The sequence below is a fragment of the Meridianimaribacter flavus genome, from assembly GCF_004366715.1.
Taxonomy (GTDB): Bacteria; Bacteroidota; Bacteroidia; order Flavobacteriales; family Flavobacteriaceae; genus Gaetbulibacter_B; species Gaetbulibacter_B jejuensis.
Window position 1 is genome coordinate 173,015 of the sequence record NZ_SOQZ01000001.1, and the last position, 57,671, is coordinate 230,685.

Annotated in this window: 60 protein-coding genes (2 of these 60 running past the window's edge); 53 read left to right on the top strand and 7 right to left on the bottom strand. The window is 31.7% G+C overall.

Annotated features, from left to right (window positions below):
- The 3 genes from A8975_RS00780 to A8975_RS00790 form a co-directional block, all read left to right on the top strand.
- Positions 1-443, top strand: the end of a protein-coding gene (locus A8975_RS00780) for a phosphoglycerate kinase (protein WP_134198344.1). The gene continues 745 nt to the left of window position 1, outside the view; only the last 443 of its 1,188 coding nucleotides appear in the window; its start codon lies off the left edge, out of view; it ends in the stop codon at positions 441-443.
- 115 nt (positions 444-558) lie between these two features.
- Positions 559-2,136 carry a lytic transglycosylase domain-containing protein gene (locus tag A8975_RS00785; RefSeq protein ID WP_134198345.1) on the top strand — a complete coding sequence of 526 codons (1,578 nt, stop codon included), beginning with the start codon at positions 559-561 and terminating at the stop codon, positions 2,134-2,136.
- Positions 2,137-2,153: 17 nt separating this feature from the next.
- Positions 2,154-3,134, top strand: coding sequence for a DUF4837 family protein (locus A8975_RS00790; RefSeq protein WP_134198346.1), 981 nt, complete (start codon positions 2,154-2,156; stop codon positions 3,132-3,134).
- Between the two features lie 49 nt (positions 3,135-3,183).
- Here A8975_RS00790 and A8975_RS00795 read toward each other — a convergent pair whose 3' ends face one another.
- Positions 3,184-3,369, bottom strand: coding sequence for a twin-arginine translocase TatA/TatE family subunit (locus A8975_RS00795; RefSeq protein ID WP_129759781.1), 186 nt, complete (start codon positions 3,367-3,369; stop codon positions 3,184-3,186).
- 115 nt (positions 3,370-3,484) lie between these two features.
- Between A8975_RS00795 and A8975_RS00800 the strand changes: the two genes are divergently transcribed.
- From A8975_RS00800 to A8975_RS00945, 30 genes are all read left to right on the top strand, one after another.
- A complete protein-coding gene (locus A8975_RS00800) occupies positions 3,485-4,351 on the top strand; it encodes a M23 family metallopeptidase (protein WP_131506383.1) in 867 nt (288 codons plus the stop codon).
- Positions 4,351-5,853 (top strand): GH3 auxin-responsive promoter family protein, encoded by a 1,503-nt coding sequence (locus tag A8975_RS00805; protein WP_134198347.1) that lies wholly within the window; start codon positions 4,351-4,353, stop codon positions 5,851-5,853. Before A8975_RS00800 ends, A8975_RS00805 begins: the two co-directional genes overlap by 1 nt.
- 31 nt (positions 5,854-5,884) lie before the next feature.
- Positions 5,885-7,579: a DUF6909 family protein gene (locus A8975_RS00810; RefSeq protein ID WP_134198348.1), complete on the top strand. Its 1,695-nt coding sequence runs from the start codon at positions 5,885-5,887 to the stop codon at positions 7,577-7,579.
- Between the two features lie 12 nt (positions 7,580-7,591).
- A complete protein-coding gene (locus tag A8975_RS00815) occupies positions 7,592-8,647 on the top strand; it encodes a hypothetical protein (protein WP_131506380.1) in 1,056 nt (351 codons plus the stop codon).
- Entirely contained in the window at positions 8,637-9,656 is a 1,020-nt protein-coding gene (rfbB, locus tag A8975_RS00820) for a dTDP-glucose 4,6-dehydratase (RefSeq protein WP_134198349.1), read from the top strand. The genes A8975_RS00815 and rfbB overlap by 11 nt, the downstream gene beginning before the upstream one ends.
- On the top strand, positions 9,653-10,510 hold the full coding sequence (rfbA, locus tag A8975_RS00825; protein WP_134198350.1) for a glucose-1-phosphate thymidylyltransferase RfbA: 858 nt from the start codon (positions 9,653-9,655) through the stop codon (positions 10,508-10,510). Before rfbB ends, rfbA begins: the two co-directional genes overlap by 4 nt.
- Before the next feature lies 1 nt (position 10,511).
- Entirely contained in the window at positions 10,512-11,057 is a 546-nt protein-coding gene (gene rfbC / locus A8975_RS00830) for a dTDP-4-dehydrorhamnose 3,5-epimerase (protein ID WP_134198351.1), read from the top strand.
- On the top strand, positions 11,054-11,914 hold the full coding sequence (rfbD, locus tag A8975_RS00835) for a dTDP-4-dehydrorhamnose reductase (protein ID WP_134198352.1): 861 nt from the start codon (positions 11,054-11,056) through the stop codon (positions 11,912-11,914). The genes rfbC and rfbD overlap by 4 nt, the downstream gene beginning before the upstream one ends.
- 78 nt (positions 11,915-11,992) lie before the next feature.
- On the top strand, positions 11,993-13,117 hold the full coding sequence (gene gmd / locus A8975_RS00840) for a GDP-mannose 4,6-dehydratase (protein WP_131506376.1): 1,125 nt from the start codon (positions 11,993-11,995) through the stop codon (positions 13,115-13,117).
- Between the two features lie 9 nt (positions 13,118-13,126).
- A complete protein-coding gene (locus A8975_RS00845; RefSeq protein ID WP_134198353.1) occupies positions 13,127-14,173 on the top strand; it encodes a GDP-L-fucose synthase family protein in 1,047 nt (348 codons plus the stop codon).
- A complete protein-coding gene (gene cysQ, locus A8975_RS00850; protein ID WP_370450261.1) occupies positions 14,160-14,960 on the top strand; it encodes a 3'(2'),5'-bisphosphate nucleotidase CysQ in 801 nt (266 codons plus the stop codon). The genes A8975_RS00845 and cysQ overlap by 14 nt, the downstream gene beginning before the upstream one ends.
- Positions 14,961-15,389, top strand: coding sequence for a DUF2061 domain-containing protein (locus A8975_RS00855; protein WP_131506374.1), 429 nt, complete (start codon positions 14,961-14,963; stop codon positions 15,387-15,389).
- 1 nt (position 15,390) lies between these two features.
- Entirely contained in the window at positions 15,391-15,990 is a 600-nt protein-coding gene (gene cysC, locus A8975_RS00860) for an adenylyl-sulfate kinase (RefSeq protein WP_134198354.1), read from the top strand.
- Complete coding sequence (gene cysD / locus A8975_RS00865; RefSeq protein WP_131506372.1) at positions 15,987-16,892, top strand: sulfate adenylyltransferase subunit CysD; 906 nt, start codon at positions 15,987-15,989, stop codon at positions 16,890-16,892. Before cysC ends, cysD begins: the two co-directional genes overlap by 4 nt.
- Before the next feature lie 65 nt (positions 16,893-16,957).
- Positions 16,958-18,211 carry a sulfate adenylyltransferase subunit 1 gene (locus A8975_RS00870; protein WP_134198851.1) on the top strand — a complete coding sequence of 418 codons (1,254 nt, stop codon included), beginning with the start codon at positions 16,958-16,960 and terminating at the stop codon, positions 18,209-18,211.
- Between the two features lie 20 nt (positions 18,212-18,231).
- Complete coding sequence (locus A8975_RS00875; RefSeq protein WP_131506370.1) at positions 18,232-18,774, top strand: hypothetical protein; 543 nt, start codon at positions 18,232-18,234, stop codon at positions 18,772-18,774.
- Positions 18,775-20,139: a lipopolysaccharide biosynthesis protein gene (locus A8975_RS00880; RefSeq protein ID WP_131506369.1), complete on the top strand. Its 1,365-nt coding sequence runs from the start codon at positions 18,775-18,777 to the stop codon at positions 20,137-20,139.
- Positions 20,127-20,885, top strand: a complete 759-nt coding sequence (locus A8975_RS00885; protein WP_134198355.1) for a sulfotransferase family 2 domain-containing protein — start codon at positions 20,127-20,129, stop codon at positions 20,883-20,885. Before A8975_RS00880 ends, A8975_RS00885 begins: the two co-directional genes overlap by 13 nt.
- On the top strand, positions 20,842-22,119 hold the full coding sequence (locus A8975_RS00890) for a glycosyltransferase family 4 protein (RefSeq protein ID WP_208325348.1): 1,278 nt from the start codon (positions 20,842-20,844) through the stop codon (positions 22,117-22,119). Before A8975_RS00885 ends, A8975_RS00890 begins: the two co-directional genes overlap by 44 nt.
- 314 nt (positions 22,120-22,433) lie before the next feature.
- The gene (locus A8975_RS00895) at positions 22,434-23,357 is read left to right on the top strand and encodes a hypothetical protein (RefSeq protein WP_131506366.1); all 924 of its coding nucleotides are present in this window, start codon (positions 22,434-22,436) and stop codon (positions 23,355-23,357) included.
- Complete coding sequence (locus A8975_RS00900; protein ID WP_134198356.1) at positions 23,354-24,118, top strand: glycosyltransferase family 2 protein; 765 nt, start codon at positions 23,354-23,356, stop codon at positions 24,116-24,118. Before A8975_RS00895 ends, A8975_RS00900 begins: the two co-directional genes overlap by 4 nt.
- Positions 24,108-25,022 (top strand): sulfotransferase family protein, encoded by a 915-nt coding sequence (locus A8975_RS00905; RefSeq protein ID WP_134198357.1) that lies wholly within the window; start codon positions 24,108-24,110, stop codon positions 25,020-25,022. The genes A8975_RS00900 and A8975_RS00905 overlap by 11 nt, the downstream gene beginning before the upstream one ends.
- Positions 25,023-25,025: 3 nt before the next feature.
- Positions 25,026-26,294, top strand: a complete 1,269-nt coding sequence (locus tag A8975_RS00910; protein WP_134198358.1) for a glycosyltransferase family 4 protein — start codon at positions 25,026-25,028, stop codon at positions 26,292-26,294.
- Position 26,295: 1 nt separating this feature from the next.
- A complete protein-coding gene (locus A8975_RS00915) occupies positions 26,296-27,408 on the top strand; it encodes a glycosyltransferase family 4 protein (protein ID WP_134198359.1) in 1,113 nt (370 codons plus the stop codon).
- A complete protein-coding gene (locus A8975_RS00920; protein ID WP_131506361.1) occupies positions 27,408-28,142 on the top strand; it encodes a WecB/TagA/CpsF family glycosyltransferase in 735 nt (244 codons plus the stop codon). The genes A8975_RS00915 and A8975_RS00920 overlap by 1 nt, the downstream gene beginning before the upstream one ends.
- 7 nt (positions 28,143-28,149) lie before the next feature.
- Positions 28,150-29,340: an O-antigen ligase family protein gene (locus tag A8975_RS00925; RefSeq protein WP_134198360.1), complete on the top strand. Its 1,191-nt coding sequence runs from the start codon at positions 28,150-28,152 to the stop codon at positions 29,338-29,340.
- On the top strand, positions 29,327-30,247 hold the full coding sequence (locus tag A8975_RS00930; protein WP_131506359.1) for a hypothetical protein: 921 nt from the start codon (positions 29,327-29,329) through the stop codon (positions 30,245-30,247). The genes A8975_RS00925 and A8975_RS00930 overlap by 14 nt, the downstream gene beginning before the upstream one ends.
- A gap of 5 nt (positions 30,248-30,252) precedes the next feature.
- Positions 30,253-31,563 (top strand): UDP-glucose dehydrogenase family protein, encoded by a 1,311-nt coding sequence (locus A8975_RS00935; protein ID WP_131506358.1) that lies wholly within the window; start codon positions 30,253-30,255, stop codon positions 31,561-31,563.
- 3 nt (positions 31,564-31,566) lie between these two features.
- Entirely contained in the window at positions 31,567-32,553 is a 987-nt protein-coding gene (locus A8975_RS00940; RefSeq protein WP_134198361.1) for a UDP-glucuronic acid decarboxylase family protein, read from the top strand.
- A gap of 1 nt (position 32,554) precedes the next feature.
- Positions 32,555-33,916 (top strand): undecaprenyl-phosphate glucose phosphotransferase, encoded by a 1,362-nt coding sequence (locus A8975_RS00945; RefSeq protein ID WP_131506356.1) that lies wholly within the window; start codon positions 32,555-32,557, stop codon positions 33,914-33,916.
- Here A8975_RS00945 and A8975_RS00950 read toward each other — a convergent pair.
- Genes A8975_RS00950 through A8975_RS00960 form a run of 3 tightly spaced genes read right to left on the bottom strand, consistent with a single transcriptional unit; the run spans position 33,913 to position 37,483 of the window.
- Entirely contained in the window at positions 33,913-35,073 is a 1,161-nt protein-coding gene (locus A8975_RS00950) for a glycosyltransferase family 4 protein (RefSeq protein WP_166667426.1), read from the bottom strand. The genes A8975_RS00945 and A8975_RS00950 overlap by 4 nt on opposite strands.
- On the bottom strand, positions 35,073-36,167 hold the full coding sequence (gene wecB / locus A8975_RS00955) for a non-hydrolyzing UDP-N-acetylglucosamine 2-epimerase (protein ID WP_134198362.1): 1,095 nt from the start codon (positions 36,165-36,167) through the stop codon (positions 35,073-35,075). Before wecB ends, A8975_RS00950 begins: the two co-directional genes overlap by 1 nt.
- Positions 36,164-37,483 (bottom strand): phenylacetate--CoA ligase family protein, encoded by a 1,320-nt coding sequence (locus A8975_RS00960; RefSeq protein WP_134198363.1) that lies wholly within the window; start codon positions 37,481-37,483, stop codon positions 36,164-36,166. The genes wecB and A8975_RS00960 overlap by 4 nt, the downstream gene beginning before the upstream one ends.
- A gap of 84 nt (positions 37,484-37,567) precedes the next feature.
- On the opposite strand from A8975_RS00960, the gene purD reads away from it, so the two are divergent.
- Positions 37,568-38,839, top strand: a complete 1,272-nt coding sequence (gene purD / locus A8975_RS00965; protein WP_134198364.1) for a phosphoribosylamine--glycine ligase — start codon at positions 37,568-37,570, stop codon at positions 38,837-38,839.
- Here purD and A8975_RS00970 read toward each other — a convergent pair.
- Positions 38,834-39,061, bottom strand: coding sequence for a DUF6341 family protein (locus tag A8975_RS00970; protein ID WP_129759749.1), 228 nt, complete (start codon positions 39,059-39,061; stop codon positions 38,834-38,836). The genes purD and A8975_RS00970 overlap by 6 nt on opposite strands.
- A 79-nt stretch (positions 39,062-39,140) precedes the next feature.
- Here A8975_RS00970 and A8975_RS00975 point away from each other — a divergent pair, with 79 nt between their 5' ends.
- Positions 39,141-40,067, top strand: coding sequence for a DUF6427 family protein (locus A8975_RS00975; RefSeq protein ID WP_134198365.1), 927 nt, complete (start codon positions 39,141-39,143; stop codon positions 40,065-40,067).
- On the opposite strand, the gene upp is transcribed toward A8975_RS00975, so the two are convergent.
- On the bottom strand, positions 40,056-40,715 hold the full coding sequence (upp, locus tag A8975_RS00980; RefSeq protein ID WP_134198853.1) for a uracil phosphoribosyltransferase: 660 nt from the start codon (positions 40,713-40,715) through the stop codon (positions 40,056-40,058). The genes A8975_RS00975 and upp overlap by 12 nt on opposite strands.
- Positions 40,716-40,786: 71 nt before the next feature.
- On the opposite strand from upp, the gene A8975_RS00985 reads away from it, so the two are divergent.
- Together A8975_RS00985 and A8975_RS00990 are read left to right on the top strand one after the other, a co-directional pair.
- Positions 40,787-41,395 (top strand): DUF4254 domain-containing protein, encoded by a 609-nt coding sequence (locus A8975_RS00985; RefSeq protein ID WP_134198366.1) that lies wholly within the window; start codon positions 40,787-40,789, stop codon positions 41,393-41,395.
- A gap of 25 nt (positions 41,396-41,420) precedes the next feature.
- Positions 41,421-42,446, top strand: coding sequence for a glycosyltransferase family 9 protein (locus tag A8975_RS00990; protein ID WP_243832926.1), 1,026 nt, complete (start codon positions 41,421-41,423; stop codon positions 42,444-42,446).
- Positions 42,447-42,598: 152 nt separating this feature from the next.
- Here the strand turns inward: A8975_RS00990 and A8975_RS00995 are convergent, their stop codons facing one another.
- Positions 42,599-43,654, bottom strand: coding sequence for a ferredoxin--NADP reductase (locus tag A8975_RS00995; RefSeq protein WP_134198367.1), 1,056 nt, complete (start codon positions 43,652-43,654; stop codon positions 42,599-42,601).
- Positions 43,655-43,757: 103 nt separating this feature from the next.
- Between A8975_RS00995 and A8975_RS01000 the strand changes: the two genes are divergently transcribed.
- The 16 genes from A8975_RS01000 to dut all read left to right on the top strand — a co-directional run.
- Positions 43,758-45,239: a DUF5687 family protein gene (locus tag A8975_RS01000; RefSeq protein WP_134198368.1), complete on the top strand. Its 1,482-nt coding sequence runs from the start codon at positions 43,758-43,760 to the stop codon at positions 45,237-45,239.
- A 12-nt stretch (positions 45,240-45,251) separates the two neighbouring features.
- Positions 45,252-45,959, top strand: a complete 708-nt coding sequence (locus A8975_RS01005) for an ABC transporter ATP-binding protein (protein WP_131506348.1) — start codon at positions 45,252-45,254, stop codon at positions 45,957-45,959.
- Between the two features lie 105 nt (positions 45,960-46,064).
- Complete coding sequence (locus A8975_RS01010; RefSeq protein WP_134198369.1) at positions 46,065-48,608, top strand: tetratricopeptide repeat protein; 2,544 nt, start codon at positions 46,065-46,067, stop codon at positions 48,606-48,608.
- Positions 48,609-48,645: 37 nt separating this feature from the next.
- The gene (locus A8975_RS01015) at positions 48,646-49,053 is read left to right on the top strand and encodes a bactofilin family protein (RefSeq protein ID WP_410504191.1); all 408 of its coding nucleotides are present in this window, start codon (positions 48,646-48,648) and stop codon (positions 49,051-49,053) included.
- Entirely contained in the window at positions 48,998-49,249 is a 252-nt protein-coding gene (locus A8975_RS01020) for an AtpZ/AtpI family protein (protein ID WP_262710993.1), read from the top strand. The genes A8975_RS01015 and A8975_RS01020 overlap by 56 nt, the downstream gene beginning before the upstream one ends.
- Positions 49,250-49,252: 3 nt before the next feature.
- The gene (locus tag A8975_RS01025) at positions 49,253-49,654 is read left to right on the top strand and encodes a hypothetical protein (protein WP_134198371.1); all 402 of its coding nucleotides are present in this window, start codon (positions 49,253-49,255) and stop codon (positions 49,652-49,654) included.
- Between the two features lie 123 nt (positions 49,655-49,777).
- On the top strand, positions 49,778-50,860 hold the full coding sequence (gene atpB, locus A8975_RS01030; protein WP_129759739.1) for a F0F1 ATP synthase subunit A: 1,083 nt from the start codon (positions 49,778-49,780) through the stop codon (positions 50,858-50,860).
- A gap of 19 nt (positions 50,861-50,879) precedes the next feature.
- A complete protein-coding gene (gene atpE / locus A8975_RS01035) occupies positions 50,880-51,086 on the top strand; it encodes an ATP synthase F0 subunit C (RefSeq protein ID WP_007647348.1) in 207 nt (68 codons plus the stop codon).
- A gap of 81 nt (positions 51,087-51,167) precedes the next feature.
- A complete protein-coding gene (locus tag A8975_RS01040; protein WP_129759738.1) occupies positions 51,168-51,662 on the top strand; it encodes a F0F1 ATP synthase subunit B in 495 nt (164 codons plus the stop codon).
- A 60-nt stretch (positions 51,663-51,722) separates the two neighbouring features.
- Positions 51,723-52,259 (top strand): ATP synthase F1 subunit delta, encoded by a 537-nt coding sequence (gene atpH / locus A8975_RS01045; RefSeq protein ID WP_129759737.1) that lies wholly within the window; start codon positions 51,723-51,725, stop codon positions 52,257-52,259.
- A 29-nt stretch (positions 52,260-52,288) separates the two neighbouring features.
- A complete protein-coding gene (atpA, locus tag A8975_RS01050) occupies positions 52,289-53,869 on the top strand; it encodes a F0F1 ATP synthase subunit alpha (protein WP_134198372.1) in 1,581 nt (526 codons plus the stop codon).
- Positions 53,870-53,905: 36 nt separating this feature from the next.
- Positions 53,906-54,766 (top strand): ATP synthase F1 subunit gamma, encoded by an 861-nt coding sequence (atpG, locus tag A8975_RS01055; protein WP_129759735.1) that lies wholly within the window; start codon positions 53,906-53,908, stop codon positions 54,764-54,766.
- Positions 54,767-54,918: 152 nt separating this feature from the next.
- Positions 54,919-55,419: a hypothetical protein gene (locus A8975_RS01060; RefSeq protein ID WP_134198373.1), complete on the top strand. Its 501-nt coding sequence runs from the start codon at positions 54,919-54,921 to the stop codon at positions 55,417-55,419.
- A 24-nt stretch (positions 55,420-55,443) separates the two neighbouring features.
- The gene (locus tag A8975_RS01065) at positions 55,444-55,902 is read left to right on the top strand and encodes a hypothetical protein (protein ID WP_134198374.1); all 459 of its coding nucleotides are present in this window, start codon (positions 55,444-55,446) and stop codon (positions 55,900-55,902) included.
- A gap of 52 nt (positions 55,903-55,954) precedes the next feature.
- A complete protein-coding gene (locus A8975_RS01070; protein ID WP_134198375.1) occupies positions 55,955-57,385 on the top strand; it encodes an oligosaccharide flippase family protein in 1,431 nt (476 codons plus the stop codon).
- Positions 57,382-57,671 carry the 5' portion of a dUTP diphosphatase gene (gene dut, locus A8975_RS01075; RefSeq protein ID WP_134198376.1) on the top strand. Its footprint extends 145 nt past the window's final position, so 290 of the gene's 435 nt are visible here — the first part of the coding sequence; it begins with the start codon at positions 57,382-57,384; its stop codon lies beyond the right edge, outside the window. The genes A8975_RS01070 and dut overlap by 4 nt, the downstream gene beginning before the upstream one ends.

Below are 57,671 nucleotides of genomic sequence, written 5' to 3' on the forward strand. Positions count from 1 at the left end.
TTTTAAAACAAGCCAAAGCAAAAGGTGTTCAAATTCATTTACCTGTTGATGTGCTTGCTGCAAATGCATTTAGTAATACTGCCGAAACACAAATTATGGATGTAACTAAAATTCCTGACGGTTGGCAAGGTCTTGATGCTGGACCAAAATCATTAGAAAACTTCAAAGAGGTTGTTTTACAGTGTAAAACTATTTTATGGAATGGACCTTTAGGTGTATTTGAAATGGAAACTTTCTCTAAAGGAACTATTGCTTTAGGTGATTATATTGCTGAAGCTACTAAAAATGGTGCCTTTTCACTTGTTGGAGGAGGAGACTCTGTTGCTGCTGTAAAACAATTTGGGTTCGAAGACAAAGTAAGTTATGTAAGTACTGGTGGTGGAGCTATGCTAGAAAGCTTAGAAGGAAAAACCTTACCAGGTATTGCTGCTATTTTAGAATAACACAGTTTTTTGCTGTACATTGAATTTCTGTTAAAAAAGTATTGCTATCTTTCATTTTAGATAAAAAAATACGATTTTAGCTTATCTGCCGTTGGTAGATAAATACATGTTTTCGATGAAACCTAAACTAAAAACCCTAACACTAGGCGCATTGTTGTTGTGTGCTATTTGTTTTTCCCAAGAAAAGGCTAAAACAAAAACCGCAAAAGACACTTTGGTTAAAACAACTGAAAAAGTAATAGATTCGGTTGTAGATGGAAAAACCATTCCTATAAAACCAATTTCTCCTGTACAAGATTCATTATCCATAAAAGAGCTTAAAGATCATGAATTGGCATTGGAACTTGACGAAAAATGGCTTGAGGAATTGTACAGTAACACGCTGTTTGATACCATTTATAAAACGGTTTCTGAACTAGATTACAAAGACATTGATTTTCCTGAACTTTCAACAGACACGCTTAAAGCAAGATTAGCAAAGCTAAACGCCAGAACACCTTTTAATGTTGAATATAATACTTCGTTAGAAAGCGTTATAAAGAGTTTTTTAAAACACCGACGAAACTCTTTTGAAAGACTCATGGGATTAAGCCATTATTATTTCCCAATGTTTGAGGCAGAGTTTGATAACTACAACATTCCTTTGGAAATGAAATACCTTTCCATTGTAGAATCAGCTTTAAAACCTAGAGCAAAATCTAGAGTAGGAGCAACAGGTTTATGGCAGTTTATGTTTGCCACAGGAAAGCAATATGGGTTAGATGTAAGTAGTTATGTAGACGAACGTAGCGATCCAATAAAATCAACAAAATCTGCAGCTACTTATCTTTCAAAATTATATGAAATTTTTGGTGATTGGGATTTAGCTTTAGCAGCCTATAACTCAGGACCAGGAAATGTTTCCAAGGCGATTAGACGTTCTGGAGGTTATGAAAACTATTGGAATATAAGGCATAATCTTCCTCGTGAAACAGCAGGTTATGTTCCCGCATTTTTAGCTACAATGTACATTTTTGAGTTTGCAGAAGAACATGGTTTTAAACCTGAAAAACCTCAGTTTCATTATGTAGAAACTGATACGATAAGAGTAAAGCAAATGATAACGCTCGATCAGGTTTCTGAAGTTACTCAAGTGCCAATTGAAGAGCTTCAGTTTTTAAACCCTTCTTATAAACTAGACATCATACCACATATTGAAGGTAAAGATTATTACTTGCGCCTTCCAAGACAAGCAGTTGGATCCTTTGTGGCTAACGAAGAGCAAATTTATGGTTATGCAAAAGCAGAGTTTGACAAAAGAGAAAAACCTTTACCACAGTTTTTTAATGCAGATACCAAAACAGTATATCGAGTTAAAAGTGGTGATTACCTAGGAAAAATTGCGAGAAAATTTGGAGTAAGAGTTAGCCAAATAAAGCAATGGAATGGTTTAAGAAGTAATAATTTAAGAATAGGACAACGCTTAACAATATACCCTCGAAACCCTTCGGTTTCAAGTAGCCCAAAGCCTACCACAACAGTTACTAAAACGGTAGATGTTGCTAATAAAAAGACCTACAAAGTTCAAAAAGGAGACTCTTTGTGGAGTATTTCTCAAAAATTTCCTGGAATTTCTGTTCAAAATATTAAAGATTGGAACGGTATTAGTGGTACAAAGTTGAAAATAGGAATGACTCTTATAGTTTCAAACTAAAAAACTAAAGTTACACAATGAAAAAACTAACCACATTAGCACTACTTTTATTTGTTGTCCTAGTAGGATGCGATGAAAAAAAATCTAAAGGACAACGTATTGTTCCAAGTTCGTCAGGAAACATCAATGAACTTTTGGTTGTTGCCGACAATTTATTATGGGAAGACAGTGTTGGAGAAAGCATTAGAGGCATACTAGCTGCTCCAGTACACGGTTTGTCTCAAGATGAACCACTGTTTTCTATCAGTCAAATGCCTACTCAGGTGTTTTCTGGTTTTACAACAAAAAACAGAACCATTTTAAAAATTGAAAAAGGCAAAGCTGCGGGAACTAAAATTGCACATGATGTGTTTGCAAAGCCACAGACCGTTATTGTTGTATCTGGTCAAACAGATGCTGAAATCATTGAGCAATTAGAAACTAATGCTGATAAAATTGTTGATGCCTTTAAAAAGGAGGAAATTAAAGAAAAACAACGACGAATTAATCTTTCGCTTTTCGACTCAAAACCTATAGAGGATAAGTTAGGAGTGTCTATTAAATTTCCATCAGTTTATAGAATTGCAACTGCAACTGACGATTTCTTTTGGATTCGTAAAGATATCCAAACTGGAAATATGGATTTAATGATATATGAAGTGCCTCTTGATCGTATAAGAAAAGGCGATAGTGCAGTAATTGATATTGTAAGAATGCGAGATTCTATTGGAGAAAAACACATTCAAGGACGATTGGAAAACACACACATGATTACCGAAAAGGCGTATGCACCTTACATTTTTGAAACCATTATTGACAATAAGCCTACAATAGAGACAAAAGGTATTTGGGAAGTTAAAAACGACTTTATGTCTGGACCATTTATCAATTACGCTATTGAAGATGAAATTAACAAAAGATATATTGTAGTTGAAGGTTATGTTTTTGCGCCTTCAATAAATAAAAGAGATTACATTTTTGAACTAGAATCGATAATACGATCCACAACAATCAAATAAGAAAAAAGCCAACATTTAAGTTGGCTTTTTTTATTAGAATATATCAAGTTTATTCTTTCTTGTCGGAAGGTGTTTTTTCGTCTTCTTTACTGGCATCTTTAAATTCTTTAATACCACTTCCTAAACCTCTCATAAGTTCAGGGATTTTTTTACCACCAAATAATAATAATACCACTACAACTATTAAAACAATTTGCCATGGTCCTGGAGCTAAAAATATACTTGCTGCTATCATAACATTTTAATTTGAATTGCAAATTTAATAATTAAAGTTCAATTTAAGCGTTTAAAAGCAAACTTTAAGAAATAGCATTATAACTTGCGTTTATTTTAATTAATTTTGCTTTGCAATGGCTAAAAAAAAGAAAGAAAAAAAATTCGCTAAAAAACTGCTTCACAAGTATAGGCTAGTTATTTTAAACGAGGATACTTTTGAAGAACGTTTTGCTATAAAACTAACAAGACTTAATGTTTTTGTTATTGTAGCGCTTTCAACAATATTATTAATTACAGGAACCATTCTTTTAATAGCATTTACCTCATTAAGAGAGTACATACCTGGTTACTCTTCAACAGCATTAAAAAAACAAGCTACTGAGCTTAATTATAAAACTGATTCGTTACAGCAAGTGATTCATATGAATGAACGCTATTTCGAGTCTATTAAAAAAGTGCTTACAGGAGATGTAAAAACGGTCGATTTCAATAAAGATTCTATTATTGAAGCTGTAAACAAAGACCTTAATGATATAAACTTAACACCTAGTAAAGAAGACTCTCTATTAAGAGAAAGAGTAGATAAAGAAGATAAGTATAATCTATTTGAATCTGCTATTTCTGCATCAAATTTTGTATTGTTTCCTCCTGTTAACGGAACAATTTCTGAAGAGTATAATGTAAAGGACAAACACTATGCTGTAGATATAGTTGTTGCAAAAGACACACCTGTTAAAGCCACTGCTGATGGTACAGTTATTTTTGCCGAATGGACAGCCGAAACAGGTTATGTTGTTATTATTGAGCATACCTATGAGTTAATATCTGTTTACAAGCACAATGCATCAATAACTAAGCAACAAGGCGATTTAGTAAAAGCAGGCGAAGTTATTGCTATGGCAGGAAACACAGGACAATTTACAACAGGACCTCACCTTCATTTCGAACTTTGGAATAGAGGCTATCCAGTAAACCCAACTAATTTTATCGATTTTAAGTAATGTTTTCAATAAAATCTGCACTTGCTAAACCGTTTGCCAAAAGAGTAAAAAAGTCGATATTAAAATGGGCCAATAACCCTATTGAAACACAAGAAAAAGTCTTTCAAGAACTAATAAGTACTGCAGCAGCTACGCAATTTGGAAAAGACCATAATTTTATTGGAATTAATAATCACAACGATTTTGTAAAAGCGGTCCCAGTAAGAGATTATGAAGACCTAAAGCCTTATGTAGAACGAGTTGTTGCTGGTGAAGAAGATATACTTTGGAAAGGAAAACCAATTTATTTTGCTAAAACCTCTGGGACAACCTCAGGCGCAAAGTATATTCCATTAACAAAAGAAAGCATGCCAACTCATGTTGAAGCTGCTAGAAACGCTATTTTAATGTACATAGCCGAAACAGGAAACAGTAAGTTTGTTGATGGAAAAATGATTTTTCTTCAAGGAAGTCCAATTTTGGAGAAGAAAAATGGTATAGAACTAGGACGACTTTCAGGAATTGTAGCACATTATGTACCTAATTATCTTCAAAAAAACAGAATGCCATCATGGGAAACCAATTGCATTGAAGATTGGGAAACTAAGGTAAATGCTATTGTTGACGAAACTTTGCCTGAAAACATGACGGTTATTTCTGGTATTCCGTCTTGGGTTCAAATGTATTTTGAAAAGATTAAAGAAAAAACCAATAAAAACGTTGGAGATGTCTTTAAAAACTTCAGCTTATTCATTTTTGGAGGTGTAAACTACGAACCTTATAAAGCTAAATTTGAAAGCCTTATAGGCAGGAAGGTTGATAGTATTGAACTATATCCAGCAAGCGAAGGTTTTTTTGCTTTTCAAGATAAACAAAACGAAAAAGGAATGCTATTGCAATTAAACTCAGGAATTTTTTATGAGTTTATTAAAGCTGATGAGTTTTTTGAAGAGAGTCCCAAACGAATTACGATTAAAGATGTTGAGGTTGGCGTAAATTATGTTATGATTATCTCCACCAATGCAGGTTTGTGGGCTTATAATATAGGAGATACAGTTGAGTTCACTTCAATAAAACCGTATCGTGTAATTGTATCTGGAAGAATAAAACATTTTATTTCTGCTTTTGGAGAACATGTCATTGGTAAAGAGGTTGAACAAGCATTACAAGAAGCGGTTGAAGGGTCCAATATTCAGGTTACAGAATTTACAGTTGCGCCACAAATTAATCCAACATCAGGATTACCATATCACGAGTGGTTTATAGAGTTTGAAAACGAGCCTGAAAACCTTCTTGAATTAGAAGAAAAGATTGATAAATCATTACAAAAACAGAACAGTTATTATTTTGATTTAATCGAAGGAAAAGTGCTTAGACCGTTAAAAATCACTCTAATAAAAAAAGATGGGTTTAAAAACTACATGAAAAGCATAGGAAAATTAGGCGGTCAAAACAAATTGCCTAGACTTTCAAACGGAAGAGATATTGCGACTAGTTTAATAAAGCTTAATTTAACTAAATAATAGTGTTATATTTGCTCGCCAAATAGTTAGTATGAACAAAAGTAAACGCCATGACAGAACGAGAGCTCAAGAAAGCTCGAATGCTATAGAAAGGATGTACATTACCATGAGGCATCTCTTTAATAGAGGATTTTATAAGCCTATGGGAGTTTCTGGTGAAACACTTCGAGAATCGTTATTGCTACTTAGACCAGAAATTTACGGTTCTATTTCAGAAGAAAAAGCAGAGCTTGAAGGACTTCTGTATGTAATTGATAGATTACCTCAAGGTATTGAAGAATGTACGTTTATCAACTTAACAAGCGATGAGGGTTATGCAAATTCACATTTCAAACCCATAATTCCTCCAAAACGAAGAAGAAATTGCTACAGGATTGATGATGAGCAGATGAATATTGAAATCACTAGAGGACGTTCAGAGATTTATGATATTCTTACACATCTTACATTTCTTTTTGTAGAGTCTCACAAAATAAGCAACCGTGTTTTAATAGATGAACAAGGAACAACAACAAGAGATTGGATAAAGCTTGAAAAAGCAGTTTTAAAAAGTAGTAAGTTAGATCAAAAAGAACGAGAAATAGCTGTAACTCATACGGCAAATATTTTAGGCAGAACGTTTAACGAACTAATGTCTATTTACGATAGTTTTTCTATACCTACACAACCAGAACGATTTTTACATATAGTATATTGGTTGGGTAAGTTAGCAATAGAAGAGACTGTTAATAATAACAAACGAACTGTAACTTTTAGTCCTGTTTTAAGAGAAAGATTAGGACATCATATTCATGGAGAAATTTGGGCTGATAACATAAAAAATGTATTAAAGAGCAACAATTTATTGGATCGCGAGATTCATGTTATTAGTGCTAATATGCACAGTGTTATGAACTCTCTATTTATGCCACAAGCGTTAAAAACGTTTGCAGCTAAGAAAGACATTTTTGATGTATACCAAGCTTTAAGTCAAAAAGAGAATAAGGCATTACGCAATAAAGTAGAAAAAGTTGCGTTGCAGAATGGAATGATTTACATTCCAGATAACTCAGGAGCTAATATTGATGTGCAAATTTTTGACACCTCTAAGATTGATTACTCAAAGCTAGACATAGATGTAGATAAAGAAAAAGTATCTAAGACTAGCGAATTGCCTGTTATAATTGTAATGGATTATGCATTTGGAGAACAAGCTTACGAAACTATGGATGAGCTTTTAAAACCTTTAAAAGTAGGAGCAACAAACACACACCTTAATGTAGCTTCAATATCTTTAATGGGTAAAGCAGGAATTTTAGAAGGAAAAAAAGGAGATATTATGATACCTTCTGCGCATATTTTTGAAGGTACAGCAGATAACTACCCTTTTAAAAATGAATTAAGTAAGGCCGAATTAGAAGGTAATGATATAGATGTTTATGAAGGATCTATGATTACGGTCTTAGGAACATCTTTACAAAACAAAGAGATACTAAAGTTTTTCTTTAATTCAACATGGAATGTAATTGGCTTAGAAATGGAAGGAGCTCACTACCAAAAGGCTATCCAAGCAGCTTCAAAAGTTAGAGGGAATATAGGACCTGATGTTAAAGTAAGGTACGCTTATTATGCTAGTGATAATCCTTTAGAGACAGGGAGTACATTAGCTTCAGGAGGGTTAGGAACCTCAGGAGTTAAACCAACATACTTAATAACAAGACAAATTATTAAACAAATATTTAATTAATCATATCATCAAATGAGTAAAAATTTACCAGAGCATACACCTTCTGAAGAAATAGATTTAATTCAAATCTTTAATATGATTGGGAGAGTTTTTAATAAGTTTATAGAATTTATAAAATCGATCTTTAGAGAAGTTTTTTCAATTATTATTTATGCTTTTAAGGCCATAATTGATAATTTTAAAATTATTGCTATTGTAGTTATCATAGCTGGGTGTCTAGGCTTTGCTCTTGAAAAAACAAGACCAGACATTTATAGCTCACAAATGTTAGTTAAACCATATTTCGACTCGAAATTTCAATTAGTTACTAACATAAACTATTATAATGCGCTAATTGGTGAAAGAGACTATGAACAACTAACTCAAATATTTGATATTAATGAAGAGGAAGCTGAAAAGTTAATTAGGTTTGAAATTCACCCTGGTCCAGAAAATGAAAATGATCAAATAAAACAGTATGATAATTTTTTAAAAGGGTTAGATAGTATAAGAGCTCAAGAAGTTGAATTTGATCAGTTTTTAGAAAATAGAAGTATTTATTCAGGAGACATTTTTGAGATAAATGTTCAGTCTTTTAAGAAAGATGTTTTTAGGTCTTTAGAAGATGGCTTGAACTCAACATTTACTAACACCTACTCTATCAAGAAAATGCAGAAAAGAGATTCTTTAATAGCTATTAAAAAGGAAAGAATCTTATCGTCCATTAAAGTTGTTGATTCGTTAAAACAGGTTTATGTTAATGTGATGGAAGAAGAATCTAAATCGCAAGACGGATCTTACACCACAAGAGATGGTTTGTCTTTTATACAAGAAAAAACAAAAACAAAAGAATATGAACTTTTAGAGCAAGAGATAAACCTAAGAAAAGAATTAAGTGAACTAGAGTCTCAAAAAGTTGAAGAAGATGTGTTTTTTGACACCTTATCCAGTTTTCAGGATGTTGGAGCTAAATACACAACAATATGGGAACGTTATTCTATAATTTTTCCTTTTCTAGCTTTTTTAGCTTTAAGTGTTTTTTATTTAGCTGTTAAAGTTGTAAAATATGTAAAATCATATGAGGGATAAAAATATTCTAATTACTGGAGGAGCCGGCTTTATTGGTTCAAACTTTGTTGAGTACTTTTTAAACACTTATACACAAACCAAGATAATAATTTTAGACAAGCTCACTTACGCAGGTGAGCTTTCTAATTTAAGTGAGCACCAAACCAATCCAAATTATTATTTTGAAAAAGGAGACATTTGTGACAAAAGTAAACTTGAAGAAGTCTTCAATAAGCACAAAATCACAGATATTATCCATTTTGCAGCTGAATCTCATGTAGATAACTCTATTAATAAACCCGATGAGTTTATAAACACCAATGTTGTAGGAACATTTAATCTTTTAGAGATTGCAAAAAGAAATTGGTTAGAGCAACCACATAAAATAAAAGCAGGTTTTGAAAGTTGCAGGTTCCTTCATATTTCAACCGATGAAGTTTATGGTACTTTAGGCAAAACAGGTCTTTTTACCGAAACCACTGCTTATGCACCTAACAGTCCATATAGTGCTTCAAAAGCATCTTCAGACTTTTTAGTTAGAAGCTATTTTCATACCTACGGTCTTAATGTAGTAACGACTAACTGTTCTAACAATTATGGGCCTAAACAGCACGACGAAAAGTTAATTCCAACCATTATTAGAAAGGCAATTAATAACGAAAATATTCCTATTTATGGAGACGGTCAAAACATAAGAGATTGGTTATATGTAGTGGATCACTGTAAGGGTATTGACTTGGCATTTCAAAATGGAAAAGCAGGAGAAACTTATAATATTGGAGGCAAAAATGAACGTAATAACTTATATATAGCTAATATTATTTGTGAAATTTTAGACGAACTTGTTCCTAAAGATAAGCCGTATAAAGATCAAATCACATTTGTATCAGATAGACCTGGTCATGATTTTAGATATGCAATAGATGCATCAAAAATAGAAAATGAATTAGGTTGGAAAGCTGACGAAAACTTTGAATCTGGAATAAAAAAAACCATAAATTGGTATTTGAAAAAATATAAAGCAATATGAAGGGAATAATTTTAGCTGGAGGATCAGGGACAAGGTTACACCCACTTACTAAAGTTGTTAGTAAGCAACTTATGCCAATCTACGATAAGCCAATGATTTATTATCCTCTTACTACTTTAATGTCTGCTGGAATACAAGAAATATTAATAATTTCAACTTCTAAAGATACTCCAAGGTTTAAAGAATTATTAGGTAACGGAGAAGATTTTGGGTGCAATTTTCATTATGCTGTACAGGAACAACCTAACGGATTAGCAGAAGCATTTATAATAGGAGAAAAATTTATAGGCAACGATTCTGTGGCTTTAATATTAGGAGACAATATATTTTATGGCTCAGGACTAGAACAAAGTTTACAAGCTAATGTTAACCCTAATGGAGGTGTTATATTTGCCTATCATGTCCAGGATCCAAAACGATATGGAGTTGTGGAATTTGACGATAATAACAAAGCAATTTCTATTGAAGAAAAACCCAACCAACCAAAATCTAATTATGCGGTTCCTGGAATATATTTTTATGACAATTCAGTTGTTGAAATTGCTAAAAATATCAAACCAAGTGATAGAGGAGAATTAGAAATAACAGATGTTAACAAATCTTATTTAGAACAAGGCAAACTTAGTGTACAAATTTTAGATAAAGGAACAGCTTGGTTAGATACAGGTACATTTAATTCACTAATGCAAGCCTCTCAATTTGTTCAAGTTATAGAAGAAAGACAAGGATTAAAAATTGGATGTATTGAAGAGGTAGCTTATAAAATGGGATATATAAATAAATCTCAACTCCTTGAACTCGCTAGACCACTGCTTAAAAGTGGTTATGGAGATTACCTTTTAAATTTGAAGTAAAATGAAAGCAGAGGAAACGCATTTAAAAGGAGCGTATGTTTTTAGTCCAACCGTTTTTGAAGACCAAAGAGGCTATTTTTATGAGAGCTTTAATACTAGCACCTTTAAAAAGCTAACTGGGTTAGATGTAAATTTTGTACAAGACAATCAATCTAAATCTTCTAGAGGTGTTTTAAGAGGCTTGCATTTTCAAGTAGGAGACTATGAACAAGCAAAACTAGTAAGGGTTATTAAAGGTAAAGTTTTAGATGTTTGTGTTGATCTTAGACCTAATTCGCCAACCTTTAAGCAATACTTCTCTGTAGAATTAACCGAAGAAAATAAAAAACAGCTGTTTGTTCCAAGAGGATTTGCACATGGGTTTTTGGTTTTAGAAGACGATACAATATTTAGCTACAAGTGCGATAATTATTACCATAAAGATTCTGAAAGAGGGCTTATTTTTAATGACCCTTCAATTGGTATCAATTGGGATTTCCCCGAAGATGAATTAATTATATCTGAAAAGGATAAAATATTACCAACTTCTAACACTTTTTTTAAATGAAAAAAAGCGTTTTGGTTACTGGTGCTAATGGCCAACTAGGGAAATGTATCGAAGAACTTTCTTTAAATTTTGAGGAATTAAACTTTATTTTTAAGTCTTCAAAAGAATTAGACATTACTAGTTTCAATAGCGCTAAAGCAATTTTTGAAAAACATCAGTTTAATTATTGTATTAATTGTGCAGCCTATACAGCTGTTGATTTAGCCGAAGACGAAAAAGAAAAAGCGTTTGCTGTAAACGCTGAAGGCGTAAAACACTTAGCTATACTGTCAAAAGACTATAACACATCACTAATACATATTTCTACAGACTTTGTTTTTGATGGTTTAAAAAACACACCATATACAGAGACAGACTCACCAAATCCAATAAATGTTTATGGTGCTTCAAAATTACAAGGAGAACAATATATAAAGGAGCTTTTAGATACGTATTTTATATTTAGAACCTCATGGTTGTATTCTGAATATGGAAATAACTTTGTGAAAACCATGTTACGTCTTTCAAAAGAAAGACAGGAATTGAATGTGGTCAATGATCAAATAGGTTCCCCAACATATGCTAAAGACCTAGCTGAGGTAATTCTAAAAGTGATAAAAGAAGATAACACTAACTATGGTATGTACCATTTTAGTAACAAAGGAGAAACAAGTTGGTTTGGGTTTGCTCAAGAAATATTTAAGCAAAAGAATATTCAAGTAAACTTACTGCCAACAACTTCTGAAAACTATAAAACAAAAGCAAAAAGACCAATGTTTAGTGTGTTGGATAATTCTAAAAGCCTAAAGAAATTAGGAGTTATTCAAAAATCATGGAAAAAAAGTTTAACTAATTGTCTTAAGTTATCTAATAGTTAACCCTAAACACAATAACCTCAAAATGTTGCATACCACAATAATTATGGTAATTTTGCATGCTTAATAGAAATAAAAAATATGAAAAATGATAAAAAAGTAGCCCTTATTACAGGGGTAACAGGACAAGACGGAGCCTATTTAAGTGAGTTTTTATTAAAAAAAGATTACATAGTACATGGTATTAAAAGAAGATCTTCTTTGTTTAATACAGATAGAATTGATCACTTATACCAAGATCCTCATGTTGAAAACCAAAACTTTTTTCTTCATTATGGTGATTTAACTGATAGTACAAACCTTATCAGAATTATTCAGGAAGTACAACCAGATGAGATATATAACCTTGCGGCTATGAGTCATGTGCATGTGTCTTTTGAAACACCAGAATATACAGCCAATGCAGACGGAATAGGAACATTAAGAATACTTGAAGCTGTTAGAATGTTAGGGCTTGAAAATAAAACAAGAATTTACCAAGCATCCACATCTGAATTATACGGAAAAGTACAAGAAGTTCCTCAAACAGAAACTACACCTTTCTACCCAAGAAGTCCATATGCAGTAGCAAAAATGTATGCCTATTGGATTACGGTAAACTATCGTGAAGCTTATGGAATGTATGCATGTAATGGTATTTTATTTAACCACGAATCTCCAATTCGAGGAGAAACGTTTGTTACTAGAAAAATCACAAGAGCAACATCAAGAATAGCTTTAGGTTTACAAGATAAAATGTATTTAGGAAACCTAGACGCAAAAAGAGATTGGGGACATGCCAAAGATTACGTTAGAATGATGTGGATGATTCTTCAGGCTGATCAAGCAGAAGACTGGGTAATTGCTACAGGTAAGACGACATCTGTAAGAGACTTTGTTAGAATGTGTTTTAAACATATTGGTGTAGAATTAGAGTTTAAAGGCGAAGGTTCTAATGAAAAAGGATTTGTAAAGTCTTGTAGTAACCCTGATTTCAACCTTGAAATTGGCAAAGAGATAGTTTCAGTAGACGAAAAATATTACAGACCAACAGAAGTTGATTTATTGATAGGAGACGCAACAAAAGCTAAAGAAAAATTAGGATGGGTTCCTAAATATGACCTTCAAAATTTAGTTGATGATATGATGTCTAGCGATTTAAAACTAATGCAAAAACAACAATTTTTGCAAGATGGCGGTTACAGAATCAATAACTACTTTGAATAAAAAGCAGTTATGAAAAAAGATTCTAAAATATATGTAGCTGGACATCGAGGTTTGGTGGGTAGTGCTATTGTAGAAAACTTAAAAAGTAAAGGCTATACAAACCTAGTTACCAGAACACATTCTGAACTAGACTTAACCAATCAAGTTGCTGTTGAAGACTTTTTTAAAAGCGAAAAACCAGAATATGTTTTTTTAGCTGCAGCTAAAGTAGGAGGTATTATTGCAAATAATGTATACAGAGCCGATTTTATTTACGCAAACATGATGATTCAAAACAATGTAATTCATCAAAGTTACCTTAATGGCGTATCAAAATTGTTGTTTTTAGGGAGTACATGTATTTATCCTAAAAATGCTCCTCAACCAATGAAGGAAGAGTATTTATTGACAGACACTTTAGAATATACCAATGAGCCTTATGCCATTGCAAAAATAGCTGGAATAAAAACCTGTGAAAGTTACAATCTTCAATACGGTACAAATTTTATTTCGGTTATGCCAACAAATCTTTATGGACCTAACGATAATTTCGATTTAGAAAAATCACATGTTTTACCAGCGTTAATTAGAAAGATATATTTAGCAAAAATGCTAAATGAAAACAATTTAGATGCTGTTATTAGTGACACTGGTTTTGAAACGATTGAAGAGGCAAAAGTGTATCTTTCTAAATTTGGAGTATCAGAAAACAGTGTAGAAATCTGGGGAACAGGAGCTCCAAAACGAGAGTTTTTATGGTCTAAAGATATGGCTGATGCTTGTGTATTTATTATGGAAAACAGAGAGTTTTCTGATACATATTCCGAAAATGATAGCGAAATTAGAAACACCCATATCAATATAGGTACAGGGAAAGAAATTTCTATTAAAGAGCTAGCCGAAACCATAAAAAGCATTATTGATTTTAAAGGAGACTTAGTGTTTAATACAGATAAGCCTGATGGAACCATGAGAAAATTAACAGATGTTTCTAAATTGAACGGTTTAGGTTGGAAACATTCGGTTGAATTAGAAGACGGAATTAAAAAAGTGTACGATTGGTATGTTAATAAATGAAAACCTACAAACAGCTATCAAAGCATCATTAGAAGCAGGAAAAGTAATCATGCAAATATATGATACAGCTTTTGATGTAGAAATGAAAGACGACAAATCACCTTTAACAGAGGCAGACAAAAAAGCTAATGATGTCATTAATTCGTACCTGATTCCTACGGAAATTCCAATAATTTCAGAAGAGAATAAACAAACGGATTACGCTGTTAGAAAAACTTGGGAAACCTGTTGGGTTGTAGATCCAGTAGATGGCACTAAAGAGTTTATAAAACGTAACGGTGAATTTACAGTAAATATAGCGTTAGTAACCAACGGAAAACCTGTTTTAGGAGTTATTTACGTGCCTGCAGTAAAAACCATCTATTTTGCTAATGTAGAAAACAACGAAGCGTTTAAGGTAGATTTAGAGTCTCATGATGTTGCTGTTGAAAAGATATTAGAATTAGCCCAACCATTACAACCAAAGAAAAACAATTCGGATAAAGTTGAGGTTGTTGGTAGTCGTTCGCACATGAACCAAGACACGTTGGATTTTGTAGAAAGCTTGAAAGCAGAAGGTAAAGAGGTTGAGATTGTATCAAAAGGAAGCTCTTTAAAATTTTGTTTGGTAGCCGAAGGAAATGCCGATGTATATCCACGATATGCACCTACCATGGAATGGGATACTGCTGCAGGTCAAGCCATTTGTAACGCAGTTGGGTTAGAGGTTATTTCTAAAGAAACAAATAAACCATTAGCTTACAATAAAGAAAACCTATTAAACAGCTACTTTTTAGTCAGTAAGTAAATGGCAGATGTTTCTTATAAAAGACATATTGCCAAAACCATTACATGGAGAGTTGTTGGAACGATAGACACAATAATTCTCTCTTGGATAGTTACTGGAGACCCTTTGGCAGGTCTTAAAATAGGATTCGCAGAAGTCACAACAAAATCAGTGTTATACTACTTACACGAACGTGTTTGGTACAAAATTAATTTATCGAAGGATGGTATTCTTCTTGAAAGTAGAAAACGACATATTGCCAAAACTATTACATGGCGTTTTATAGGAACAATAGATACAATGACGTTGGCTTGGATTATTTCGGGTAATCCACTTGCTGCTTTACAAATAGGTTTTGCTGAAGTGATTACTAAAATGATATTGTATTATTTGCACGAACGCGTTTGGTATAAAATAAACTTTGGTTTAAGTAAAAGAAAAAAAGAATAAGATGAAAGAGAACATTATTCCGCACGATTATCAAATATCTATTGAAGATAGACGAAAGCAAAATGGACACAATTCTTTTTTATTATGGTTTACAGGATTATCAGGATCAGGTAAGTCTACTATAGCCAATGTGGTTGAACAAAAATTGCATCAGAACGGTATTAAAACCTTTTCGCTAGATGGTGACAATATCAGAAAAGGAATTAATAAAGACTTAACCTTTGCTCCAAAAGATAGAACTGAAAATATCCGTAGAATTGCAGAAGTGGCAAATTTAATGGTTAATGCTGGTTTAGTGACACTTGCAGCTTTTGTGTCACCTTACAAAAAAGACCGAGAGAACATTAGAAGTATCGTTAAAGATATTAACTTTGTCGAAATATTTGTTAATACCAGCGTTGAAGAATGTGAAAGACGCGATGTAAAAGGGCTTTATAAAAAAGCTCGAGCTGGGGAGATAAAAAACATGACAGGAATTTCAGCGCCTTATGAAGCGCCAGAAAACCCTGATATTGAAATAAAAACAGAAAACGAATCAGTTGAAGCAGCTGCGCAACGAATCGTAGATTATATAACGCCAAAATTGTCAAAGCAACAATGAGTAAGTATTATTTAAATTATTTAGATGAATTAGAGAGTGAAGCAATTTTTGTTTTACGTGAAGTTTGGGCACAATTTGAAAACCCAGTAATTTTATTTTCAGGAGGAAAAGATTCTATCTTGGTAACGCATTTAGCAAAAAAAGCATTTTATCCTGCTAAAATACCATTTCCATTAATGCATGTTGACACTGGTCACAATTTCCCAGAAACCATTCAGTTTAGAGATGACATTATTAAAGAATTAGGCGCGCAACTTATTGTTGGTTCTGTACAAGAATCTATAGACGAAGGTCGTGTAGCTGAAGAAAAAGGGAAAAATGCTACGCGTAATGCACTTCAAATTACAACACTTCTTGATGCTATTGAGGCCAATAAGATTGATTGTGCTATTGGTGGTGGACGTCGTGACGAAGAAAAAGCAAGAGCCAAAGAGCGTTTCTTCTCTCATAGAGATGATTTTGGGCAATGGGATCCTAAAAACCAACGACCAGAACTGTGGAATATCTTCAACGGAAAGCATTTTGAAGGAGAGCACTTTAGAGCATTCCCAATAAGTAACTGGACAGAAATGGATGTTTGGAACTACATAAAACGCGAGAATATTGCAATTCCATCATTATACTTTGCACATGAACGCGAAGTCGTTTGGAGACAAGACTCTTGGATTCCAAATTCTGAATTTTTAGTACTAGAAGACCATGAAGAAGTGGTGACTAAAAAGATACGTTTTAGAACGTTAGGTGATATTACTATTACTGGTGGTGTAGAATCTGATGCTGATACATTAGAGAAAATTGCTGCTGAAGTTGCTGGTATGAGAAATACCGAGCGTGGAAACAGAAGTGACGATAAGCGATCAGAATCTGCTATGGAAGACCGTAAGCGTCAAGGATACTTTTAATCAAAATTAAATAAAAAATTAACTGTCATGCCAAATACAATTTGGCATCTCATATAAAGAATAACATGTTAGACAACAATCAATTATTACGTTTTACAACTGCCGGAAGTGTAGATGATGGAAAAAGTACATTAATAGGGCGTTTGCTATACGATTCTAAATCTATTTTTGAAGACCAACTTGAAGCTATTGAAAACACAAGTAAGAAAAAAGGTCATGAAGGTGTAGATTTAGCACTATTTACAGACGGTTTAAGAGACGAAAGAGAGCAAGGTATTACCATTGATGTTGCTTACAGATATTTTACAACACCAAAGCGTAAATTTATTATTGCTGATACACCAGGACATATTCAATATACACGTAATATGGTTACTGGAGCATCAACAGCTAACGTAGCGACCATTCTAATTGATGCAAGACATGGTGTAATTGAGCAAACTAAACGTCATGCATTTATAGCATCGTTATTGCAAATACCACACATTATTGTTTGTGTAAACAAAATGGATTTGGTTGATTTTTCTGAAGACGTATTCAATAAAATTGTTTCAGAATTTGAAGAAGTGTCTTCAAAGATGCTTGTTAAAGACGTTCGTTTTATACCAATGTCAGCGCTTTTAGGAGATAATGTGGTAAACAAATCAGAAAATATGCCTTGGTATCAAGGAGCACCAATGCTACATACTTTGGAAACAATGCATATTAGTAGTGATATTAATAAAGTAGATGCGCGTTTTCCTGTACAAACTGTAATAAGACCACAACGTGAAGGTTTTATAGATTATAGAGGTTATGCAGGTCGTGTAGCAAGTGGTATTTTAAGAAAAGGCGATGATGTTACTGTAATGCCTTCAGGATTTACATCAAAGATAAGCAGTATTAACCTTCATGATAAAGAATTAGAAGAAGCTTACGCACCAATGTCAGTTTCTATAACTTTAGAAGACGATATAGACATTAGTCGAGGTGATATGATTGTGCGTTCAAACAATAAACCAGAGCCTTCTCAAGACATTGAGGTAATGTTGTGTTGGTTAAATAATAGTGCAGCTAAACCTAGAGCAAAATATACTATTAAGCATACTTCTAACGATCAAAAAGCGATGATTAAAGAAGTGGTTTACAAATACGATATCAATACCTTGGAGCGAAATAGTGACGATACTGATTTATCAATGAATGATATTGCTAAAGTTAAAATACGTACTACAAAGCCGTTAATGATTGATGCTTACAGAGAAAACAGAACTACTGGAAGTATTATTTTAGTAGATGATGCAACTAATGAAACTGTTGCCGCAGGAATGATAGTTTAACTATAAAAACAAATAAATTAATGAAAAAATTAACATTAGTATTATTAGTAATTACCTTTTTTTCGTGTAAAAATGAAGAAAATGTAGCCGAAAAAGCTAAGCAACAAAATAATAAACTAGAGCAAAAAATAGAAAAAAAGAATAGACTCGTATTTGAAATAGATTTTAAAACGACTAAACCAGATGATTTTATTTTATTTTCAAATGATGTTTTTTTAAATAACAGTCAGTTTATGAATTTTATCATAACTCATAAAATGAACAGTAATGAAAATCAAAAGGTTATAAAATTTGAAGTGCCAGATGAAATTAAACCTGATGTTAGCTTAGGGTTGATTTTAGGGAGAGAAAACGAGAAAGCCATTACAGTTAAATTAATTAAAATACATACCAATAATGTTGAGTATTTGATTTCTCCTGATGAATTAAATGATTACTTTACTTTTAATAAATTTATAGAATATAATCCTGAAACAGGCATTATTAATACAAAAAGAATAGATGGGAAATATAACCCAACAATGTTTTTAAGAAAAAAAATTATAAATAAACTTTTTCAATAATTGAAACATAATATTGTTAAACTTTTAGAAAAAGTAGGAGTAAAAAGCTCTCGAACAAAAAACATAATAAAGCATTTACTAATTTCTTTTTTATACAAAGGAGGAGCTGTTTTATCTAATTTTTTATTAGTTCCATTAACAATTGAGTATCTCGATACTGAAAACTATGGGGTATGGCTAACAATTACATCTTTTATCTCTTGGCTTTCTTTTTTGGATATTGGATTGGGTAACGGATTAAGAAATAAGTTTGCAGAAGCAAAAGCGAACAATAATTTAGAGTTAGTGAAAGGATATATTAGCTCTGCATATTATTCAATATTCATATTGAGTTCATTTCTTTTTATTGTTTTTTTTGCCATTAATAATTTTATTGATTGGACATTGTTTTTTAATTCTAGCTCTAAGTTAAGAAGTGACCTTAGTTTTTTAATGCCTATTGTTGTTGGGTTTTTTTGTATTCAATTAATTGTAAAACTCATAGTCAGCATATATTTAGCTGATCAAAATCATTCAGTTCAAGTTAAAATTCAGTTTATCACACAAGCGATATTATTGTTTATTGTCTGGCAGCTCACCAAAACAGATAATAGTTCTTTACTTGTTTTTGGCACTTTGTTTTCATGCATACCTGTAGTTGTTTTATTAATATTCAATGTATTTGCTTTTTCAAATAAGTACAAAGCAATAAAACCATCATTTAAGTATTTTAATAAAAAATATTTAAAAGATGTAATGGGTATAGGAGTTAATTTTTTCATTATACAAGTTGCAGCAATAATTTTGTTTTCTACTGATAATTTTATCATTAGTCAGTTATTTAGCCCTGAAGAAGTAGTCCCTTACAACATCGCTTTTAAATACTTTTCTATACTTACCATGCTATACACAATGATTGTAGCTCCTTACTGGTCTTCATTTACTCAAGCATTTACCCTAAAAGATTTCGAATGGATAAAGAAATCTGTAAAAAATATTTTAAAAATTTGGTTTATTGTACCAATACTGCTAATTATAATGTTGATATTGGAAGATTGGTTTTATAATATTTGGATTGGAGAAAAAGTTATTGTACCATTATCTCTTTCTATTTCAATGGCTTTATTTGTTTTGTTGTTTACGTTTAACATGGTTTTTACTCAATTTATTAATGGTGTAGGGAAAATTAAGATTCAATTAATTACTGCAATCACATCTATGATTATAAACATACCGTTGAGTATATTATTCGCAAACTTTTTTAATATGGGAACAACAGGAGTTATAATTGCTACTTGTGTTTCTATGTCTTATGCAGCTGTATTAAGACCAATGCAATATTATAAAATAATAAATAACAAAGCTAAAGGGATATGGGCAAGTTAAGTTTTTTCGAAAAAATATTTTTAAAACTCCCTCATTCACTAATATATAATCTATATAGGTTTTTTAGAAGTAAAGAGTTTAACAAGAAGCAAGAAGAAAGAAAAATAATAGTAAAGGGAAAAGAAAAGTATTCATTAAAAGGTTTTGATGATAATGAATGTATTTTTATTCATATCCCTAAAGCAGGAGGGGTTTCATTGGCATTAAATCTTTTTGGAAATTTAGGTTATGGGCATAGACCAATTTACAAGTATTTATACATTTTCAACCAAAAAGAATTTAAAAAATATTTTAAATTCACATTTGCAAGAAATCCATGGGATAGATTAGTTTCAGCCTACTTCTTTTTAAAAGCAGGAGGGTTTCATAAAGAAGATGCAGAGTGGTATGAAATGCACCTATCAAAATATAAGGATTTTGAAGATTTTGTCCTAAATTGGGTTAATGAAGATAATATATATAAAGGGATACATTTTATTCCTCAATATGAGTTTATCACAATAAACTCAAAAGTTGCAGTAGACAAAATATATAAAATAGAAGAATTTAACAATAGTGTTAAAGAAATTAATGAGGTGTTGAATAAGGATATTCTTCTTACACACGAAAATAAATCTAAAAGGGAAAAAGATTATAGAACATATTATTCTTCAAAAACGCAAAAGATTGTAGAAGAAGTTTATAAAAAAGATATTTTACTCTTTGGCTATAGTTTTAGTGATACAAGCCATAAAAGCGAGATTTGAGTGTAAGATAATGAAAATATTGATTGTAAATTTTAGTGATATAGAAGGTGGTGCTGCTAGAGCATCTTATAGACTTCATAATTCGCTCCTTAAAGAAGGGGTTAGCTCTACAATGTTAGTTAAAACAAAAAAAAGTGATGACTATACAGTTATTTCTCCTACTTCAAAGATTGGTAAATTTACAGCTAAAGCACAGTCTATAATAAATCCATACCCATTACTTAAATATAAAGAACATGATTTATTTTCACCGTCATTTTCACCGTCATTTAGAATTGTAAAAGCAATTAATGAAATAAATGCTGATATTGTTCATTTACATTGGATTAATGCAGGAATGTTAAAAATAGAAGACTTTTCAAAGATAAAAGCACCTATTGTTTGGTCCTTACATGATATGTGGGCATTTACGGGTGGGTGTCATTATTCAAAAGAATGCGAACGATATAAAGAAAACTGTGGGAAATGTATTATTTTAAAGTCAAATAAAGAAAATGACTTAAGTCGTAAAATTTTTAATAGAAAGAAAAAAACTTTCGCCAAAACAAATTTAACAATTATAGGTTTAAGTAAGTGGCTCGAATCTTGTGCAAAATCTAGTACTCTATTTAGGGATAAAAGGGTGGTTAATTTACCAAACCCAATAGATACAAATTTATTCAAACAAGTAGAGCAAAAACATGCAAGGAAATTATTTAATTTGCCGAATGATAAAAAATTGATTCTTTTTGGAGCGATGTCTGCCACTAGCGACAAAAGAAAAGGGTTTGATCAACTAAAGAAAGCATTAAAAAGTATAAATAAAGAATGTGTTGAGCTTTTAATATACGGTAGTTCTAAGCCCCAAAACCCTGAAAACTTAGGTTTTAAATCTCATTATTTAGGGAGACTATATGATGATGCTAGTTTAACAGCAATTTATAATGCAGCTGACGTCATGATTGTTCCTAGTTTAGAAGAAAATTTATCTAATGTTATTATGGAAAGTCTGTCTTGTGGAACACCTGTCGTTGGGTTTGATATAGGAGGGAACAGCGATTTAATAGACCATAAAGAAAATGGATATTTAGCAAAACCTCTTGATACTAATGATTTAGCTAAGGGCATAGAGTGGGTTTTAAATAATGAAAACTACTTAGGGTTAAAAAATAAATCTAGGGCAAAGGTTTTAAAAAATTTTGATACTACTATAGTAGCTAAAAAATATATACAACTATATAAAAGTATTAATTAATTTTGAAGAATACGTTTAGAGCAAATGCAAGTATTGTTAAGGTAATTCTTTACCTTAACTTGTTTTATGTATTCTTTTATGTGCTCTTAAAACCTCAAGGAATTAGTTTTTCAAAAATTGCTATATCATGCCTCTTGTTGTCTTCTTTGGCCTTACTTATTTATTTTAGTGCTAAGAACATAAAAAAGCTCAAACAAATAAATAGAACACCCAGAGTTATATATTTTTTATTAATTCTCTGGTGTGTTATAACTATTATCAGAGGTTTTTCGTTGAACTTACAGGATTGGATTACTAATTTAGGAAACATCTACATGGCACCAGCATGGTTAACGCCACTTTTTTTAATTATAGGAGTAAATTTAAGTAATTGGTCCAAGGCATATAAAGCAATAAGTTTTATGTTGGGTTTAATGGTTTTCTTCTTTTTTTTAAGCTTTATATTCCCATTCAAATATCCTCAATGGTCATGGCTATTAAGACCTGTTAATTTAGCTTTTATAGTTTTTTTCTATAGGTCGAATATATTAAATAAAACACTTTTTTTTTTAGCGACTATAGCATATTTGTTTATAACTGATGCTACAAGCCACCGAGTAGATTATATTTTCTTTGCATTATCCATAACTTTTGTTCTAATAGATAAAGCAAGCCAAGTTAATTTAAGAAAATTACTTTTCTGGCAGGTTATTATTATTTATGTTTTAGTTCTTTTAGTTATTTTTTTAATGGGGTATGCCTATTTTGCGGATACAGTTAACTTACTCGTGGAATATCAGGACTCTAGAACCTTTTTATTTACAGAACTTTTTACAGAGCTTAATAAAAATGAATATTATTATGGAAGAGGTTCTCTCGGTACATACTACAGTGATTTTTTTGAAAGAACAACAAGATATTATCATCTGAAAGGTAATACAGGCTGGAAAGGAGATGAACCGGAGAGAATTACAATTGAAGTAGGTTACCTTCAAATGATATTAAAAGGAGGTTTTATTATGTTTTTCTTACACTTATATTTTATGTTGTATGGTGTTTATTTAGGTATTTTCAAGTCAAAAAATAAATTCACAAGAAGATTAGGAGTTTTCATATTAATTATAACCATTTTAAGTATAATTTCATTTAGGCCAAGATTTACTCCAATTTTTATTTTTTTATGGATGGCAATAGGCACTGTGTTAAATAAAAAAAACAGAGAAATGAATGATGAGGAAATTAATAATTTATTAAAATGATAGAAACTCCTAAAATTAGTATTATAACTGTAGTATATAATGGTGAAGCTTACCTACAACAAACCATAAACAGTATAAAAAAGCAAACTTACAAAAACGTTGAGTACATAATTATTGATGGAGGCTCTACTGACAAAACAATTGATATAATAAATGACAATGAAAAAACTATTTCAAAATGGGTAAGTGAACCAGACAATGGCTTGTATGATGCTATGAATAAAGGAATCAAAATGGCCTCTGGGGAACTAATAGGAATAGTAAATAGTGATGATTGGTATGAAAACAATACAGTTGAGCAAGTAGTAAATGCATACATAAAAAACAAAGAGAAAAAAATATTTCACGGTGATAAAAACTGTATTAAATTAAACGGAGATATAAAATTAAAAAAAGCTAAAAACAATCCTTTTTTGATTAAATATTATGGTATGGTTTTAAATCATCCAACTATGTTTGTACATAAAGATATTTATAAACATTATCAATATAATACCCAATTAAGGTCTGTTTCTGATTACCAATTTACTTTAACAAATTACTTAGACAATAAAAATAAATTTCATTATATACCTCAAGTTTTATCTAATTTTAGATTAGGAGGAATTAGTGGAAATTTAAAATTTAAGAAGATTTTATCTGAAAATTATATCGCAAGAAAAAATGCAGGTATGAATTTTGCTAGCAGGTCTTTTGCATTAGTATTCAGAATTTTGGTAGAAGTTTATTTTAAATTATCTAGAAAGAAAAATGATTATTAAAAAAGAAAATAGCAACTACAATATACCAGATTTTTTAATAGTTGGTGGAGCAAAATGTGGTACAACATCTTTAAGTCAATACCTCTCTAAACATTCTGATATTTTTATACCAAAGGTTAAAGAGTGCAGATACCTTTCAAAGATGACGCCAAACTTTAATGGTCCAGGAGATCATGTTGTAAATATTGAAATGACCACTTCATTAAAAGAGTATTCAGATTTATTTAAAAAAGCAAAAGCAGGTCAGTTTTTGTGTGATGCTTCCGTAGATTATCTTTACTATTATAAAGAAACAATTAGCAGCATTAATGACTTGTATAAAGATGAACAGCCTAAGATTATAATTCTTTTAAGAAACCCAGTTAAAAGTGCTTTTTCTATGTATTCTCACCTTAAGAGAGACCTAAGAGAAACGCTTCCTTTAAATCAGGCTATTAGCGCTCAAAAAGATAGGCAAAAAAATAATTGGGAATGGGTTTGGCAATATACTGAGATATCTAAATACTACAATCAAGTAAAGTTTTATAAAGACAATATTGATAAAGAGAATTTAAAAATTATAATTTTTGAAGAGTTTATTAAAGACCCTCAAAAAGAGCTAAAAGAAATACTTGCTTTTTTAGGTTTAGAAGACCAAGACTTAAAAGGAGATAAAGTTCATAATAAATCTGGAAACGCTAAATCACCCTTTCTACAAAAGATAATCTTAAACAAATCACCTTTAGTGATGTTTATAAAAAAGCTTATACCAAGAGGTTTAAAGCAAAAAGTGTCTCAAGTAAACATAGAACCAGTTGCAATTTCACAAGAAGACATAAAATTATTAAAACCTTATTTTGTAGAAGATATTGTCAAGCTTGAAAAGCTATTAAATAAAGATTTATCTCTTTGGCATAACAATTAAGCAATGCAAAATAAAAGTAAAATTCTAATATGTGCATATGCCTGTCAACCTCACAGGGGCTCTGAACCTGGAGTTGGATGGAACATGGTTTCTGAGCTAGCAAATAACTCTCAATACAAATACTTAGTAGCTACAAGGAGTTATTATAAAACGTATATAGAAAAAGAAACTATCCCTGATAATTTAGAGTTTTTTTACTACGAACTTCCTCAAATTTTTATAAGATTAAAAGAAAGGTTTAATCTGCTAAGAATTTATTATTATTTATGGATGTTAGGGGCATACATTAAATTAAGAAAACAAAAAAACAGCTTTTATATTATTCATCATCTTACTTTTGTAAATGATTGGTTACCATCACTTTTTGTGTTGTTTAAAACAAAATACAATCATTTTATTTGGGGGCCTATAGGAAGTCATAGCCGTGTTAATTCAATATTTTTAAATTCAAGAAAAGAAAAGGTAATTGAGAGAATAAGGATTTTTTTACAGACTTTTTACAGAACATTTGACCCTTTTTTTATGATATGTAAAAAGCAGTCAAGTAAAATAATAGGAATAAATAATAATGTAAAAAATAAGCTTAAACTTAAACATAAACTACAACACAAGTTCATTAGTTTTCCTGCAATAGCCTTGAGCCAAAAACAAATTGACGAAGCAATATATCAAGCTAAAAAGAAGAGAATATCTAAAGAAACTTTTAATATAATATCAGTAGGCAGATTAATGTATATTAAAAATTTCCATTTCACTATTTCAGTATTTGCTGAATTTCTCAAGAGCATACCAGAGAATGAGAAAGAAAAAATAATACTAACGATAATAGGAGAAGGAAGTCAAAAAAATGCATTAATTGAGAAGTGTAAAACTTTAAATATTTATAAAAACGTACAATTTTTAGGTAATATTCCGCAAAAAGAAGTTATGAATTATTTTTCTAAAGCTAATGTTTTCTTGTTTCCAACCTTAGAGAGTGCAGGATTTGTAATCTTGGAAGCTATGGTTAATTTTTTACCTGTTTTAGCATTAAATACAGGTGGACCAAAACAATTTTTGAAAGAAGAAACAGAAAATCAGTTGGTGGAGTATGATAATAGAATGAATAAAATGGAGCTTATCAATTCAATGGCTTCAAAACTTAAGAAGCTTTATAATAACTCAGATTTAATAAATAAAATAGGATTGGTTAATCATAATGAAATAGTTAATAATTATACTTGGGATAAAAAGGCAAAAAAAGTAATAAGCATTTATAACTCTTTAAAATAAAATGAATAAAGCTCTTTTTATTTTACACTATTCGCCACCAGTTCATGGTGCTTCAAAAGTAGGAGACTCTATTTTAAATAGCTCAATTATAAGTCAAGAACTGGATGCTAAATTTATAAAAATAAAATCTTCAGACAGTATCGATGTTATTGGTAAGTTTAATGGTAAAAAGATTTTATATTTCATTGAGTTGTTTTTTAAAATTTGCTGGAGCTTATTATGGTTTAGACCTCAAATAATATATTACACAGCATCACCTTATGGTTTTGCTTTTTATAGAGATTTAGTGGTTTCAGTTCCTATTAAAATTTACAGGAAATTGAGTAAAACAAGCTTGTTTTACCACTATCACGCAAAGGGAATAGATAGTTTTGTATCACAATCTAGCATAAATAAAAAATTAACTAATTTCCTTTTAAAAAACACAACAATTCTGCTAATCTCTAAACTAATGAAAAGTGAAATAAGGCAGGTTAACACCTATAAAAATGTGGTTTTTATAAATAATGGTGTAGAAACTACTTTAAACAAGGAAGATTTTTTAAATGTTGTGTCTCAAAGAGTATCTAGTAATAAAGCATCTGTTTTGTATCTTTCAAATATGATAAAAGAAAAAGGCTATGATACTATTTTAGAAACTGTAAGAAAAGTAAAAGAATCAGGTTTAGACAATATAGAGTTTAACTTTGCAGGAGGTTGGGCAACAAATGAAGATGAGCAGTTTTTTAATAACTATGTAAAAGAATATAACCTGCAAGAATATGCTACATTTCATGGTTTAGTACAAGGTGAGAAAAAGAAATCGTTGTTTTCAAACGCAACCATATTTGTTTTTCCTTCAAGATATAAAAAAGAAGTGTTTCCTATTTCTGTACTAGAGGCATTATCTTATGGTTTGCCAATTTTAGGTTTTAATGCAGGTGCGGTTTCAAAAATTATTAATGCTAAAATAGGTGTAATCAGCAATAAAGAACTTATTTTTGAAGACTTAAAGAAAATGATAGTAAATTACCAATCTACTGATAATTATAAGGTTTGTAGAGAGGAATATTTAAGTAAATACACTATTGATGTCTTTGAAAGAAAACTAACAGACATATTAACTTCAAGCTAATGCCCAAATCAGTTAAAATAAAAGAGTATAACATTTATGCGTCAGATATTAATAGTCTAACTGTTGAAAAAGACAAAAAGACTATTGTAAACACAATAAATGCGCATTCTTATATAGTAGCAAAAAACGATTCAAAGTTTAAAAAAGCATTGGTAAGTAGTGATATTTTATTGCCAGATGGAGAAGGTGTTGTTTTGATGGCAAAAAAGTTGAAAGGCGAAAAAATTAAAAAGATAGCAGGAGCAGACATTCATGACTATTTATTAGATCTATCAGAAAAAAGAGGTCTTAAATGTTTTTATTTAGGAGCAAGCCAGGAAACATTAGACATTATCAAAAACAAACAAACTCAAAAATATAAAAATGTAGCGTTTGGTTTTTATTCGCCACCATTTAAACCGGTTTTCTCAAAGGAGGATAACGCACAAATGGTATCAAAAATTAACGCGTTTAAACCAGATGTGTTATTCGTTGGAATGACAGCTCCTAAACAAGAAAAATGGGTTTTTGATAATAAAGAAAGTATAGATGCTAACATCATTTGCTCTATAGGTGCTGTTTTTGATTTTATAGCCGAAACAAAAAAAAGAGCACCACAATGGGTTATAAATTTAAAGATGGAATGGCTATATAGAAGTTTCACTGCTTGGAGGTTAACAAAACGATACCTTTATTCTACCCCTCTTTTTCTTTTAGAAGTTTTTAAATTAAAATACTTTAAAAAATCGATATAAATAAATAATGTTAAATAAGCCACTAGACATAATAAAACTAGTTGTCAAAAAAGGAGACTATTCTTTTTTGGCATTAACATTATCAATGTTTCTGCTACCCCTTTCAATCAACTTGAGTACGTTTACGTTAATTGCCTCTATTGTTTTAAAGATTATTCAGTCAATTTATCATAAAGAGCTAAAGTATGGTTCAAAAGCTTTAAAACACAGTGTTATAATAGGATTTGTTTTTTTAGTTTATATAATTATAAACTCAATTATACAAACCAATTTAAGGCACACTTTCGTTTTTTTTGAAAAACAGTTTTCACATTTTACTTTATTATTTATCATACCCTTTATAATGGGAAACAAAAAGGAAAATAAGTTGCCTTTTTATGCATTGTTAATTGGGAGTCTAGTGGCAATTATAGAGGTGTTTGCTTTGAGTGTGATAAATAAAATACCATTTGATAAATATGCTTTTTTAAGATTTTTAGATATTCATCACACCTATTTATCAATTTATCTGTTAACCTTAGTTAATCTCATGTTAATTAAGTTATTGTCAAAAAATAAACTAAAAATAAATACTAAGCTATTTATATTAATAATAATTAGCTTACTCTTTTGGTTTGTATTTTCTTTAGACAGTAAGGCTTCTATGGTCATTTTTGCGCTTTTGTTTGTTGTCCAAGCCTTACCTAAAGTAAATAAAAAAAACATAAAATTTCATATTCCTTTTTTAATAGGAATTATTATTGTTTTTGTAGTGTTTAATACTAAAGCATCAGTTAATTATGAGAAGGCTTTAGATTTTAGGTTACAAATATGGGAAGAGTCCTTTAAGATTTTTGAAAATAACCCCTTCTTTGGTAATTTAAAATCATCAGAGAAAGACTTACTTAACTATAATCATTACCTAAGCGGTAAATATTATTTCTTAGATTCTGACTTAAATAGCCACAATCAGTACCTTTCTTTTTTAATGAAGTACGGCTTAGTTGGAGTTTCAATCTTTTTTCTTTTTATGATAAACATGTTTAAAAAAGTTAATGTTAAATCACAAAAATCAAAAATCAGGGAGTTTTTAGGTTGGACAGTTATTATAGTATTGGTGTTTTATATTGAAAACCTATTAGATAGGCATCATGGTATTGTTTACTTTTCATTTATGTATAATTATTATTTAGTTGCAGTAGAAAATGAAGAAATTTAAGTTAATATTTCTATTTGGACTAATAGCAACTATTGCATTCTCACAAGAGTCCGAAACTGTTATAAAGACAGATTTTGGTATTCGAGATTTTATAGTACAAAAAGATTCTATCATTTACATAAAAAAAAGAAATGCCTATTTAAAAGATATAAAAACAAAGACAACTAAAGACTACTTTATTGGAGGATATGGCCTTAAGTTTTTACAAGATAATAAGCCCAATACTATAATTACAGTGTCCAATGAATTAGTTAACAATGTGTCTTCAGTAAGATTCTATGACAAAAAGAAGGACCGTTTTGAAAGTGTTTTTTATAACGATGAAGGAAAAATTATAGACGCCGTTATTTTACCTGAATTAAACTTATTCATACTTAGTTTAATAAGTGAAAAAATAATCATAGTTAATTATTCAAAAAAACCTAAATTTTTAAAAATAGCAGAGATAAGTTTAAATACATTTTCTAGGAAAATGGTTTATGAAGAAGGAGCTCTATTATACTGTACAGATAAAGGAAAGGTTTATAAATACAACATAAATAATTACCAAAATGAATTAATTTATGATGGTAATGAGTTAATCACCGATTTTTTTATTGATGGAGAAACAATATTTTTATCTACAAACTCAGGGATACTCAAAAAAGTTAATATTGAAACCAATAAAGAAGAGCAAACAAAAATCAGTGATAATTTTATTAACACTTTTATAAACTCTAAAGAGAATCTTGTTTGTGGGAGTTGGAATGGAGATATATATATAATTAATAAGAAAGACCTAAAGCTTAAACAGAAGTTAAGCATTCATAAACGAAGTGTTTTAAAAATTGAAACCCAAGATGATTCGATTTTTTATTCAAGTAGTTTAGATAAAACAATAAAAAAATGGTATTTAAACCAGAATTAAATTAAATGAAAATATCAGTAATAGGAACAGGATACGTTGGCTTAGTTACAGGAACATGTTTAGCAGAAACAGGTAACGAAGTTCTTTGTATAGACATAAATGAAGAAAAAGTAAAACAAATGCAAGAAGGTATAGTTCCAATCTATGAACCGCATTTGGACGTGCTTTTTGAACGAAATATAAAGGCCCAAAGACTTAAGTTTTCAACTTCACTAGAAGAAGGTATTGAGCATGGAGACATTATCTTTTTAGCATTACCAACACCTGAAGATGAAGACGGTTCTGCAGATCTTTCATATGTATTGGGTGCAGCAAAAGATATAGGAAAACTTATAAGAGAGTACAAAGTTATAGTAGATAAAAGTACAGTGCCTGTTGGTACAGCTGATAAGGTGACTGAGGTTATGGCAAAAGAAACTAACGTTGACTTTGATGTAGTGTCAAACCCAGAGTTTTTAAGAGAAGGTTTTGCAGTTGATGACTTTTTAAAACCTGAGCGTATTGTAATTGGATCAAGTTCAGAAAGAGCAACAGCTTTAATGCAAAAGCTCTATAAACCTTTTGTAAGATCTGGTAACCCAATTATAGTAATGGACGAAAAGTCTGCTGAGCTTACTAAATATGCTGCTAACTCGTTCTTGGCTACTAAAATTACTTTTATGAACGAAATTGCCAATTTCTGTGAGAAAGTTGGTGCAGATGTTGATATGGTAAGACGTGGTATGGGAACCGACTCTAGAATTGGTAAGCGATTCCTTTTTCCAGGAATAGGTTATGGTGGCTCTTGTTTTCCAAAAGACGTTAAAGCACTTCACAAGTCAGGTAAAGACAGTGATTATACGTTTGATATCCTTAATTCGGTTATTAGTGTTAACAATACCCAAAAAACAATCTTAATACCTAAGATTGAATCATATTATAATAATGATATAAACGGTAAAACTTTTGCTGTTTGGGGATTAGCATTTAAGCCAGAAACCGATGATATTAGAGAAGCACCTTCTATTTACATGATGGAAAAACTTCTTGCTGGAGGAGCAAAGCTTAATGTTTTTGACCCAGAAGCGATGCCTAATATTAAAAGAAAGTTTGGAGACACTTTAAATTATGCAAATAACATGTATGATGCAACAAAAGATGTAGATGCATTGATTATCTGTACAGAATGGAGTATATTTAGAACACCAGATTTTAATAAGCTTAAAAAAAACATGAATAGACCTGTTATTTTTGATGGTAGAAATCTATATGATATTCAAGAAATGAAAGGAGAAGGGTTTTACTATAACTCAATTGGTAGAGTCACTGTTAAATAATTTATGAAAAGAATATTAATAACAGGAGCTGCAGGATTTCTTGGTTCGCATCTCTGTGATAAATTTATAAACGAAGGATTTCACGTTATAGGAATTGATAATCTTATAACAGGGGACTTAAAAAATATAGAGCATTTATTTCCTCTAGAACATTTTGAGTTTTATCATCATGATGTTTCTAAGTTTGTACATGTGTCAGGTGAGTTAGATTATATTCTTCATTTTGCATCACCAGCAAGCCCAATAGATTATTTAAAAATTCCAATACAAACTCTAAAAGTCGGTTCTTTAGGAACACATAACCTTCTTGGATTAGCTAAAGCTAAAAATGCAAGAATATTAATTGCATCAACTTCTGAAGTCTATGGAGACCCATTGGTACATCCCCAATCTGAAGGTTATTACGGCAACGTTAACACAATAGGCCCAAGAGGTGTTTATGATGAAGCAAAACGCTTTCAAGAATCTATAACAATGGCATATCATAGATTTCACGGTTTAGAAACGCGCATTGTGAGGATATTTAATACCTATGGACCAAGAATGCGATTAAATGACGGAAGGGTAATACCTGCTTTTATTGGTCAAGCACTAAGAGGTGAAGATTTAACGGTTTTTGGAGATGGCTCTCAAACACGTTCGTTTTGTTATGTATCCGACCAAATAGAAGGAATTTACAAGCTATTGTTTAGCGACTATGTGTATCCAGTAAATATTGGTAATCCTAATGAAATTTCAATTAAAGATTTTGCCGAGGAGATAATAAAACTCACAGGAACAAATCAAAAAATAGTTTATAAACCATTACCTCAAGATGATCCACTACAAAGACAACCTAATATAGATTTAGCAAAGAAAACACTAAATTGGGAGCCAAAAGTAGATAGGAATGAAGGGATGAAGTTAACATTTAATTATTTTAAAGGCCTTACAGAAGAAGAGCTGTATAAAAGTGAACATAAAGACTTTTCTAAACACATAAAACGATAATTTGAGTACGTTTAAGCAAGGTAGATATTCAGGGTATTTAAGACCAATTTCTTACTTAATTGATTTGAGTATAATTAATGGTTTGGCAATATTGTATTTTTTCAAAGCATTCATTGCTTATCAGCATTTTACTATTATAATTTCTGTCTCCTGGGTTATATTATCTATTTCATCAAAATTTTATAATGTATATAGGTACACTAGAGAGGTTACAATGGTATCAATGATAATTAGACAATTAATATTATTTTTATTAATTGTTTTTGCCTATTTTGGGTATAGCAATGATGTAGGAGTTAACCCTAAAGTTGTAATTAACTACGTCTTTTCTGTTTTTTCTCTTATAACTATTTTTAAGTTTACGGTTTATTATTTGCTTCAAAAATATCGTACAGCTTTTGGAGGTAATTATAGAAAAACAGTAATCTTTGGAGCTAATAAAAAGACCCTAGCTTTAGAGAATTTTTTCAATAAAAATCCTGAATACGGATACATTCATAAAAAGACATTTTCATTTAAGGAGAAAAAAGAAATAAACTTAGAAAAATGCTTCAGTTTCATTCTTGATGAAGGTATTGATGAAATATACTGTTCAATATCAGAATTAACTAACAACCAAATAGGAGAAGTTATTGATTTTGCAGACAATAACTTAAAAATACTTAAGTTTTTGCCAGATAATAAAGAGATTTATTCTAAAAAGCTTAAATACGATTATTATGATTATATACCAATTTTGTCTCTTAGAAACATTCCTCTAGAAGATTCAATAAATATGGTAGTAAAGCGAGTGTTTGATATTGTTTTCTCAAGTATGGTGATAATATTCGTTCTTTCTTGGTTAACACCAATTATAGCACTACTTATTAAACTAGAGTCTAAAGGACCTGTGTTTTTTAAGCAATCTCGTAATGGGTTTAATTACAAAGAATTTGATTGTTATAAATTTAGATCTATGATGCCTAATAAGGATGCTCACTTACAACAGGCAACAAAAAATGATATGAGAGTAACAAAGGTAGGCCGTATAATACGTAAAACAAGTATTGATGAACTACCTCAGTTTTTTAATGTGTTATTTGGAGATATGTCTGTAGTTGGACCAAGACCTCACATGGTTAGCCACACAAACATGTATGCGAAAAAGATTGACAAATTTATGGTTCGTCACTTTGTTAAACCAGGTATTACTGGTTTAGCACAAATAAGTGGATTTAGAGGAGAAGTAGAAACAGATAAAGACATAATAGGACGAGTTAAATATGATATTTTCTATATTGAAAACTGGTCTATTTTCTTAGACCTTAAAATTATTTTCAAAACCTTTATGAATGCAATTCAAGGTGAAGAAAAAGCATATTAAACTATAACTATTAATTCATTTAATTGCTTATTAAAATTAAAATGCTGTAATGCCGTTTTTTGGATTATTGTTTTAGAAGTGATTGTCAAATCTTCTTTTTTAACCTTGTTTAGAACAGAGTTTAAATCTTTATAATTACTCGATTCTGCTACCCAACCCAAGTTATAGTTTCTTATAACAGTTTCGCCTTCACCACCACCAAAATAAACCATAGGAAGCCCTAAGCGAGCATATTCAAATATTTTGGAAGGTACTGACCCATAAATCCTATTAAGTAAAGGAATAATGGTTAAATCGTATTTTAAAAGCTCTTTATGAAGTAACTCTCTCGATATTTCTCCATGATAGGTTATTGGCAGGTTAGGGTTTTTTGAAATAAAAGCTTCAATCTTTTCCTTTTCAGCTCCTGCGCCATAAATATGAAACTCAATATTGCTATAGTCTAGATGTTCACATAATTTATAAATACCTTGGGCTATCCCAAGTAAACCAGCATAAACCACTTTTATTTTTTCATTAGAAACAGCCTCTTCAATTGTTGGAGGATTAAAATCAGGAAAATTCCTATAAAGGGAAACATTTTTATTAGGACATAAAGACATAACATGTTTTAAAATCTCATTGCTTTGGCCTAAAACTAAATCGGCTTTCTTATAGTTGAAATGCTCAATTCGTTCTAAAACTCTATAACTAAAATTCTTTTTAAAAGCTCCTAATTCTAAGCCTGCAATAGGCCATAAATCGCTTACGTTTAATATGAGTTTTCTCTTTTTTCGACGCAAAAACAACATACATGTAAACGCAACAAGTAAAGGAGGAGACTGTACAATAACTTTGTTTGGGATTTTATTGCTTATAAAAAACCAGATTAAGCTAAAGCTATACGATAGCATTGCAAATAAACGTAGAATCTTGTTTTTAGAGTTGCTTGCATAAATCCATAAACGATGAATTTTGATATTGTTTTCTGTTGAAGTCTGCCTGAATTTACCTTTATACGCGTCAAAAATTTTTCCTTTAGGATAATTAGGTAAAGGTGTGATTACCGAAACATTAAAATGATGCTGTTCTAAGCCATTTGCCAAATGAAAAATCCTATTAGAAGCAGCTCCTGTCTCAGGTGGAAAATAACTTGTTATGATAAGAATATCTGACACTATAAATTATAAATTTCAATGATATGATTTGCAATTCGCTGTGCTGCATTCCCATCCCAAAGTTCAGGAGTTTGTCCTTGTTTCCAGTTGTTAGACAATAAGGTTTTAAACGCAGTTTCAATTTTTTCAGGGTCATTGCCAACTAGGACATTAGTTCCAATATCACAGGTTTCAGGTCGCTCAGTGTTTTCGCGAAGCGTAATACAAGGGATATTCATAACTGTAGTTTCTTCGGTTATTCCTCCAGAATCTGTTAATACTCCCAAAGCATGTTTCACTAAGTAATTAAATTCCAAATACCCTAAAGGACTTATATAATGCAAGTTTTCAAAGTTTAAATTGAGACCTTCCAATAGCTTTTTTGTTCTTGGATGAACAGGAAATACAATTGGATAGTCTTTTCCTAGAGTTACAATTTGGGTAACGATTGATTTTAATTGTTGCTCTTCATCAACATTACTTGGTCTATGTAGCGTTATCACAAGGTATTGTTGGTTTTTTAAACCTAGTTCGTTCCAAATGTTGGGTTGCTTTAAGTGCGATTCGTTTTTTCTAAGCGTATCAATCATCACATTGCCTACAAAATAAATCTGCTCATTTTTTACACCTAAATTTTTAAGATTGTCATTAGCTATTGTTGAGGTAGTGAAAAAATAATCGGTTAAACTATCAGTTACTATTCTATTTATTTCTTCAGGCATTGCCATATCACCCGATCGAATTCCAGCTTCAATATGCGCAACATCAATGCCAGCTTTTTTGGCAACAATAGTACAAGCCATTGTTGAGGTAACATCACCAACAACTATTACGAGGTCACAAGGGTGTTGTGCTAGTTCTTTTTCAAAACCAATCATTATTCCTGCAGTTTGTTCAGCCTGTGAGCCACTTTTTACCTCTAGATTAACATCAGGAAAAGGGATGTTTAATTCTTCAAAAAACGTATCGCTTAAATTTTTATCGTAATGTTGACCTGTATGCACTAAACGAAAGTTTATATTAAAACCTTTGTTTTTCTTTTGTTTGATAGCCTCAATTATTGGTGCTATTTTCATAAAATTTGGACGTGCTCCAGCAACTATGGTAATGTTCATGTGTTATGTTTTACAAATGACGAAAACTGTTTCAATTTACCACTTTTTGTGCGGTTTAAAACGTCTTGTCGTTCAAAAATAATATGAAGCCCTTTTTCAAGATAAGTCTCCATTTCTACTTTAATTATCGCTTCTTTTTTAGCCGATAAAATGGTTTTACTTACGTAAATAACTTTAAAAGTATCATGCTGTAATTGCTCAATAATAAACTCTTTTACATTGCCATCATCTTCAATAATACTTTTGGTGATGTAGTAAAAAGTTAATCCAGCAGCTTTTTTACCACTTGGTAAAATCGCAATGTCATTGGTTCTTCCAATAAGTTGTTTTAAAATAGGTGTTTTAGCTGTGCTTTCTTTTGAAAGGATGCCAATATCTCCAATATCATAGCGAATAAAAGGATGTGCTTTGTTGTATAATGAGGTAATGACTATTCTGCCTTCATTTCCGTTTGGTAATATGTTGTTTTCTTCATCTAAAATTTCAACAAACAAGGTTTCACTATTAACCTGCCATTGGTTGTTTTTATTTTCAAAAGCAATTAAATCTAATTCAGAAGCGCCATATTCGTTAATTACAGGAACACCGAACTGCGTTTCAATAAGTGTTTTGTCATCTTCAAAAAGCATTTCAGAAGTTACAATACAAGCCTTTAAACTTGGGCAGACTGTATTTAAAACCAATTGTTTTCGCTCTAAAAACTTTGCAAACTGAACAATTGAACTCGTGTAACCGTTAATGTAATCAAAAGAAGATGTTTTAAATTTTTTAAGGCAGTTTTCAAAAGCACCATCACTTAAATCAAAAACCGAAAACCGATAACGATGCCCTAACCAGTCTTTAAATCGTTCTTTATAATACCCTTTTTTATCTAACGGAATACCATAAAAACGCGCTTGCTTGGACTTGTTGAAGTCTAAACCAAACCATCCAAATCGGTTTTGAATAACAGCCCATGTTAACGCATGTGAGAATTTATCTTTAGCAAACACAAAAGGGTCTCCAGAAGAACCAGAAGTTTTATTAATGTATACATTACTTTTACTAAAACCGTTTGAGAGTCTTTGCTCCAAGGGTTGCTGCAAATCACTTTTAGTCATTACAGGAATTGAATTCCAGTCTTTAATAGTTGCGGTTTTGGATAAATTCTTGTAAAAGGGATTATGCTTTAAATGATAGCTAACAATGTTTCGTTTTTCTTGTTCAATGTAAGCCTTAAATTCGTTGTCATTTTGTTGTTGAACAGCTTTTAAAACAGCTCTTGCCTTTTTAATAGGAAAACCGTTGAGTTGTAATGAAAGGTCAAATAAATTCAAACGAAAAGCATATTAGATGTTTTCTGTAAAATAATTATTTTTTGAGCGTAAAAGCAATTATTTTTGCGGCAAACAACACAAACTATGACAATTTTAATCCTAGGTTCTGGAGGAAGAGAACACACATTCGCTTGGAAAATAGCCCAAAGTCCTTTATGTAAATCACTTTATGTAGCTCCTGGTAACTCAGGAACTGCTGAAATTGCTCAAAATGTAAACATTGGAGTTACCGACTTTTCTGCTATTAAAACCTTAGTTTTAGATAAACAAATTGACATGGTTGTTGTTGGTCCTGAAGACCCATTGGTACAAGGCGTTCACGACTTTTTCTTAAATGACCAAGCACTTAAACATATTTCTGTAATTGGACCTCAACAAGCTGCTGCTGAGCTTGAAGGTAGTAAGGAATTTGCAAAAGAGTTTATGATGCGCCACAACATTCCTACTGCTGCTTATCAAAGTTTTAATGCAAGTAATGTTGAGGATGGTTATGCGTTTTTAGAAACTTTAAATCCACCTTATGTATTAAAAGCAGATGGATTGGCAGCTGGTAAAGGTGTTTTGATTTTAAATGATTTGAACGAAGCTAAAGCCGAATTAAAAAACATGTTAGTTGATGCAAAATTTGGTAACGCAAGTTCAAAAGTGGTTATTGAAGAATTTCTTGATGGTATTGAATTGAGTTGCTTTGTACTAACAGATGGTAAAAACTATAAGATTTTACCAACAGCAAAAGATTACAAGCGTATTGGCGAAGGCGATACAGGTTTGAACACAGGAGGAATGGGAGCTGTATCTCCAGTTCCATTTGCAACACCAGAGTTTTTGAATAAAATAGAAGAACGTATTGTAAAACCAACTGTTGCAGGATTACAAAAAGATAATTTGCCATACAAAGGATTTATTTTTATTGGCTTGATTAAAGTTGGTGATGATCCTAAAGTCATTGAATACAATGTACGCATGGGAGATCCTGAAACCGAAGTAGTTTTACCACGATTAAAAAATGATTTAGTTGAAATTTTCCAAGCTATTTCAAACGAGACATTACATACAATAGATATTGAAATAGACGAGCGTGCAGCAACAACTGTAATGTTGGTTTCTGGTGGTTATCCTGAAAGTTATGAAAAAGGAAAAGAAATCACAGGAATTGAAGCTATTACTGATTCAATACCTTTTCATGCAGGAGCAATTGTAAAAGATGAAAAAGTGGTAACCTCAGGCGGTAGAGTTATGGCAATAACGTCCTATGGAAACACGTATCAAGAAGCCATAAAAAAATCTTATCAAAATATAGAAAAACTACATTTTGATAAGATGTATTATCGAAAAGATATTGGTTTCGATTTATAAATATCTATGAGCTGTAACGCTTTTGTCTTCTTCGTTGTTATTGTTGAATTTTTTAAGCTGACCCATCCAGTAAACAAATGCTACAAAACAAATTACCATAAAAATCCAGTTAAGACCATTTGCAGCCCACCAATTTTCTAATTCAAGTGCTCTTAAACCATCAAGTGGAGTAAATAATACATTTACAAATAAATCTTGTATTGCGTAAAAAAAATCTTTCATTGTGTATAAATTAATGCTCTTATATAAGCTTAAAAAGGATTATCAATATATTTACAAGGCAAATATACAAACATTATAAATGATTTCAAGTTTTTTTAGCAAAGCAAAACCAATACATTTTGCTGTTATAAGTGTCATACTATTGCTGGCTTTTACTCTAGCAAAAGTTTTTATGGCTAATATTTCAGGAAATTTTGTTGCTATTTTAAAGCAATTGCTACTTTTTGGAGTTGTTTTGTTATCGGTTTTTGTGTTTGATTTTGTTACAAGCAAAAACAATCTTACTAAAAAAAACAGTTATAGGATTTTGTTCTTTACGTTGTTTATGATAATGATTCCTCAAACATTTTTAAACTCTAGTATATTAATTGCTAATTTGTTTGTCTTACTTGCACTAAGAAGAATTATTAGCTTACGAAGTCAAAAAGAAATGAAAAAGAAACTTTTTGATGCTGCGTTTTGGATTAGTCTAGCTACGTTACTCTTTTTTTGGTCGAGTTTGTTTTATGTGTTAATATTTGCAGCACTATTTCTTTTTAGAATTACCGATATTAAAAACTGGATTATTCCATTAATAGGAGTGCTAACGGTTGCAGTAATAGTAGCTAGTGTACTAATAGCAACAGGTTATGACATTTCCAACTATGTGGCCTCAATAGATTATACAATAAGCTTAGACTTCACTAATTTAAATTCGGGTCAAATTATAATCGCTTCAACTATTATTTTGTCTTATTTCGTCTGGTCTTTGTTTTACTACGTTCGAAATATTAAAAACAAGGCAAAAAGTTTAAAACCATCATATTTTTTAATCTTAATAGCTACACTTCTTGCAGCTATTATCATTATCATTTCACCTATTAAAACAGGAGCAGAGTTTATTTTCCTTTTCGCTCCATTGTCTATTGTACTCACAAATTATATTGAAGTATCTTCTGAAAAATGGTTCAAAGAAGTATTAATTTGGATATTAATAATCACGCCTTTTGTAAGTCTAGTGCTGTAGTTTTGCTCCAAAAGCTAAATCACCTGCGTCTCCTAATCCAGGAATGATATAACCTTTTTCGTTTAGTTTCTCATCAATAGTAGCAATCCATAAATGCGTGTTAGCATCAAAATGTTGTGAAACATAATTAACACCTTCTTGAGCGCCAATAACACTAACTAAATGCACATCTTTTGGTGTTCCAAAAGGTTTTAAAGCTTCAAAAGTTGCAACCATAGATTGTCCTGTAGCAAGCATAGGATCTGCTAAAATAAGCGTTTTGCCCTCCAGGTTTGGACATGCTAAATACTCTACAATGATTTCAAAACTTTCAGGATTGTCTTTATGATGTCTGTAAGCCGAAATAAATGCGTTTTCAGCTTTATCAAAATAGTTTAACAAACCATTATGTAATGGTACTCCTGCTCTTAAAATAGAGCATAACACAATATCATCATTAATCAACATAGTTTCTGAAGTGCCCAATGGAGTAGTGATAGATTGTGTTTTAAAGTTAAGAGACTTACTTAACTCGTAACCCAAAATTTCTCCTGTTCGTTCAATATTTCTTCTAAATCGCAATGGGTCTTTTTGAATGTTTTCATCTCGCATCTCAGAGATAAATGTGTTGAGTATTGAATTTTGAAGTGATAAATTATGGATGTGCATCTGCTTTGGTGTTTTTACAACTGTAAAGTTATTAAATAGGCTTATATTTGCAGTCATAAAAATACCATAATATGTTTTCAGATAAAGCCAACAGCATTTTTCAAGATGCTATAAACACTTACAAAATTAAAAATACCGTAGATCAACCATTTACTAACAAGTATGATAAAAACGAAGATGTCATTGCACATTTATTATACAGAAAATGTTGGATTGATACTGTACAATGGGCTTACGAAGACATTATTAGAGATCCAAATATCGATCCTGTTGATGCATTAGCTTTAAAACGTAAAATTGATGCCTCAAACCAAGATAGAACAGATACTGTTGAATATATTGACAGCTACTTTTTAGATAAATATAAAGATGTTACTCCAAAAGCAGACGCTACGATAAATACCGAAAGTCCTGCTTGGGGAATTGATAGATTGTCAATTTTAGCATTAAAAATTTATCACATGAATATAGAGGCAACAAGAACTGACGCTAGTGATGCGCACAGAGCAGCTTGCCAAAAGAAGTTAGACGTGCTTTTAGAGCAACGTGTAGATCTTTCTACAGCAATTGATACGCTTTTAAAGGATATTGAAAACGGAGACAAGTACATGAAAGTGTATAAGCAAATGAAAATGTATAACGACGATGAGCTAAACCCAGTTCTTCGCGCTAGTAAATAAAGAGCATTGCTAGTAAAGCAATCTAATGCAAGATGCGCCTAAACACATACTCGTTATTCGTCTTTCAGCAATGGGAGATGTTGCTATGACAGTAAATGTGTTACGTGCGTTTACACAGCAATATCCTGATGTAAAACTTACCGTATTAACACGCGCTTTTTTTAAACCTTTTTTTAGAGATTTAAAAAATGTTAGCGTGTTTCATGCTGACGTAAAACATAAACACAAAGGCGTTTTAGGGCTCTATAAATTGTCTAAAGAGTTAAAAGCATTAAAAATAGATGCTGTTGCCGACTTACATAATGTGTTGCGTTCTAATATTTTAAAAACACTTCTCTTCGGAATAAAAACCGTACAAATAGATAAAGGTCGTGCTGAAAAGAAAGCCCTTGTTTCAGGGCATGAATTCAAGCAACTTAAAACAACACATCAGCGATATGCCGACGTTTTTAAAACATTAGGATTTCCGATAGATTTATCAAATCCTAACTTTCCTGAAAAGAAGCCATTAAGTAAAAAAGTAATTGAAACTATTGGAAACGAGCAAAAAAAGCGCATTGGTATTGCCCCTTTTGCTGCACACGAAAGTAAGATGTATCCGCTTGATTTAATGCAAGAAGTGATAGAGCAACTTGCTGAAAAGTATACTGTTTTATTATTTGGTGGCGGAAAAAAAGAAATACAAACACTTACCTATTTTGAATCTCAAGAAAAAGGCATTATTAATCTAGCAGGAAAATTAACGCTTGATGAAGAATTGGATGTTGTTTCAAACCTAGATGTTATGCTTTCTATGGATTCTGGTAACGCTCATATTGCTGCGATGCTAGGTGTAAAAACCATTACAATTTGGGGTGTTACACATCCGTATGCTGGTTTTACTCCTTTTAACCAACCAGAAGATTTTTGCTTATTAGCAGATAGAACACAATACCCAAAAATTCCAACGTCGGTTTACGGTAATAAATTCCCAGAAGACTATAAAAATGCCGCTGGAAGTATTCCTGTTAAAACAGTTGTAGAGAAAATACAGTCAGTCATTCCTGTGTAGGCAAGGAGTCTATTTAAAGAAACTTGTCATTACACGATTGACGCGGAATCCCATTGAAACACATTAATATAAATGGATGCTGCATCGTAGTGCAGCATGACAAAACAAGGTGTTTTTTTAAGGTGAAACAGTCTAAAATCTGAATCTATTAATCAAATATCATCATAATCCACAACAATTGTTGGTGTTGTAGGATGCGCTTGACATGTTAAAATTAAACCTTCAGCAACTTCATTATCGGTTAAAATATTATTTTGGCGCATGGTAGCTTCGCCTTCTTTAATTCGCGCTAAACAACTGCTGCAAATTCCGCCTTGGCAAGAATATGGTGCGTCTAAATCTTCATCTAAAGCTGCTTCAAGAATAGATTGTTTTTGAGACATTTCAAAAGTTGCTTCTTCATCATCAACAATTACAGTGATTTTTGTTTGTCCTTCACCAATAGAGCTATTATCAACTTCGGTTGGTTTTGCAGCTTTAAAAAGTTCAAATAAAATTCGGTCTTTTGCTATTCCGTTTTCGGTTAATACATCTTTAACGGTGTGAATCATAGCTTCTGGACCACATAAATACACAGCATCAACATCTATGTTTTTATGTTTGTTTTTCATAACATAATTCACTGTGCTTTTTTCTATTCTACCAAAAATAGCATCGTCTTCATCAGCTTGACTAAACACAAATTGGATAGAAAAACGCTCGCTGTATTTATGCTGTAGTTCTAAAAGTTCGTTTAGAAACATAGTGTCTTGTGTAGTTTTGTTACCGTAAACCAAAATCACTTCACTATGAACTTCTTCTTCTAGAGCACATTTTATAATACTTAATATAGGAGTAATACCACTTCCAGCAGCAAACGCAGCTATGTTTTTGGTTTTTTTATCGTTAGGAACAAATGTAAAATGTCCTTTTGGTGGTGCAACATCTATAGTGTCTCCTGCTTTTAATACATTATTTGCATAGGCAGAAAATGTACCGTCTTTTACCTCTTTTACAGCAACTTTTATCTCACCACTTTTAGGCGACGAACACAAGGAGTAATCACGACGAACTTCGTTACCATTTAAGGTAGTTCTCAACGTAATGTATTGTCCTGCCGTAAACGAGAATTCGCTTTTTAATGTTTCAGGAATATGAAAACTAATAGTTACAGATTTATCAGTTTCTCTTTGTATATCTTTTATTGTGAGTTTATGAAATTGCGCCATGAATTATTTTTTTACAAAAGTAAGAAAAGCAGTAAGTAATTAAGTTTTGATTGTAACAAAAAGTGTTTTAATATTACTAACAGTTTAAACCAATCTTTAAAAAATGAAATTAAAACACTTTTTAAATCTTGAGTGGAAACAATACTTTAGGTCATCGTATTGGCAAAAAAGTATGGCGTTAAATATTTTACTTGTGTTTTTTGCCTTGTACTTTGTAGTAATGTTTTTGATAGTAGGAGTAGCAATTTATCCGATTCTAAAAGACCAATTTCCAGATCAAGATCCATTATTTATAGTTAATAGTTATATTTTTTATTGGATTATTGTTGATGTGCTCATGAGGTTCTTTTTTCAGAAGCTACCAGTAATGAGTGTTAAACCTTTGTTGACATTGCCTGTTAAACGCAGTAAGGTGGTAAACTATGTGTTGGGGAAATCTGCTTTTTCTTTTTTCAACTTTTTACCAATGTTTGCCATTATTCCTTTTGGGATAATGCTGTTAATAAACGACTACCCAACTGTTTCTGTCCTAGTTTGGGTTCTAACCATACTTTGTATAACGCTAATTATTAATTTTCTAAATTTTATTTTAGAAAGTTTTTCGGCTGAAACTGAATTGTCTTTTCTTCCGGTAATTGCAATTTCAGGAGGATTATTTGCTTTAAACTATTTCAACATTATTTCGTTTACCGATTTAGTAGCGCAAGCAGTAAATGGTGTTTACAACAATCCTGTTTTATTGTTAGTTCCGATATTGATTTTGATAGCATTGTATGTTGTAAACTTTAAAATGCTAAGAAAAAAACTGTTTTTAGATAGCTCATTAAAATCAAATGTTAAAGAAGTAAATTCTTCTAATTTGGAGTGGACCAGAAAGTTTGGTGACTCAGCACCTTTTATGCAGTTAGATTTACGTTTAATTTGGAGAAATAAGCGTCCGCGTTCTTCGGTATTTATTTTAATTATTGGGTTGTTGTATGGGTTGTTTTTCTATCCAAATCCAACCTATAGCGAAATGCCTTGGATTTTTGGTTTTGTAGGCATTTTTGTAACGGGAATTTTCTTAATCAATTTTGGACAATTCGTTCCTGCTTGGGATAGTGGCTATTACAAAATGTTAATGAGTCAAAATATTCAATACAAACAATACCTTAAATCTAAGTTTAATTTAATGGCTTTTAGTGTGGTTGTTATGCTTGTATTGAGTATTCCTTATGTGTATTTTGGATGGAATATTCTGTTAGCACATGTAGCTGCAGCAATATATAACATTGGTGTAAACACACATGTGATTTTATTAGGAGGGTCATTTAACAGAAAAAAGATAGACCTCAATCAACGTGCTGCGTTTAATTATCAAGGTACAGGAGCTGTTCAGTGGTTAATTGGGCTTCCGCTTATGCTATTGCCATTAGTCATTTTTGGAGTTTCTTACTGGTTGACCAACTTTGAAATAGCCTGTTTAATATTAGCACTTATAGGTGTTGTAGGAATTGTTTTCCATCAAAAATTAATGAAATTAATAGTCGATAAATATTTGGCTTCAAAATATAAAATGATTGACGCATTTAGTCAAGATTCTTAAAAACTAAAAACTATGATTGTAACTTCTAATCTTTCAAAATCTTACGGTAGCAAATCTGTTTTAAACATTGCTGATTTAAATATTCCAAAAGGTCAAAGTTTTGGTTTGGTTGGTAATAATGGTGCAGGTAAAACCACATATTTCAGTTTGCTATTAGATTTAATTCAACCTACTACAGGCTACATAAAAAACAACAATATAAAAGTAAATGAAAGTGAAGACTGGAAGCCTTTTACTTCGGCATTTATTGATGAAAGTTTTTTAATAGGCTACCTAACACCAGAAGAATACTTTTATTTTATTGGCGAACTTCGTGGTCAAAACAAAGCCGATGTTGATGCTTTGGTGGCACAATTTGAAGACTTCTTTCATGGTGAAATACTTAACCAAAAGAAATACTTAAGAGACCTTAGTAAAGGAAACCAAAAGAAAGCTGGTATTGTTGCTGCTTTAATAGGTAATCCAGAAGTTATTATCTTAGATGAACCTTTTGCAAACCTTGATCCAACGACACAAATAAGACTAAAAGCTATAGTTAAAAACCTAGCCGAAAAACAAGGTATTACGGTTTTAATCTCTAGTCATGATTTACTTCATGTTACCGATGTTTGCGAACGTATAGTTGTACTCGAAAAAGGAGAAGTAGTGAAAGACTTAGTTACTAGTGAAGCCACATTAAAAGAGTTGGAAGCACATTTCTCGGGTTCGGAAACCGTTTAAAAACCATCCGTTTTTTCAATATAATTCAAAAAGATGCTTATTTTTACAGCAATACATAATATATGTAGCTGTTTTTAGTTATCTATAAACCAAATACAACCAACGTTGAACACATCTTTTAGAACTATATTGATCCTATGTTGTGCAGTATTACTTGTAACATCTTGTTCTCGTAAAAAAAATAAGTTTTTAAACAGAAACTTTCATGCACTAGGAACAAAGTACAATATTCTTTACAATGGTGACATCGCTCTAGAAAAAGGTAGAGAAAGTGTCGATAATGCTTTTACTGATAATTATTGGGAGCTCCTTCAGGTAGAACGTATGGAAGACCTTGAAGAAGTGGTGCTTCCGGGTCAATCTAAAAATCAGGATTTTGAACGTGCCGAAGAAAAAGCCATAAAGGCAATTCAAAAACACGGAATGAATATTCAAGGAAAAGAATACAATCCGCAAATTGATGAAGCTTATTTGTTGCTTGGGAAAGCAAGATATTTTGATCAGCGTTTTGTGCCTGCATTAGAAGCCTTTAATTATATTCTCTACAAGTATCCTGCTAGTGATAAAATCAATACTGCAAAAATATGGCGCGAAAAGGCAAACATAAGGTTAGAAAACAACGAGCTAGCAATAAAAAACCTTAAACGCCTTTTAGAACAAGAAGAATTAGAAGACCAAGATTTAGCTGATGCTAATGCAATACTTGGGCAAGCTTATATTAACATTAAAGCTAAAGACAGTGCTTTAACAAGGTTAAATTTAGCTGCTGAAACAGCAAAAAAACACAACGAAAAAGCACGTTACAATTACATTGTTGGGCAGTTGTATAATGAATTTGGAAAAAAGGATAGTGCAAACTTAGCCTTTGACAAAATCATTGATATGCATAGGAAAATTCCAAGACCGTATTACATAAATGCGCATTTGGAAAAGATAAAGAATTTTGATGCTAACGAAGGCAATGTATTAGAGTTTGAAGAGTATTTGGTCGACTTAGAAGAAAATAGAGAAAACAGGCCTTTTTTAGATAAAATCTATTATTACATTGGCGAGTATTACAGAGGAAAAACTTCTGATAGTATTGCAGAATCCTACTATAACAAATCGCTTAGAACCAACAGTCAAGACAAGCAGCTAAAAGCATTTGATTATTCCATTTTAGGAGACATGAGTTTCGATAGAGCTGAGTATAGTATTGCAGGAGCATATTATGACAGCACCATGAGTAACATGGTATTAAACTCTAAACCTTACAGAATTATTAAACGTAAGAGAGATAACCTTGAAGACGTTATTCATTACGAAGATATTGCGCAACGCAATGACAGTATTCTGGATTTAGTAAATATGTCTGACGAAGATAGACTAGCGCTTTTTAAGGCATTTACTGATGACTTAAAAGCTAAAGCAGAGGAAGAAGCCGAAAGAAAAGAAATTGCTGAACGAAAATTATCTGCAGCAGCAGCTTCAAACGATCTTAATTCAAAATCATCAAACAGCAAGTTTGCAACAAATAAAAGTGGAGGAGAAACTTTTTACTTTTACAATTCCACAACTGTGGCTTATGGAAAAAGTGAGTTTGCAAAAACTTGGGGAGACCGAACACTTAAAGATAATTGGAGATTATCAGCAGGAATTGGCGCATCAACAACTTCGCAACAAAACACCGACATAACTCAAGGAGCTTCAGAAGAAGAAATTTACAACCCTGAGTTTTACATTGCTAAAATTCCAACCGATCAAAAAGTGTTGGATAGTTTAGCTAAGGAACGCAATTTCGCATACTATCAATTAGGAATAATCTATAAAGAAAAGTTTAAGGAATATGTATTAGCAAAAGACAAGCTTCAACAATTGCTGAAAAACAATCCTGAAGAACGATTGATTTTACCTTCTAAGTATAATTTATATAAAATTTACGAAGAGTTAAATTTAAACGATGAAGCCGAAATAGCTAAAAACGATATTATTGCTAATTATCCTGACTCTAGATATGCTGAAATACTGCTGAATCCTCAGTCAGAATTTTCAAAAGATGAGAATAGTCCTGAAAGTTTATATGAGAGCCTTTATCAATTATTTACAGAACAAGAATATGCTGAGGTCATCAATGGCTGTGAAGAGAATATAAAGCTTTTTGAAGGCGATATTATAGTGCCTAAGTTTGAATTACTTAAAGCATCTGCAAGAGGTAGGCTTTATGGATTTGAAGCTTATAAAGAAGGGGTGAATTATGTGTCGCTTAACTATCCAAATTCCGAAGAAGGAAAACAAGCGCAAGAAATAATGACCAAAGTAATTCCTGTGCTCTCTAAAAAGGAATTTGTAGATAATGCAACAGCTAAAAACTTTAATGTAATTTACAGGTTTAATGCCGATGAGGACATTAAGGAGTTTGTTGAAAAACTCAACAAGGCTGTGTCAAATATTAGTTATTTTGATTTAACGACATCAGTTGATGTTTATGATGAAAATACTAAATTTGTAGTAGTTCATGGTTTAAAAAGCGTTGAAGGAGCTTCAGGTTTTGCCGAAATACTTGAAGAAAATAAGCATAAAATTGTAAAAGAGCACTTTGCAATATCTTCGCCTAACTATGCCATAGTACAAATGCACAAAAACATAAATGAATACCTAGAATCTCAATAAAATTTAACCTATGTTTTCGGATCAAAAAAGAGGAAGGATGGCAACAGAAACAATTTCACAACAAAATAGCATTGCTAAAGGCACCACAATTACAGGTGATATTATTAGTGATGGTGACTTTAGGATTGAAGGTACTGTTCAGGGTAATATTAAAACACCTGGTAAAGTTGTAATAGGAAGAACAGGAGTCATTAACGGAACTCTAAAAAGTTCTAATGCAGATATCGAAGGGAAATTTTCAGGAAAGCTTATTCTTTCAGACACCTTATCATTAAAATCCTCTGCTTTTGTTGAAGGTGAAGTTGAGGTTGGTAAACTTGCTGTAGAACCTGGAGCTACTTTTAATGCTACATGCGCAATGAAAGGAGCAATTAAAGAATTAAGTAAAGGTGGCGAGTTACAACGACCAGCACAAGAAAAGCAAGGACAAGGGCAATCAGCTTAATGCTTATGCTAAACTTTCGGGTTTGGTTTTTCAAATGGCTGCTATTATTGCAATAGGAACATTTTGCGGTGTCAAACTCGACGAAAAATTCCCAAACGAACACAACCTTTATACAATTGTATTATCATTTGTATCTGTAATTGTATCAATTGTTTTTGTAATAAGACGTATTATTGCAAATTCAAAAGACAATTAAGTTATGAATTCAGCTTTTAAATCTAGGCAACTTTCTTTTTTAGTACAAAACATAATTTTTACGCTAGTACTTTTTGGGTTACATAGCTATCTATTATCATATTTAGCAACAGACATTTCTTTTTTCTTCCCTGTTTGGCAAATCTATGTATTTCATTTTGTTATCACTACTTTGCTTTATACAGTAATAAACTATAAATACTCTAGTGGAAAGACTGAGGTTTTTAATGTGTTTATGATGAGTACATTTTTAAAAATGATATTAGCCATTGTGTTTTTATTACCTCTTCTGCTTTCAGATAAAGAGAATAGACAACCCGATGTTTTCAATTTCTTTATTCCTTACTTTCTGTATTTATTTTTTGAAGTCTTTTCACTTACAAAGTTTCTTCAGAAAACCCCTTAAAAATGAGTTGTTTCGCCGAAAAAATCTAGGGTTTAAATAATCCTTAAAATAGTGTTGGACAATTAATATAATGTACGTACATTTGCACGGAATTTAAAGCAAGGTATTTTTAAGTAATACACAATGACATTAAACACCTTTAAAAGCGCACTATTTTCTGTTCTGTTTTTAACCGTATCATTTTTTGGTTATGCTTCAGAAGATGCTCATTCTGAGAACAAAGAGGAATTCAATCCTAAAGAGATGATTTTGCATCACGTAAAAGACGCTTACGGTATGCATATCATAGATATCAATGGACACCCAATTTCTATCCCACTTCCTATTATACTTTATACTGATAGTGGATTAACAACATTTATGTCTTCAGAGTTTCATCACGATTATAATGGAGAAGTAGTTGTTGAAAAAGATGGGCAACGTTTTGTAAATGTTCATGAAAAAATTTACCGATTAAATGATGGTGAAACAACAGTAAAATACGATGCAGAACATCATCCTATTAATGCTGAGCGTCCTTGGGATTTTTCAATAACAAGAAACGTTTTTATGATGTGGGTTTCAGTTATTGTATTGCTTTTCATTTTCCTTACTACTGCAAAACAGTACAAAAAATCAGGTAACTACGTACCAAAAGGAATTGCAAGTTTCATGGAGCCTCTTATTGTATTTGTAAGAGACGAGATTGCAAAGCCTATGATTGGTGAGCACAAGTACAAGCGGTTTATGCCATACTTGTTAACTGTATTTTTCTTTATATGGATTAACAACATTTTCGGTTTAATTCCAATTTTAAATGGTGCTAACCTTAGTGGTAACATTGCGTTTACGTTCTCTTTAGCATTTTGTACTTTTTTAATAACAACATTTAGCGGAAACAAACATTACTGGAAACATATTTTCTGGATGCCTGGTGTACCAGTACCAATGAAAATATTTTTAATGCCTATTGAAATTGTAGGTATGTTCGTAAAACCAATTTCATTAATGATTCGTTTGTTTGCAAACATTACTGCTGGTCACATTATTATTCTAGCTTTAATGTCGTTAATATTCATTTTTGAAACCATTGCTGTTGCACCAGTATCTATAGCGTTCTCATTATTTATTGGGATTATAGAAATTGTGGTAACTGCAATACAAGCATATATTTTTACAGTATTATCAGCGTTATACTTTGGTATGGCAACAGAAGAAGCACATTAATTAATTTAAATTTTATATTATGACTATTACAGGAATCGCAGCAATTGGAGCTGGTTTAGCAGCAATTGGAGCTGGAATGGGAATTGGAAGAATCGGTGGATCAGCTATGGATGCTATGGCTCGTCAACCAGAAATCCAAGGAAAAATCCAAACTTCAGCACTAATCTTAGCAGCCTTCGTAGAAGCAGTAGCTTTATTTGGTGTTGTTGCAGCATTAATCGTTTAATGATTAACAAGAAACTACAAAAGTAGCGGTTGGCTGCTTTTGTAGTTTATTTTAAAATTTAAGTTATAAAGACATAAAACCATGGATTTAATAAAACCAGATTTTGGACTCGTATTTTGGTCGTTAATTACATTTGTAATTTTACTTTTTGTTTTAAGAAAATTTGCTTGGAAACCTATTCTTGGTGCAGTAGAAGATAGAGAAGAAGGTATCAAAAGCGCTTTAGCATCAGCTGAAAACGCTCGTAAGGAAATGGAAAACCTTAAAGCAGATAATGAGCGTATCTTACAAGAAGCTCGTAGCGAACGTGAAGCTTTGTTAAAAGAAGCACGTGAGATTAAAGCCAAAATTATTGCAGATGCTGAAGAAGATGCACAAGCTAAGGCTAGCAAAATGATTGAGCAAGCACAAGCTGCAATTGAAAGCGAAAAGAAAGCTGCAATGGCTGAGCTTAAAAACCATGTTGCAGGTTTATCATTAGAAATTGCAGAGAAAGTAGTTCGTGAAGAACTATCTAACAAAGACAAACAATTACAATTAGTTGAGTCTATGTTAGGCGAAGCAACATTAAACTAAAACAAGTATTAACTAAACAATAAAAGTCCTTTCCTTAAAAAAGGGTTTAGTATTAGGAAAATGGCAGGAGCAAGAGCAGCAGTACGTTACGCAAAAGCAGTTTTAAGCTTAGCATCAGATCAAAACACAGCAGATGCTGTAAATAATGATATGAAGCTTATAGTAAACACTATTGCAGAAAACAAAGATTTAAGCAACATGCTTCAAAGTCCTATTGTAAGGTCTTCGGTAAAAAAAGAAGTATTGTTAGAGGTGTTTAAAAACACAAACTCAGTTACAAGTAATTTAATTGATACACTGATTGCTAACAAAAGAATTTCTCTTATAGGCGAAACAGCTTCTAAATACAATCAGTTATACGACGAGTTAAAAGGAACACAAGTTGCAAAAGTTACAACTGCTGTGCCTATTACTGATGATTTAAAAGTAAAAGTTTTAGCTAAAGTAAAAGAACTTACAGGAAAAGAAGTTGAAGTTGAAAATATTGTAGATGAAAGCATTTTAGGTGGTTTTATCTTACGTGTTGGAGACATTCAATACAATGCAAGTATTGCAAATAAATTAAACAAACTAAAAAGAGAATTTACATTAAACTAAAGATAGTTTTATCTTAAATAAATAATAAGATGGCAGAAGTAAAACCAGCTGAAATATCAGCAATCTTAAAACAACAACTTTCAGGTTTTGAAGCAGGTGCTTCATTAGATGAAGTAGGAACAGTATTAACTGTTGGTGATGGTATTGTACGTGCTTATGGACTTTCAAATGCGCAATACGGAGAATTAGTAGAATTTGAAGGCGGATTAGAAGGTATTGTACTAAACCTTGAAGAAGATAACGTAGGTATCGTATTATTAGGTCCTTCTAAAGTAATCAAAGAAGGTTCTACAGTAAAGCGTACAGGACGTATCGCATCTATTAACGTAGGTGAAGGTATTGTTGGTCGTGTGGTTGATACTTTAGGTAACCCAATTGATGGTAAAGGTGCTATCTCTGGTGATACTTATGAAATGCCATTAGAGCGTAAAGCTCCTGGTGTTATCTACCGTCAGCCAGTAAACGAACCATTACAAACAGGTATCAAATCTATTGATGCAATGATTCCTGTAGGTCGTGGACAACGTGAGCTGGTAATTGGTGACCGTCAAACTGGTAAAACAACAGTTTGTATTGATACCATCTTAAATCAAAAAGAATTTTATGATGCAGGTGAGCCTGTTTACTGTATATATGTTGCTGTAGGTCAAAAAGCATCTACTGTAGCAAACATTGCTAAAACTTTAGAAGATAAAGGCGCTTTAGCATATACAACAATTGTTGCTGCAAACGCATCAGATCCTGCTCCAATGCAAGTATATGCACCTTTTGCAGGAGCTGCAATTGGTGAGTATTTTAGAGATACTGGTCGTCCAGCTTTAATTATCTATGACGATTTATCTAAGCAAGCGGTAGCTTACCGTGAGGTATCTTTATTATTACGTCGTCCACCAGGACGTGAGGCGTACCCAGGAGACGTTTTCTACTTACACTCTCGTTTATTAGAGCGTTCTGCTAAAGTAATTGCTGATGATGCTATTGCTAAGGACATGAATGACTTACCAGAGTCATTAAAGCCAATCGTAAAAGGTGGTGGTTCTTTAACAGCATTACCAATTATTGAAACTCAAGCAGGTGACGTATCAGCATATATCCCAACTAACGTAATTTCTATTACAGATGGTCAGATATTCTTAGAGTCTGATTTATTCAACTCTGGTGTGCGTCCAGCAATTAACGTAGGTATCTCTGTATCTCGTGTAGGTGGTTCGGCTCAGATTAAATCAATGAAAAAAGTAGCAGGTACATTAAAATTAGACCAAGCACAGTTCCGTGAACTAGAAGCATTTGCTAAGTTTGGTTCTGACCTTGATGCTGCAACTCTTAATGTAATTGAAAAAGGTAAACGTAACGTTGAGATCTTAAAGCAAGCTCAAAACGATCCATTTACTGTAGAAGATCAAGTAGCTATCATCTATGCAGGTTCTAAAAACTTACTAAGAGATGTTCCTGTAGAAAAAGTAAAAGAATTTGAAACTGATTATATTGAGTTCTTAAAAGCAAAACACAGCGATGTGTTAGCTACTTTAAAAGCAGGTAAATTAACTGATGAGGTTACAGATACATTAAGTACTGTAGCAAAAGAATTATCAGCTAAATATAAAGCATAATAATTACGCTCACGCAAGTGAGTTCATATTTACAATATGGCAAACTTAAAAGAAATACGTAATAGAATATCTTCGGTATCTTCAACGATGCAGATTACTAGTGCTATGAAAATGGTATCTGCTGCAAAGTTAAAGAAAGCACAAGATGCTATTACTGCAATGCGACCTTATGCAGATAAGTTAACTGAACTTTTACAAAGTTTAAGTGCAACTTTAGATGCAGACTCAGGAAGCAAGTTTTCTGATCAACGTGAAGTTAAAAAAGTATTAATCGTTGCTATTACTTCAAACAGAGGTTTGTGTGGTGCTTTCAACTCAAATATCATTAAAGCTGTAAGCAAACTAACTTCTGAAACATACGCAAATCAAGAAGTATCTTATGTAGCTGTTGGTAAAAAAGCAAATGATGCTTTTAAAAAGACCAATAAAGTTATTGCTAATAAGAGTGAAGTTTTTGACGATTTAACTTTTGATAACGTTGCTGAGATAGCTCAAATGCTTATGGATAAATTCGTAGCAGGAGAGTATGATAAGATTGATATTGTTTACAACAAGTTTAAAAATGCTGCAACGCAAGAAGTAATGACTGAACAGTTTTTACCAATTGTTCCTGTTGAAGCTGATGCTAATGTAAACTTAGATTATATTTTTGAACCTTCAAAAATTGAAATCGTTGAACAATTAATTCCTAAGTCATTAAAAACACAGTTGTATAAAGGTGTAAGAGACTCATTTGCGTCTGAACATGGAGCACGAATGACTGCAATGCACAAAGCAACTGATAATGCTACTGAGTTAAGAGATCAATTAAAGTTAACTTATAACAAAGCACGTCAAGCTGCAATTACCAACGAAATCCTTGAAATTGTTGGTGGTGCTGAAGCATTAAACAATTAGACGCAGTCAAATGTGTTTTGAATAAAACTAAATACTGTCATGCTGAACTTGTTTCAGCATCTCATAATACAAAAGAAACCTCACCAAATCGGTGAGGTTTTTTTATGGCATTGATTTTGAAATAGTATCTTTATAATCGTTAAGTTTTAGAAATGAGATTAATAAAACACACTTTATATTTAATAGCTTTATTAGTTATGTTAGGATTCTATCAATGTTCTAGTGCGCAAAAACTGCAAGAAAAGGCTCCAGTTAATTTTGGAGAGGTCTACTATCAAACATGGAATGCTGGTGTAAAAGAAGGAGGGTCAGGTACAAACGTTTTTATCACTGTAAAAGAAGATAAAATCGTATTGGACAGTATCTATTTTAGGGGACAAGGAGTAAAGCTTGAACGCTTAGAGAAAGACGCTTTAGTTTATGTTGGCAGGTTTAAATCTATACAAAACAAAGACATTGTATTAAGTAGCGAAATGAACGAAGAGCATAAAAATCAATTGCCTTATTTACCATCTCAACTGCCTTTTAAACTTGAAAATGACGAATGTGTTATAACTTACAAACAACACGAAAAGACAAACTATTATAAGATTTCAAATATTATTGAAAAACCTACGTTAAATTACCCAAGTCCTCCTCCCAAAAAGGACTAATCCCAAATCTTAAAATCTTAACCTATGAGACCTTTTAAGCCAATCCTTCTGTTTCTCATTATTACCTTAATGGGATGCTCAAATGCTTATAAGCTACAAAAGCAAGCACCTTTTCAGTATACCAGAGCCTATTATCAGGTATGGATATCCAATATTAAAATAGGAAGTGAAGGCATCGATTTTCATATTGCCAACTTAACGCCCAACAATAATGTAGTTATTGATAGTGTTTATTTTAGAAACTTAAAAGGAGCATTAACACCTGTTAAAGGAAAATACGTTTCTAGATTAATTAAACGCAACCCAATTTCCGAAGGTCATCAACTAGCATTAATTAAGGAATTTCCATTTAAAATTTCTAATAGAGAATGTGTGGTAAGCTATAGAGAAAATGGAGAAAAAAAATATTTTAAAATAAGTAACCTTGTAGAAAACGAAGGTATTTATTATGAAAATGGACCTCCAAATTCCCAATCAGATTGACATTGCATTTCCTTTTTTAAAACAGTATCTTTAGCAGAGTAAAAAATCACTCTTGGGCGCATTAAAAAAGTTTTTTAAAGACACTATTATCTATGGTTTAGCAACAGTTTTACCTAGATTAATGAACTTTGTTTTAGTGCCACTACATACCGATACTTTAGAAACCACAAGTTATTCTGACAACACAACGTTTTATGTGTATGCTGCTTTTTTTAATGTATTGCTAACTTATGGTATGGAAACTGCTTTCTTCAGGTTTTTTAGTAAAAGTGAAGAAAAGCACAAGGTCTTTTCTACTGCATTAATAAGTTTAGTAGTTTCTACTGTCTTGTTCTTTGCAGTTGTCTTTAGTTTTAATCAACAACTTTCAGAGCTAGTAAATTTAGACCAAACCTACTTTAATTTGTTATTGGGTGTATTGGTGTTAGATACACTTGTTGTAGTGCCTTTTGCGTATTTAAGAGCAACAGGAAGACCAATAAGGTTTGCTTCAATAAAACTTTCTAATATACTCATATATGTTGCGCTGAACTTCTTTTTTCTTTGGGCAATACCAGAGTTTGGAATAGAGTTTTCTAGTTATGACAGTAGCAACTTAGTAAAGTACATATTCATTGCTAACCTTGTAGCGAGCATAGTAACGCTATTGTTACTGTCACCTTACTTTTTTAAAACAAAGCTTCAATTTAGCACGACAGTTTTTAAACAACTTCTCAATTATGGTTGGCCAATAATGGTTGCTGGACTAGCCTATGTAATTAATGAGAATTTTGATAAATGGCTTTTACCAGAATTGTTAGGAAAAGATATTAATGGAGCATATAGTGGTTGCTATAAAATTGCAGTTTTTATGACCATTTTTATTCAAGGATTTAGGTTAGGAGCAGAACCGTTCTTTTTTAATCATGCTAAAGAACACAATGCAAAAGAAACTTATGCGACTATAATGAAATACTTTGTGATTTTTGGAAGTTTCATGTTGGTCTTTATAGTAGCTTATCTCAATATATTCAAAGAACTTATTGTTAGAGATGAAAGTTACTGGATAGCAATAGATATTGTTCCTATAGTGCTTTTAGCAAATCTTTGCTTAGGTATTTATTTCAACCTTGCTATTTGGTATAAGTTAACTGATAAAACGCGCTACGGAATGTATTTATCAATCGTAGGAGCTATAATCACAATTGGGTTCAATTATATAATGATTCCTAAAATTGGGTTTATGGCTTCCGCTTGGGCAACTCTAGCAGCTTATGCTGTTATGATGTTATTGTCATATGTTTTAGGACAAAAACATTATCCTGTTCCATATGATTTAAAAAAGATAGCTCTATACTTAATTCTAGCAGTAGTAATGTCAATAATAGTATTAAAAACCAATAGCAACTATTACCTAAATACAGGCTTAGTTTTATTATTTTTGGCGATAGTATTTGTTTCTGAAAAAGAACAAATCAAACAACTCTTAAAAAGAAAACAATGACCATAAAAATCATTAACAAATCCAATCACGCTTTACCTAACTACGAAACCATTGCTTCTGCAGGAATGGATTTACGTGCTAATTTATCTGAATCTAGAACCTTAAAACCATTAGAGAGAAGTATTGTAGGTACAGGGTTATTTATGGAACTTCCTATTGGTTATGAAGCTCAAGTAAGACCACGCAGTGGTTTAGCAGCCAAAAAGGGAATTACAGTGCTCAATGCTCCAGGAACAATTGATGCTGATTATAGAGGAGAGATTGGAGTTATTTTGGTAAACTTATC

Excerpts from the sequence above, each read along its gene's own strand:
- cysD (WP_131506372.1), top strand. The coding sequence starts at position 15,987 with ATGAGTAAGTATTATTTAAATTATTTAGATGAATTAGAGAGTGAAGCA.
- A8975_RS00795 (WP_129759781.1), bottom strand. The coding sequence starts at position 3,369 with ATGATAGCAGCAAGTATATTTTTAGCTCCAGGACCATGGCAAATTGTT.
- A8975_RS00995 (WP_134198367.1), bottom strand. The coding sequence starts at position 43,654 with ATGGCGCAATTTCATAAACTCACAATAAAAGATATACAAAGAGAAACT.
- upp (WP_134198853.1), bottom strand. The coding sequence starts at position 40,715 with ATGCACATCCATAATTTATCACTTCAAAATTCAATACTCAACACATTT.
- A8975_RS00915 (WP_134198359.1), top strand. The coding sequence starts at position 26,296 with ATGAATAAAGCTCTTTTTATTTTACACTATTCGCCACCAGTTCATGGT.
- A8975_RS00875 (WP_131506370.1), top strand. The coding sequence starts at position 18,232 with ATGAAAAAATTAACATTAGTATTATTAGTAATTACCTTTTTTTCGTGT.
- A8975_RS00970 (WP_129759749.1), bottom strand. The coding sequence starts at position 39,061 with ATGAAAGATTTTTTTTACGCAATACAAGATTTATTTGTAAATGTATTA.
- A8975_RS00815 (WP_131506380.1), top strand. The coding sequence starts at position 7,592 with ATGAGTAAAAATTTACCAGAGCATACACCTTCTGAAGAAATAGATTTA.
- atpH (WP_129759737.1), top strand. The coding sequence starts at position 51,723 with ATGGCAGGAGCAAGAGCAGCAGTACGTTACGCAAAAGCAGTTTTAAGC.
- A8975_RS00905 (WP_134198357.1), top strand. The coding sequence starts at position 24,108 with ATGATTATTAAAAAAGAAAATAGCAACTACAATATACCAGATTTTTTA.
- A8975_RS00935 (WP_131506358.1), top strand. The coding sequence starts at position 30,253 with ATGAAAATATCAGTAATAGGAACAGGATACGTTGGCTTAGTTACAGGA.
- atpB (WP_129759739.1), top strand. The coding sequence starts at position 49,778 with ATGACATTAAACACCTTTAAAAGCGCACTATTTTCTGTTCTGTTTTTA.
- A8975_RS01025 (WP_134198371.1), top strand. The coding sequence starts at position 49,253 with ATGAATTCAGCTTTTAAATCTAGGCAACTTTCTTTTTTAGTACAAAAC.
- rfbC (WP_134198351.1), top strand. The coding sequence starts at position 10,512 with ATGAAAGCAGAGGAAACGCATTTAAAAGGAGCGTATGTTTTTAGTCCA.
- A8975_RS00855 (WP_131506374.1), top strand. The coding sequence starts at position 14,961 with ATGGCAGATGTTTCTTATAAAAGACATATTGCCAAAACCATTACATGG.
- A8975_RS00920 (WP_131506361.1), top strand. The coding sequence starts at position 27,408 with ATGCCCAAATCAGTTAAAATAAAAGAGTATAACATTTATGCGTCAGAT.
- cysC (WP_134198354.1), top strand. The coding sequence starts at position 15,391 with ATGAAAGAGAACATTATTCCGCACGATTATCAAATATCTATTGAAGAT.
- A8975_RS00845 (WP_134198353.1), top strand. The coding sequence starts at position 13,127 with ATGAAAAAAGATTCTAAAATATATGTAGCTGGACATCGAGGTTTGGTG.
- atpG (WP_129759735.1), top strand. The coding sequence starts at position 53,906 with ATGGCAAACTTAAAAGAAATACGTAATAGAATATCTTCGGTATCTTCA.
- A8975_RS00885 (WP_134198355.1), top strand. The coding sequence starts at position 20,127 with ATGGGCAAGTTAAGTTTTTTCGAAAAAATATTTTTAAAACTCCCTCAT.
- A8975_RS01005 (WP_131506348.1), top strand. The coding sequence starts at position 45,252 with ATGATTGTAACTTCTAATCTTTCAAAATCTTACGGTAGCAAATCTGTT.
- A8975_RS01040 (WP_129759738.1), top strand. The coding sequence starts at position 51,168 with ATGGATTTAATAAAACCAGATTTTGGACTCGTATTTTGGTCGTTAATT.
- atpA (WP_134198372.1), top strand. The coding sequence starts at position 52,289 with ATGGCAGAAGTAAAACCAGCTGAAATATCAGCAATCTTAAAACAACAA.
- cysQ (WP_370450261.1), top strand. The coding sequence starts at position 14,160 with ATGTTAATAAATGAAAACCTACAAACAGCTATCAAAGCATCATTAGAA.
- rfbA (WP_134198350.1), top strand. The coding sequence starts at position 9,653 with ATGAAGGGAATAATTTTAGCTGGAGGATCAGGGACAAGGTTACACCCA.
- gmd (WP_131506376.1), top strand. The coding sequence starts at position 11,993 with ATGAAAAATGATAAAAAAGTAGCCCTTATTACAGGGGTAACAGGACAA.
- wecB (WP_134198362.1), bottom strand. The coding sequence starts at position 36,167 with ATGAACATTACCATAGTTGCTGGAGCACGTCCAAATTTTATGAAAATA.
- A8975_RS00800 (WP_131506383.1), top strand. The coding sequence starts at position 3,485 with ATGGCTAAAAAAAAGAAAGAAAAAAAATTCGCTAAAAAACTGCTTCAC.
- purD (WP_134198364.1), top strand. The coding sequence starts at position 37,568 with ATGACAATTTTAATCCTAGGTTCTGGAGGAAGAGAACACACATTCGCT.
- A8975_RS00900 (WP_134198356.1), top strand. The coding sequence starts at position 23,354 with ATGATAGAAACTCCTAAAATTAGTATTATAACTGTAGTATATAATGGT.
- A8975_RS00910 (WP_134198358.1), top strand. The coding sequence starts at position 25,026 with ATGCAAAATAAAAGTAAAATTCTAATATGTGCATATGCCTGTCAACCT.
- A8975_RS00985 (WP_134198366.1), top strand. The coding sequence starts at position 40,787 with ATGTTTTCAGATAAAGCCAACAGCATTTTTCAAGATGCTATAAACACT.
- A8975_RS00990 (WP_243832926.1), top strand. The coding sequence starts at position 41,421 with ATGCAAGATGCGCCTAAACACATACTCGTTATTCGTCTTTCAGCAATG.
- A8975_RS01060 (WP_134198373.1), top strand. The coding sequence starts at position 54,919 with ATGAGATTAATAAAACACACTTTATATTTAATAGCTTTATTAGTTATG.
- A8975_RS00785 (WP_134198345.1), top strand. The coding sequence starts at position 559 with ATGAAACCTAAACTAAAAACCCTAACACTAGGCGCATTGTTGTTGTGT.
- A8975_RS00790 (WP_134198346.1), top strand. The coding sequence starts at position 2,154 with ATGAAAAAACTAACCACATTAGCACTACTTTTATTTGTTGTCCTAGTA.
- A8975_RS00930 (WP_131506359.1), top strand. The coding sequence starts at position 29,327 with ATGAAGAAATTTAAGTTAATATTTCTATTTGGACTAATAGCAACTATT.
- A8975_RS01000 (WP_134198368.1), top strand. The coding sequence starts at position 43,758 with ATGAAATTAAAACACTTTTTAAATCTTGAGTGGAAACAATACTTTAGG.
- rfbD (WP_134198352.1), top strand. The coding sequence starts at position 11,054 with ATGAAAAAAAGCGTTTTGGTTACTGGTGCTAATGGCCAACTAGGGAAA.
- A8975_RS00940 (WP_134198361.1), top strand. The coding sequence starts at position 31,567 with ATGAAAAGAATATTAATAACAGGAGCTGCAGGATTTCTTGGTTCGCAT.
- A8975_RS01065 (WP_134198374.1), top strand. The coding sequence starts at position 55,444 with ATGAGACCTTTTAAGCCAATCCTTCTGTTTCTCATTATTACCTTAATG.
- A8975_RS00810 (WP_134198348.1), top strand. The coding sequence starts at position 5,885 with ATGAACAAAAGTAAACGCCATGACAGAACGAGAGCTCAAGAAAGCTCG.
- A8975_RS00870 (WP_134198851.1), top strand. The coding sequence starts at position 16,958 with ATGTTAGACAACAATCAATTATTACGTTTTACAACTGCCGGAAGTGTA.
- A8975_RS01015 (WP_410504191.1), top strand. The coding sequence starts at position 48,646 with ATGGCAACAGAAACAATTTCACAACAAAATAGCATTGCTAAAGGCACC.
- A8975_RS00975 (WP_134198365.1), top strand. The coding sequence starts at position 39,141 with ATGATTTCAAGTTTTTTTAGCAAAGCAAAACCAATACATTTTGCTGTT.
- A8975_RS00895 (WP_131506366.1), top strand. The coding sequence starts at position 22,434 with ATGGCACCAGCATGGTTAACGCCACTTTTTTTAATTATAGGAGTAAAT.
- A8975_RS00925 (WP_134198360.1), top strand. The coding sequence starts at position 28,150 with ATGTTAAATAAGCCACTAGACATAATAAAACTAGTTGTCAAAAAAGGA.
- rfbB (WP_134198349.1), top strand. The coding sequence starts at position 8,637 with ATGAGGGATAAAAATATTCTAATTACTGGAGGAGCCGGCTTTATTGGT.
- A8975_RS00805 (WP_134198347.1), top strand. The coding sequence starts at position 4,351 with ATGTTTTCAATAAAATCTGCACTTGCTAAACCGTTTGCCAAAAGAGTA.
- atpE (WP_007647348.1), top strand. The coding sequence starts at position 50,880 with ATGACTATTACAGGAATCGCAGCAATTGGAGCTGGTTTAGCAGCAATT.